Origin of the sequence: Amycolatopsis sp. NPDC021455, from assembly GCF_040640995.1 — a bacterium.
In the GTDB taxonomy this organism is placed as follows: domain Bacteria; phylum Actinomycetota; class Actinomycetes; order Mycobacteriales; family Pseudonocardiaceae; genus Amycolatopsis.
On record NZ_JBFACT010000007.1, the window covers coordinates 172,454 to 230,124 of the forward strand.

Annotated in this window: 48 protein-coding genes (2 of these 48 running past the window's edge); 21 read left to right on the plus strand and 27 right to left on the minus strand. The window is 69.9% G+C overall.

Features of this window, described 5'->3' with window-relative positions; all coding sequences use genetic code 11:
* The 4 genes from AB0G28_RS13010 to AB0G28_RS13025 form a co-directional block, all read left to right on the plus strand.
* Window positions 1-65: the end of an SGNH/GDSL hydrolase family protein gene (locus tag AB0G28_RS13010; RefSeq protein WP_361087300.1), read on the plus strand. 1,054 nt of this gene lie to the left of the window's left edge; only the last 65 of its 1,119 coding nucleotides appear in the window; its start codon lies beyond the left edge, outside the window; it ends in the stop codon at window positions 63-65.
* 87 nt (window positions 66-152) lie between these two features.
* Window positions 153-1,082, plus strand: coding sequence for a family 43 glycosylhydrolase (locus AB0G28_RS13015; RefSeq protein WP_361087303.1), 930 nt, complete (start codon window positions 153-155; stop codon window positions 1,080-1,082).
* A 48-nt stretch (window positions 1,083-1,130) separates the two neighbouring features.
* The gene (locus tag AB0G28_RS13020) at window positions 1,131-2,762 is read left to right on the plus strand and encodes a DUF4978 domain-containing protein (protein ID WP_361087306.1); all 1,632 of its coding nucleotides are present in this window, start codon (window positions 1,131-1,133) and stop codon (window positions 2,760-2,762) included.
* A gap of 147 nt (window positions 2,763-2,909) precedes the next feature.
* The gene (locus AB0G28_RS13025) at window positions 2,910-3,053 is read left to right on the plus strand and encodes a hypothetical protein (protein ID WP_361087309.1); all 144 of its coding nucleotides are present in this window, start codon (window positions 2,910-2,912) and stop codon (window positions 3,051-3,053) included.
* A gap of 4 nt (window positions 3,054-3,057) precedes the next feature.
* On the opposite strand, the gene AB0G28_RS13030 is transcribed toward AB0G28_RS13025, so the two are convergent.
* A complete protein-coding gene (locus AB0G28_RS13030) occupies window positions 3,058-4,617 on the minus strand; it encodes an NAD(P)/FAD-dependent oxidoreductase (protein ID WP_361087312.1) in 1,560 nt (519 codons plus the stop codon).
* Window positions 4,618-4,740: 123 nt separating this feature from the next.
* On the opposite strand from AB0G28_RS13030, the gene AB0G28_RS13035 reads away from it, so the two are divergent.
* Complete coding sequence (locus AB0G28_RS13035) at window positions 4,741-5,232, plus strand: helix-turn-helix domain-containing protein (RefSeq protein ID WP_361087315.1); 492 nt, start codon at window positions 4,741-4,743, stop codon at window positions 5,230-5,232.
* Window positions 5,233-5,236: 4 nt separating this feature from the next.
* On the opposite strand, the gene AB0G28_RS13040 is transcribed toward AB0G28_RS13035, so the two are convergent.
* Complete coding sequence (locus AB0G28_RS13040) at window positions 5,237-5,623, minus strand: hypothetical protein (RefSeq protein WP_361087318.1); 387 nt, start codon at window positions 5,621-5,623, stop codon at window positions 5,237-5,239.
* Window positions 5,624-6,249: 626 nt separating this feature from the next.
* Here AB0G28_RS13040 and AB0G28_RS13045 point away from each other — a divergent pair.
* From AB0G28_RS13045 to AB0G28_RS13055, 3 genes are all read left to right on the plus strand, one after another.
* Window positions 6,250-7,251 (plus strand): family 43 glycosylhydrolase, encoded by a 1,002-nt coding sequence (locus tag AB0G28_RS13045; RefSeq protein WP_361087321.1) that lies wholly within the window; start codon window positions 6,250-6,252, stop codon window positions 7,249-7,251.
* 28 nt (window positions 7,252-7,279) lie between these two features.
* Complete coding sequence (locus AB0G28_RS13050) at window positions 7,280-8,344, plus strand: cellulase family glycosylhydrolase (protein ID WP_361087324.1); 1,065 nt, start codon at window positions 7,280-7,282, stop codon at window positions 8,342-8,344.
* Window positions 8,345-8,601: 257 nt separating this feature from the next.
* Window positions 8,602-9,306 (plus strand): hypothetical protein, encoded by a 705-nt coding sequence (locus AB0G28_RS13055; RefSeq protein ID WP_361087326.1) that lies wholly within the window; start codon window positions 8,602-8,604, stop codon window positions 9,304-9,306.
* A gap of 216 nt (window positions 9,307-9,522) precedes the next feature.
* Here the strand turns inward: AB0G28_RS13055 and AB0G28_RS13060 are convergent, their stop codons facing one another.
* Window positions 9,523-10,425 (minus strand): helix-turn-helix transcriptional regulator, encoded by a 903-nt coding sequence (locus AB0G28_RS13060; protein ID WP_361087329.1) that lies wholly within the window; start codon window positions 10,423-10,425, stop codon window positions 9,523-9,525.
* A 147-nt stretch (window positions 10,426-10,572) separates the two neighbouring features.
* Here AB0G28_RS13060 and AB0G28_RS13065 point away from each other — a divergent pair, with 147 nt between their 5' ends.
* From AB0G28_RS13065 to AB0G28_RS13085, 5 genes are all read left to right on the plus strand, one after another.
* Window positions 10,573-11,403 carry an SDR family oxidoreductase gene (locus tag AB0G28_RS13065; protein WP_361087332.1) on the plus strand — a complete coding sequence of 277 codons (831 nt, stop codon included), beginning with the start codon at window positions 10,573-10,575 and terminating at the stop codon, window positions 11,401-11,403.
* 69 nt (window positions 11,404-11,472) lie between these two features.
* Window positions 11,473-12,018, plus strand: coding sequence for a (2Fe-2S)-binding protein (locus AB0G28_RS13070; RefSeq protein ID WP_361087468.1), 546 nt, complete (start codon window positions 11,473-11,475; stop codon window positions 12,016-12,018).
* A 6-nt stretch (window positions 12,019-12,024) separates the two neighbouring features.
* The gene (locus AB0G28_RS13075) at window positions 12,025-13,005 is read left to right on the plus strand and encodes a xanthine dehydrogenase family protein subunit M (RefSeq protein ID WP_361087335.1); all 981 of its coding nucleotides are present in this window, start codon (window positions 12,025-12,027) and stop codon (window positions 13,003-13,005) included.
* Window positions 13,002-15,206, plus strand: a complete 2,205-nt coding sequence (locus AB0G28_RS13080) for a xanthine dehydrogenase family protein molybdopterin-binding subunit (RefSeq protein WP_361087338.1) — start codon at window positions 13,002-13,004, stop codon at window positions 15,204-15,206. The genes AB0G28_RS13075 and AB0G28_RS13080 overlap by 4 nt, the downstream gene beginning before the upstream one ends.
* A 32-nt stretch (window positions 15,207-15,238) precedes the next feature.
* Window positions 15,239-16,168, plus strand: a complete 930-nt coding sequence (locus tag AB0G28_RS13085) for an alpha/beta hydrolase (protein WP_361087341.1) — start codon at window positions 15,239-15,241, stop codon at window positions 16,166-16,168.
* A 54-nt stretch (window positions 16,169-16,222) separates the two neighbouring features.
* Here AB0G28_RS13085 and AB0G28_RS13090 read toward each other — a convergent pair whose 3' ends face one another.
* The 4 genes from AB0G28_RS13090 to AB0G28_RS13105 form a co-directional block, all read right to left on the minus strand.
* A complete protein-coding gene (locus AB0G28_RS13090; protein ID WP_361087344.1) occupies window positions 16,223-17,692 on the minus strand; it encodes an MDR family MFS transporter in 1,470 nt (489 codons plus the stop codon).
* Window positions 17,689-19,215 carry a hypothetical protein gene (locus tag AB0G28_RS13095; protein ID WP_361087347.1) on the minus strand — a complete coding sequence of 509 codons (1,527 nt, stop codon included), beginning with the start codon at window positions 19,213-19,215 and terminating at the stop codon, window positions 17,689-17,691. The genes AB0G28_RS13090 and AB0G28_RS13095 overlap by 4 nt, the downstream gene beginning before the upstream one ends.
* Complete coding sequence (locus AB0G28_RS13100; protein ID WP_361087350.1) at window positions 19,212-21,035, minus strand: NAD(P)/FAD-dependent oxidoreductase; 1,824 nt, start codon at window positions 21,033-21,035, stop codon at window positions 19,212-19,214. Before AB0G28_RS13100 ends, AB0G28_RS13095 begins: the two co-directional genes overlap by 4 nt.
* Before the next feature lie 378 nt (window positions 21,036-21,413).
* On the minus strand, window positions 21,414-22,928 hold the full coding sequence (locus AB0G28_RS13105; protein WP_361087353.1) for a CocE/NonD family hydrolase: 1,515 nt from the start codon (window positions 22,926-22,928) through the stop codon (window positions 21,414-21,416).
* A 173-nt stretch (window positions 22,929-23,101) separates the two neighbouring features.
* Here AB0G28_RS13105 and AB0G28_RS13110 point away from each other — a divergent pair, with 173 nt between their 5' ends.
* Window positions 23,102-23,638, plus strand: a complete 537-nt coding sequence (locus tag AB0G28_RS13110; RefSeq protein ID WP_361087356.1) for a TetR/AcrR family transcriptional regulator — start codon at window positions 23,102-23,104, stop codon at window positions 23,636-23,638.
* 30 nt (window positions 23,639-23,668) lie between these two features.
* On the opposite strand, the gene AB0G28_RS13115 is transcribed toward AB0G28_RS13110, so the two are convergent.
* The gene (locus tag AB0G28_RS13115) at window positions 23,669-24,991 is read right to left on the minus strand and encodes an MFS transporter (protein WP_361087359.1); all 1,323 of its coding nucleotides are present in this window, start codon (window positions 24,989-24,991) and stop codon (window positions 23,669-23,671) included.
* Between the two features lie 207 nt (window positions 24,992-25,198).
* Between AB0G28_RS13115 and AB0G28_RS13120 the strand changes: the two genes are divergently transcribed.
* Entirely contained in the window at window positions 25,199-27,784 is a 2,586-nt protein-coding gene (locus tag AB0G28_RS13120) for a hypothetical protein (protein WP_361087362.1), read from the plus strand.
* A gap of 8 nt (window positions 27,785-27,792) precedes the next feature.
* On the opposite strand, the gene AB0G28_RS13125 is transcribed toward AB0G28_RS13120, so the two are convergent.
* Window positions 27,793-28,791 (minus strand): LacI family DNA-binding transcriptional regulator, encoded by a 999-nt coding sequence (locus AB0G28_RS13125; protein ID WP_361087365.1) that lies wholly within the window; start codon window positions 28,789-28,791, stop codon window positions 27,793-27,795.
* Window positions 28,792-28,924: 133 nt separating this feature from the next.
* On the opposite strand from AB0G28_RS13125, the gene AB0G28_RS13130 reads away from it, so the two are divergent.
* From AB0G28_RS13130 to AB0G28_RS13150, 5 genes are all read left to right on the plus strand, one after another.
* Window positions 28,925-29,509 carry a helix-turn-helix domain-containing protein gene (locus AB0G28_RS13130; protein WP_361087368.1) on the plus strand — a complete coding sequence of 195 codons (585 nt, stop codon included), beginning with the start codon at window positions 28,925-28,927 and terminating at the stop codon, window positions 29,507-29,509.
* Between the two features lie 89 nt (window positions 29,510-29,598).
* A complete protein-coding gene (locus AB0G28_RS13135; RefSeq protein ID WP_361087371.1) occupies window positions 29,599-30,810 on the plus strand; it encodes a family 1 glycosylhydrolase in 1,212 nt (403 codons plus the stop codon).
* A 41-nt stretch (window positions 30,811-30,851) separates the two neighbouring features.
* On the plus strand, window positions 30,852-33,830 hold the full coding sequence (locus AB0G28_RS13140) for a glycoside hydrolase family 2 TIM barrel-domain containing protein (RefSeq protein ID WP_361087374.1): 2,979 nt from the start codon (window positions 30,852-30,854) through the stop codon (window positions 33,828-33,830).
* On the plus strand, window positions 33,827-35,056 hold the full coding sequence (locus AB0G28_RS13145; protein ID WP_361087377.1) for a cytochrome P450: 1,230 nt from the start codon (window positions 33,827-33,829) through the stop codon (window positions 35,054-35,056). The genes AB0G28_RS13140 and AB0G28_RS13145 overlap by 4 nt, the downstream gene beginning before the upstream one ends.
* A gap of 23 nt (window positions 35,057-35,079) precedes the next feature.
* Window positions 35,080-35,274, plus strand: a complete 195-nt coding sequence (locus AB0G28_RS13150) for a ferredoxin (RefSeq protein WP_361087380.1) — start codon at window positions 35,080-35,082, stop codon at window positions 35,272-35,274.
* Window positions 35,275-35,320: 46 nt separating this feature from the next.
* Here AB0G28_RS13150 and AB0G28_RS13155 read toward each other — a convergent pair whose 3' ends face one another.
* Genes AB0G28_RS13155 through AB0G28_RS13215 form a run of 13 tightly spaced genes read right to left on the minus strand, consistent with a single transcriptional unit; the run spans window position 35,321 to window position 51,034 of the window.
* Complete coding sequence (locus tag AB0G28_RS13155; protein ID WP_361087383.1) at window positions 35,321-36,085, minus strand: SDR family NAD(P)-dependent oxidoreductase; 765 nt, start codon at window positions 36,083-36,085, stop codon at window positions 35,321-35,323.
* On the minus strand, window positions 36,085-37,440 hold the full coding sequence (locus AB0G28_RS13160; protein ID WP_361087386.1) for an enolase C-terminal domain-like protein: 1,356 nt from the start codon (window positions 37,438-37,440) through the stop codon (window positions 36,085-36,087). The genes AB0G28_RS13155 and AB0G28_RS13160 overlap by 1 nt, the downstream gene beginning before the upstream one ends.
* Window positions 37,437-38,360, minus strand: coding sequence for a 5-dehydro-4-deoxyglucarate dehydratase (gene kdgD, locus AB0G28_RS13165; RefSeq protein WP_361087389.1), 924 nt, complete (start codon window positions 38,358-38,360; stop codon window positions 37,437-37,439). Before kdgD ends, AB0G28_RS13160 begins: the two co-directional genes overlap by 4 nt.
* Window positions 38,360-40,372 (minus strand): alpha-amylase family protein, encoded by a 2,013-nt coding sequence (locus tag AB0G28_RS13170; protein WP_361087392.1) that lies wholly within the window; start codon window positions 40,370-40,372, stop codon window positions 38,360-38,362. The genes kdgD and AB0G28_RS13170 overlap by 1 nt, the downstream gene beginning before the upstream one ends.
* Window positions 40,373-40,387: 15 nt before the next feature.
* A complete protein-coding gene (locus AB0G28_RS13175) occupies window positions 40,388-41,236 on the minus strand; it encodes an ATP-binding cassette domain-containing protein (RefSeq protein WP_361087395.1) in 849 nt (282 codons plus the stop codon).
* A complete protein-coding gene (locus AB0G28_RS13180) occupies window positions 41,236-42,942 on the minus strand; it encodes a dipeptide/oligopeptide/nickel ABC transporter permease/ATP-binding protein (protein ID WP_361087398.1) in 1,707 nt (568 codons plus the stop codon). The genes AB0G28_RS13175 and AB0G28_RS13180 overlap by 1 nt, the downstream gene beginning before the upstream one ends.
* Window positions 42,939-43,880, minus strand: a complete 942-nt coding sequence (locus tag AB0G28_RS13185; RefSeq protein ID WP_361087401.1) for an ABC transporter permease — start codon at window positions 43,878-43,880, stop codon at window positions 42,939-42,941. Before AB0G28_RS13185 ends, AB0G28_RS13180 begins: the two co-directional genes overlap by 4 nt.
* A gap of 4 nt (window positions 43,881-43,884) precedes the next feature.
* Window positions 43,885-44,859, minus strand: a complete 975-nt coding sequence (locus AB0G28_RS13190) for an NAD(P)-dependent oxidoreductase (RefSeq protein WP_361087404.1) — start codon at window positions 44,857-44,859, stop codon at window positions 43,885-43,887.
* On the minus strand, window positions 44,744-45,484 hold the full coding sequence (locus AB0G28_RS13195; protein WP_361087407.1) for an alpha/beta fold hydrolase: 741 nt from the start codon (window positions 45,482-45,484) through the stop codon (window positions 44,744-44,746). Before AB0G28_RS13195 ends, AB0G28_RS13190 begins: the two co-directional genes overlap by 116 nt.
* Window positions 45,471-46,988 carry an ABC transporter substrate-binding protein gene (locus tag AB0G28_RS13200; RefSeq protein ID WP_361087410.1) on the minus strand — a complete coding sequence of 506 codons (1,518 nt, stop codon included), beginning with the start codon at window positions 46,986-46,988 and terminating at the stop codon, window positions 45,471-45,473. Before AB0G28_RS13200 ends, AB0G28_RS13195 begins: the two co-directional genes overlap by 14 nt.
* 19 nt (window positions 46,989-47,007) lie before the next feature.
* Entirely contained in the window at window positions 47,008-48,018 is a 1,011-nt protein-coding gene (locus AB0G28_RS13205) for a D-2-hydroxyacid dehydrogenase (protein WP_361087413.1), read from the minus strand.
* Window positions 48,015-49,805, minus strand: a complete 1,791-nt coding sequence (uidA, locus tag AB0G28_RS13210; RefSeq protein ID WP_361087415.1) for a beta-glucuronidase — start codon at window positions 49,803-49,805, stop codon at window positions 48,015-48,017. The genes AB0G28_RS13205 and uidA overlap by 4 nt, the downstream gene beginning before the upstream one ends.
* Window positions 49,806-49,816: 11 nt before the next feature.
* Complete coding sequence (locus AB0G28_RS13215; protein ID WP_361087418.1) at window positions 49,817-51,034, minus strand: family 1 glycosylhydrolase; 1,218 nt, start codon at window positions 51,032-51,034, stop codon at window positions 49,817-49,819.
* 187 nt (window positions 51,035-51,221) lie between these two features.
* Here AB0G28_RS13215 and AB0G28_RS13220 point away from each other — a divergent pair, with 187 nt between their 5' ends.
* Window positions 51,222-52,208, plus strand: a complete 987-nt coding sequence (locus AB0G28_RS13220; protein ID WP_361087421.1) for a LacI family DNA-binding transcriptional regulator — start codon at window positions 51,222-51,224, stop codon at window positions 52,206-52,208.
* 357 nt (window positions 52,209-52,565) lie between these two features.
* On the opposite strand, the gene AB0G28_RS13225 is transcribed toward AB0G28_RS13220, so the two are convergent.
* The 5 genes from AB0G28_RS13225 to AB0G28_RS13245 form a co-directional block, all read right to left on the minus strand.
* Complete coding sequence (locus AB0G28_RS13225; protein WP_361087424.1) at window positions 52,566-53,558, minus strand: arabinan endo-1,5-alpha-L-arabinosidase; 993 nt, start codon at window positions 53,556-53,558, stop codon at window positions 52,566-52,568.
* A gap of 639 nt (window positions 53,559-54,197) precedes the next feature.
* Window positions 54,198-54,386, minus strand: coding sequence for a ferredoxin (locus AB0G28_RS13230; RefSeq protein WP_361087427.1), 189 nt, complete (start codon window positions 54,384-54,386; stop codon window positions 54,198-54,200).
* On the minus strand, window positions 54,383-55,675 hold the full coding sequence (locus AB0G28_RS13235; protein WP_361087430.1) for a cytochrome P450: 1,293 nt from the start codon (window positions 55,673-55,675) through the stop codon (window positions 54,383-54,385). The genes AB0G28_RS13230 and AB0G28_RS13235 overlap by 4 nt, the downstream gene beginning before the upstream one ends.
* Before the next feature lie 19 nt (window positions 55,676-55,694).
* The gene (locus AB0G28_RS13240; RefSeq protein WP_361087433.1) at window positions 55,695-57,461 is read right to left on the minus strand and encodes an ABC transporter ATP-binding protein; all 1,767 of its coding nucleotides are present in this window, start codon (window positions 57,459-57,461) and stop codon (window positions 55,695-55,697) included.
* Window positions 57,458-57,671 carry the 3' end of an ABC transporter ATP-binding protein gene (locus AB0G28_RS13245; protein ID WP_361087436.1) on the minus strand. Its footprint extends 1,520 nt past the window's final position, so only the last 214 of its 1,734 coding nucleotides appear in the window; its start codon lies off the right edge, out of view; its stop codon occupies window positions 57,458-57,460. Before AB0G28_RS13245 ends, AB0G28_RS13240 begins: the two co-directional genes overlap by 4 nt.

A 57,671-nucleotide genomic window follows, 5' to 3' on the forward strand; every position in this document is an offset into this window, starting at 1 on the left:
ACGACCACCGGATCATTTCCGGGCTGCTCACCGACTACATCGCCACCCTCCCGCTCACCTGGTGAGGCGCAGCTCGCCGGTCAGCTGCGCAACAACGCCACCCTTGCCAGGACAGATTCCCCAGGAGGTCTGCCATGACAACCCTGCGGCGCATGACCGTATACCTGGCCGCCGTGCTGGTCGCGGTGACCTCGGTGCTGCTCATGCCGGGCACACCGGCCTTCGCGGTCAACCCGATCGTGAAACGGTTCGCCGCCGACCCGTCGATCCTCGTGTCCGGCAACCGCATGTACATCTACGCCACCGACGACGCGAGCAACAGCGGCAGCTACTGGGACTCCAAGGCGTGGCGTGTGTACTCGTCGACCGACCTGGTCACCTGGACCGACCACGGCGCGCCGTTCTCCATCGGCGGATTCCGCTGGGCCCGGCAGTACGCGTGGGCTCCCGCCGCGGTGGCACGCAACGGGTACTACTACTTCTACGCCCCGGTCGACCGGACGAAGATCGGTGTGGCTCGCAGCACCTCGCCGGTCACCGGCTTCGCCGACGCCCGCGGCACCGCCCTGATCGAGAAGGGGCGAGACGCCAACACCGGTGAGGAGCCCATCGACCCGGCGGTCTTCGTGGACGACGACGGGCAGGCCTACCTGTACTTCGGCACGCGGACACCGAAGGCGGTCCGGCTGAACCGGGACATGATCTCCACGTCCGGAGCCATCCAGAACGTGACGATCACCGGCGCCACCACCTACGGCGAAGCCCCCCACATGCACAAACGAAACGGCATCTACTACTTCTCTTACTCCACCGGCTGGCCCGGGCAGATCCACTACGCCACGGCCACCAGCCCACTGGGCCCGTTCACCTACCGCGGCGTCATCCTCGACTACACCAACGTCAGCACCAACCACCAGTCGATCGCCGCCTACAACGGCCGGTGGTACATCGCCTACCACCGCAACGGCCTTCCCCACGGCGGCGACTTCCGCCGCTCCCTGGCCATCGAGTACCTCGACCACAACGCCGACGGCACCATCCCGAGGGTGCCCCAGACCAGCACCGGCGTCGGCGCCTCGTAGCACCTTTCCGCTTCCGTCGTGCAGGTCCCATGATTCGGAGGAACACCGATGTCATCCAACGCCAGTGCATGGTCGCGCCGGAAGTTCCTGGCGAGTGCCGGCGCGGCCGCGGCGGGAAGCGCCCTCATGGGCCTCACCGCCGCTCCCGGGGCGGCCGCAAGCCCACGCGCGTCCACCGCCGCGGTCGAGTCCCCGATCTCCTACGTCGATACGTCCAAGTCCGTGTATGACCGGCTCACGCTCATGTCAGGCGGCCGGCCGTTCTTCCACAACGGCATCCAGTTCCGCTACGACAAGCTGAAGTACAACCACGGGTGGACCAGCGCCCAGCTGGAACCCGTCATGGCGATGATCGCGCAGGACGGCTTCAACGTCGTGAACATCCCCATCTGGTGGTCGATGGTCGAGTCCGCGATGAACGTCTTCACCTGGACCGACATCGACCTCTGCATCGACTGGTGTGCCAAGTACGGGCTGCGGCTGGAGGTGCTCTGGTTCGGCTCGGACTCCGACGGTACGTCAGTCGGGCAGGGCCCGCGGCTTCCCTCGTACGTCGCCAACGGAAGCTACCAGTGGGTCGTGTACCAGAACGGCACCAAGCCCATGAGCGGCAGCCTGGCTCTGCTCGACAAGACCGATCCGCGCCTGCTCGCTCGCGAGAAGTACGTGCTGGGCCGGCTGATGAGTCACCTCGCCGCGTACGACACCACGAACCGCCTGGTCGGCGTCCAGGTGCTCAACGAGCCGAACACCTCGCACGTGTCCAACTACCTGGGGCCCGACCGCAGCTACAGCAGCTACAGCACCGCGCGGTGGACCAGCGGGCACTACACCGACGCCGGCAAGTTCCGCCGCGACGTGCTGCTCGACTACCAGACCCAGCTCGGGGCCGTGGTCAAGCAGTCCGTGCACTCGGTCTACACCCGTTCGAACCTGGTCGGTGACGCCTGGCCGATCGCCGAGAACGAGGCGCTCCGGGCCAAGGGAACCAACTTCATCGACTTCTACGGAAACGACCCGTACACCACGGACAACGACCGGCTCTTCAAGTACGGCACCGACTCGTTCTGGGCCCAGGGCAAGAACTTCCCCATGATCATGGAGAACTACGTGGGCAACCAGTCCTCCGTCGCCCAGAAGGTCAGCGCCCTCGCCGGCGGCGCGGTCCTGAACTTCTACGCCGCGGTCCACCCCGACGTCGGCAGTTCCGACAACGAAGCCCTGTACAACTACGACACGCGCACCCACGTCGTGACCCGCAAGCCCGCCGGCTACGTCATCGCGGACCTGAACACCGCGCTGAACAAGATCTCCACGGATCTCGCATCGCGGAACCCGATCGATGTCGGAGGCAAGTCACTCCAGGTCTACAACCGCACGGCCGCCGCCACCGTCACCAGCACCAAGCCGGTGGGCAGCCACAGCTTCACCTACGCCACGACGGCCGCCGGCCAGGCCTTCGCCGTCCAGCGCAGCGCGACCGAGTTCGCGCTCGTCAGCACGCAGACCGGCACCTTCACCCTCCCCACCGCCATCGGGTCGGTGACATCGGCGCAGACCGGCTCCTACAACGCCGACAACGCGTGGGTGCAGCAGGGGACCAAGAGCTACACCGTTTCCGGTGGCACCATCGTCATCAAGCTCGCGAAGAACGAATGTGTCCGGGTCGTCGTCTCCTGAGGACCTGTTCAGCGGTGGGCGATGGCCTCGATTTCGATCGGGCCTGCTGGGGCAGGTCCGGGACTTCCACGACCGTGCGGGACGGCAAGGGAGCGGTGGAGGCCGCGAGGTAGACGCGGTTGACGTCGTTGCGCCGGCCGTCCCGCCGTGCTCGACCGGCTCGTCGGAGCGGTGCGCAAGGCCGGCGACCACATCACCACGGGCTCGGCCACCGCGACCGTGGGTCTTCCCGGCAGCCCGGCCGGGAAGACGGTCGGCTCCGGCACGCATACGTTCGCGTCATCGATCTGACCGGTTACTGCACGGTGGGCAGGTCGTCCAGCACGTTGCGGCCGAGCACGGCGGACGCCGCGGTGACGCCGCCGACCATGGCTCCGCTGATTCCCGCGGCGACGACGTCCTGGCCGGCGAAATACAGGCCGGGCACCGGCGAGTGGGCGCTGATCCAGCCTTGCCGGAACCGCTCGGGCGTGTGGGCGAAGGACATGAAGTCGCCGGTGGTGCGGCCGAGGAAGTGGTTGAAGCTCAGCGGCGTGGCCAGTTCCGTGTGGTCGATCTTGCCCTCGAGCTGGGGACAGAAGCGCAGAACCTGGCCGAGCAGCTCCTCGGTGAGCCGCTCCTTGAGCCGGTCGTACTCCGCGCCGCGGCGCATCCAGCGGCTGCCGTCGAACGGCTCGAACAGCGACCACGTGGTCAGCCCGCAGATGTCGATCGTGGCCCGGCCGGGGTAACGCTCGTCCCAGGACGGGTCCTTGGCCGAGGGGAAGGAGAGGAAGTACGCGGGCATCGGCTGGTTGTGTGGGTCAGCTTGGTGAGCGGACATTCGTTCCTGCATGTCCGCGCCGCCGTGGGCCCAGATATTGCGCGGGTCCAGGCCGAGCGCGGCGGCGGATTCCTTGATGCCGATGTTGAGCACGACCCAGGGCAGTGATCGCTCCATCGCGGCACACTCGTCGGCGAGATCGGTCGCGACTCCGGCGGGCAACAGCCGGTTCGCCGTGGCGGTGATCCCCGCGTCGCTGATGACGACCGGTGCGTGGAACACGCGGCCGTCGGCCATCGTGACGCCGCGCGCGGCGCCGTCTTCGCCGATCCGGATCGAGGCGACCTCGGCTCCGATCAGGACCGCGCCGCCGGCCGCGCGGATGGTGTCCGCGACCGTCTCGGCGATCCGCCCGGAGCCGCCGACCGGGAAGTTGGAGCCGTCGATGTAGTGCCGGATGAGCATGGCGTGCATGGCGAACGACGCTCGCCACGGCTCGAGGGAGTAGTCGCCGAAGTGCCCGCACAGCACGGCGATCAGATCCTGGTCGTCGGTCAGTTCGGACAGCACTTCGGTGACCGTGCGGTCGGCGTGGTCGAGGAACGGCTCGCACATCTGCTCGTAGAGGTCCTCGGCGAGCGGCCGGGGGAGCGCGCGGTGCGCGAAGAAGGTCTTGGCCGAACGGCTCGCCTCGAACACCAGGTCCACGTACCGGTCGATGGCGCGCGCCTCGTCCGGGAAGTACCCCTTCATGCGCTCCTTGAACTTCGCCGCCCCGGAGGGGTATTCGTACTCGCGGTCGCCGATGAAGATCCGGTTGTAGACATCGGGCATCGGTGCCCATTCGAGGGCGCCGCCGGTGATGTGGTCGAAGATCCGCCGCAGGGCGCTCGTCGGCCGGTGCACTTCGCCCATGTAGTGCAGGCCCGCGTCCCATTCGTACCCGTTGCGGCGAAACGCCTGCGTGCAGCCGCCCGCCGTCGTGTGCCGTTCCAGCACCAGGACGCGCTTGCCGTCGCGGGCCAGCAGGCCGGCCGAGGTGAGGCCGCCGATGCCGGACCCGATGACGATCGCGTCCCAGGTGTCGTCCACCCGGCTCCGCACATAACTCTCGCCGCCGCCTGTCATTTCCGACCTCCATCTGACTTCGGTTGACCGAAGTCAGGTTAGGATGCTGGCTACGGTCAGGGCAAGTCAGGTTGCAGGAGGAGTGAGATGACGCACGAAGGGGGCGAGCCGTGGGATCGCGACGCCTGGGACATCGATCCGGACTCGGTGGTCCTGACTTTGCAGGCGCTGGCTCCGCACTCGACGGGCCTGATCATGCGCGAGGCCTTCTACGGCACCCGCCGGTTCGACGACTTCCTCCGCCGCACCGGGATGAGCCCGGGAGTGCTGTCGGCCCGGCTGCGCGACCTCGTCGCCCAGGAGCTCCTCGTCAAGGTGCCCTACAAGGAGCCCGGGACTCGGGAGCGCGCTGAGTACCGGCTCACCGAGAAGGGCCGGGATCTCGTGCCGACCATGGTCGCCATGATCGGCTGGGCCGATCGCTGGCTGACCGGTGAGCGGAAGCCGACGATGTCCCTGCGGCACAGCGGCTGCGGTGCCCCGGTCGAGGCTGTCCTCAAGTGCGGCCACGGGCACGAGATCCACGCGGCCCGCGAGATCGTCGCATCGCCTGGCCCCGGCGCGACGCGGCTGTCGTGACGCGTCAACCCGGTGACCGAGCGGTCGGGCCGGCTGGGGTGGTCAGTGTGGCGTGGGATGCGGTGCCGCTTCCTCGCGTCGGGCCGGCAGTGCCTCCGCGTCCTCTGCGGATTGCGTGATCAGCTGGATCATCGCCCGTTCCGCTGCGTCCGGGTCGCGTCGGCACGCAGCCTGGCGGCCGGGCGCAGCGACCTCGTCCTGCTGTCCTTTCCTGACACCCGTCTCGGGCCTGCCCGGCGAAGATCACGGCCATCACGCAGGCACCGGCGATCGCGAGCCCGATCGAGCCGGTGGCGATCAGCGCGTAGCACGGGATGCCGGCCACGGCCATCGCGGCCGCGGCGCCGATCAGGACCTTCTTGCGCCCGATCCGGTCGGAAAGCTTGTCCATGAACCGAAACGATGCTGAACTTGAGGTTCTTGCCCATGAAGGTGAACAGGACGTAGTAGCCGGAGCTGATCGGGTTGGCCGACAGGCCGCTTTGTTCCTTGAGCCGGGTGAAGCGCGGGGATGTCGCTGATCCGCCGCCGGATGCAGATCCCAGTCAACCCGGTGACACGGCCAGCAGGAACGGGATCCGCCAGCACTCGCCTGCTGCGGCGGGTGGCCTCCGGGAGCACTGCGGTCGCTGATCGATTGACCGAGTTGCCCACGACTATTGACCGGAATTCGTTCAGGCGCCCAAAATGCGGGGAGTTCGCGAACCCAGGAGGCATCGATGCCTGTCCGACCCGTCGACCGTCGGTGGGCGTTGCCATCCGGAGCGCGGATTCCGGGCGGGGCCGGAGAAAGCGCTTACTTCAGGCGTCTCGTTGGTTGTGCCGGGAAAAATACCCCGAGGATTCCGTCCGTGTTACGCTGGGAGCGCTCCCAAGCTCGCGGCGGTCCAGAACTCGGCGCACTTCTCCGAATACGGAGGAACAAGATCAAAGGGGAAGTCCGGCTGGTGTGATCGCTTGCCGCGTAGAGAAAGCGCCTCCGATTTGTCGTCCACTTCTCTCCCCTCAGGAGGTCCTGTGGCTCTCAGATCTTCCCTCACGACTTTGCTGACCGTCCTGGGTTTGCTGACCGCCGCCCCGGCCGATGCGGCCCCCGTGACGGTGACCAACGGTACGCAGTTCACCGACACGTCCGGCGCTGTCGTGCACGCCCACGGCGGTGGCATGCTCAAGGTCGGTGACTACTACTACTGGTTCGGCGAGAACCGCAACCCGGACGACACCTTCCGCGCGGTGTCGGTCTACCGCTCCACGGACCTGAAGACCTGGGAGTTCCGGAACAACGTTCTCACCCAGTCGTCGAGCTCGGAGCTCAAGGTCGCCGGCATCGAACGTCCCAAGGTGATCTACAACGGTGCCACCCGGCAGTTCGTGATGTGGATGCACAAGGAGAACGGCAAAGACTACAGCCAGGCCCGGGCGGCCGTGGCGACCTCGGCGACGGTCGACGGGAACTACACCTGGCGGGGTAGTTTCCAGCCGCTGGGGAACATGTCCCGGGACATCACGCTGTTCCGTGACGACGACGGCACCGGCTACATGGTCTCCGCCGCGCGCAACAACGCCGACCTGAACCTGTACCGGCTCACCGGGGATTACCTCGGGGTGGCGAGCCGGGTGCGCACGCTGTGGCCGGGATCGTCCCGGGAGGCGCCCGCCCTGTTCAAACGCGGCGGGAAGTACTTCATGCTGACCTCTGGAGCCACGTACTGGCAGCCGAACCAGCAGAAGTACGCGACGGCGAGCAGTATCACGGGCACCTGGACCTCACTGTCCAACGTGGGCAACAGCACCGCGTACGGCTCCCAGACCGCGTACGTGGTGGCGGTCCAGGGAACGCAGGCCACGTCGTACGTCTACCTCGGCGACCGCTGGGCAGGCGCGAAGAACCGCCCGGTGAACGAGTCGCAGTACGTGTGGCTGCCGCTGACGTTCCCGACGGCGACCACGATGACGATGAGCTGGTACCCGCGAGTGAGCGTGGACACGGCAACCGGTGTCGTGACCGGCGTGCAGTAACCAATCGGACCTTGGAAAGGGGCCCTTCATGCTTTCTCGTCCCCGACGCAATCGCAATCGCAATCGCAACCCGATCCCGCGACGGCGCACGCTGCTCCCGGTCCTGGCCACCGCGGCGCTCGCCGCGGCGCTGGCCGGCGGACCGGCCCACGCTGCCGGCAACACCAGCCAGTTCAAGGGCGTGAACTGGGCTGATCAGCGAGACAACTTCGTCAACGGCCCGGTCGTGCCGTCGGGCCTTTCCACGTCGGACAGCTACGCCACGACCTACGCCAAGGCCTCGGCGATCGTCAGCGGGTTCAAGGCGAACCTCGGCGCCACCATGGTCCGTTTCGGCATGAACGACAAAACCACCTCGTCGGCCTGGTGGAACAGCTACATCGGCGCCCTCGACGCGACCCTCGACAAGGGCCTGAGCGTCATGATCGCGCCCTGGGCCTATCCCGGCTCCTGCAGCTGTGTCAAGGACACCACGGCGTTCTACAAGATGTGGGACACCGTGATCAACCGATACCTCGGCAGGTCCGGCGTGTACTTCGAGATCTACAACGAGCCGGGCGGATACAGCGACAAGGCTTGGGACAACTTCGCGGCGAGCTTCGTCGCCCACTACCCCAACGTGCCCCGCGGACGGATCGTGGTGGCCGGCAGCGGGACCGACACCAACCTCGCGACCGTCGGGGCCGACTCACGCCTGAGCGGCACCCTGTTGTCCCTGCACCTCTACAGCGTCTTCGGGATCTCCCACAAGACCGAAGCCGCCTGGATCACCGAATTCAAAAGCCACCTGAAGGGTTACGGCTCCCGCACGATCGTCACGGAGTTCGGCGTCCCGATGAGCACGGGCGTGAACTACAACGGCGCACGCGACGGCGACAACAACAGGTCCTACTACTACGGCATGACCGACACCATGCGCAGCGAAGGCATCGGCTCCATCTACTGGCCCGGTCTGCGGACCGGCGATTCCTGGTCCATGGAACAGCTCCACGGCACCGGCGTCAACCTGTCCTTGACCACAGTTAACGCCTCGGGTCGCGACCGGCTCCAGTACGCCTGGGGCAACAGCTCCAACCCCGGCAGCACGCGGTAGCGGTCGTACGTCGGGTGAGGTGCACGCGGTCATCGCGTGGCCGGATCCGTCGGCTACGCGATGACCGCCTGCACATGGCCGACACCAAGCCTGCCGAGGTCACATGTCCGCCTGAAGCATCTGGTCGGAGCCGTGGTCGCCGGGGCTGCTGGTCGGCACCCTCGTGACGGCGCCGGCGAACGCCTCGCAGCCGTCCACGGTGGATGCGAGCCTGCCGAAGATTTCCGAATGAATTCGTCGTGCTGAGAGGACAAGTGATGATGCATACACTCCGGCGATCCGCCCGGGGAATCCGGCTGCTCCTGCTGGCTGCGGCAAGCCTGCTCGCTTCCGTCGCCATGCCCGCGGGGACGGCGACCGCTACAACCGCCGTCCCGCCGTCGAAGACGGTGCGGGTCTACTGGCTCCGGCCGTCCGACGTGCCGTTCGACCAGCGCTACCCGGACGGGATCGCCCGGGTGATGCGGGAGGTGCAGCGGTACTACAAGCAGGAACTGGGCAGGACTTTCACGCTCAACGCAACCGTCGTCGAGGTGGTGACCGGCGACCACCCCCGGCGGTGGTACGAGACCACGCCGAACGGGCCGGAGCGGTACTGGTGGGAAGTCTTCAACATGCAGCAGGAGCTGCGCCGCAAGCTGGGGCTCGGTGCCCCGGACAGCCGGTGGCTCAACGTCGGCGAGATCAGCGCGGAGGGCCCCGGTGCCGGTGGGGGTGGTGGCAACGGCTGGGTGATCCTGTCCGGGCACGACGCCGACGGCGCGGCGGGCAGCAACGGCGCGATGAACCGGTGGTACGGCGGGATGGTGCACGAACTCGGCCACGCCTTCGGCCTCCCGGATTCGTCCCGCACGGACGGCACGCCGATGTCGGCTTCGTTCTACGACTACCCGAACACGCATTTCTCCGCGCAGCAGAAGACGGCGATCCGCAACGGCCCGTACGGGAGCTTCCTGTCGTGAAGACTTCGCTGACGACGTGACCGCCCAGTCAGCGAGGTCGCCGAGACGACGCAGTAGGCGAACGGCGCGGGCTCCGACGGCATCGACGCCCTCGTGCTGCGCCAAACGCGCTCCCCGGCACCGGGTAACCCGCTCCACCTGTACTCCGGCAAGGCCGCGGCGTACGGTGGCTCTACACCGGCAAACCGGACATCGGCGCGTTCGAAGTGGGGTAGGTCAGTATCCGCCGGTCTCGCTGGGGTCCGGGCTGAGCGGCGTCGTCGCGTCCGTTCCCCAGCTGGTGAGCAGCCGTAACGCCGCGGCGGAGTCGGTGCCGGGTTCGGCGTGGTAGGTGACCAGCATCTGGTCCGGGTCGTCGGGCAGCGGGAACGTCTCGTACTCGACTTGCAGCTCACCCACGAGGGGGTGCCGCAGCGGCATCGGGCCGTGGCTCTTGCGCCGCACCTCGTGGGCCGCCCAGAACCGGCGGAACTCTTCGCTGCGCACCGACAGCTCGCCGATCAGCGCGGTGAGCCCCGGATCGCCGGGGTGGCTGCCGGCGTGCATGCGCAGGATGCCGGTGACCGCGCGGGCCTTGCGGTCCCAGTCGAGGAACAGGTCGCGGGTGGCGGGGGAGAGGAAGATCAGCCGTCCCCAGTTGCGCTGCTCGGGTGGTAGATCCGCCCAGTTGCCGAAGAGCGCCGCAGCGGGTTTGTTCCAGCCGAGGATGTCCATGCGGAGGCCGTTGACGTAGGCGGGCACGTCGGTCATCGCGTCGAGCAGCTGCTGCACGGCGGGGCGCAGCTGCTGCGTGCGGGCGGCCGGCTTGGCCGCCACCCGCCGGGTCGGCCTGACCAGCTGCGTGAGATAGGTGCGTTCGGTGTCGGTCAGCTTGAGGGCGGTGGCGATGGCCTCCAGGACCTCCACCGACACGTTCGCGGAGTTGCCCTGTTCGAGGTGTGTGTAGTACGAGACTGACACGCCCGCCGCCTGGGCCAGCTCCTCCCGGCGCAGCCCCGGGACGCGCCGGCGCGTGCCGTAGTCGGGCAGGCCGACGTCGGCGGGCTTGAGCCGGGCGCGGCGGGTGCGCAGGAACTCGCTGAGCTCGGCTCGCCGGTCGGGGCCGGGGGTGCTGGACATGCCGCTCATTGTCGCCCGGCGGACGCGATCGAGCCTGCCTCTGCCAGTGGTAGGCACCCGAAAGGTACGTCGCGCAGGGCATCGCTGCCCCCGGAAACGGGCGGCAGGGTGGAGCTCGTCCCCTCCACAGTCCCTTGAGGAGTTTCGATGTCTCGTGTTTGGCTCATCACCGGAACGTCGCGCGGTTTCGGCCGCATCTGGGCCGAAGCCGCGCTCGACCGCGGTGACAAGGTGGCGGCGACGGCCCGGGACGTCGCCGCGCTCGACGGCCTGGTCGAGCGCTTCGGCGACGCTGTCCTGCCGCTTTCGCTCGATGTGACCGAAAAGTCCGCTGTGGAGCAGGCGGTCAAAACGGCGCACGCCCATTTCGGGCGGATCGATGTCGTGGTCAACAACGCCGGTCACGGGCTGTTCGGGATGACCGAAGAGGTGACCGAGGAGCAGGTCCACGCCCAGTTCGAGACGAATGTCTTCGGTGCTTTGTGGGTGACGCAGGCGGTCCTGCCGTACCTGCGGGAGCAGGGTTCGGGCCACATCGTCCAGGTTTCTTCGATCGGCGGGCTGCGGGCCTTTCCGCTGCTGGGTGTCTACAACGCGTCGAAGTGGGCGCTGGAAGGGCTCAGCGAGGCCCTCGCGGCCGAGGTCGCCGGGTTCGGGATCAAGGTGACGCTGGTCGAGCCGGCGGGCTACGCCACGGACTGGGGCGGCAGTTCGGCGGTGCGCTCGGATGCCCTCCCGGCCTACGACGGCGTGCGCGAGCAGATGGCCGCGTACTGGAGCAGGATGACGCACGGTGATCCGCAGGCGACCGCGGAGGCTGTCCTGAACGTGGTCGACGCCGATGAGCCGCCGCTGCGGATCTTCCTCGGTACCGGCCTGCTCGAGCAGATGCGAGAGGAATACGTCCGCCGGATCGCGCTCTGGGAAGAGTGGAACGACGTGTCGGAAGCCGCCATGGGCCACGGCCCGGTCGCCTGATTGCCGGAGGGCACCGTGGACGAATCTCTGCCCGACGGCCTGCCGCGCGGGCCGAACCGGCGCACGGTCATGGCCGCCGCGGCCCTGGCCGGCGGCGCCTTGGCCGTGGACGGCGCGGGACTGTTCGCTCCGGCGGCGGACGCCGGGACAGCGCCCGGCAATGCCGTCACGGTCACGGTCAACGGCAGGCGGACCACCGTCACCGTCGACAACCGCACGTCCCTGCTGGATCTGCTGCGTGAGCATCTGGGCTTGACCGGCACCAAGAAGGGGTGCAACGCCGGGGCCTGCGGGGCGTGCACGGTCCTGGTCGATGGCCGCCGGGTCAACTCCTGCCTCACGTTGGCGGTCCGGCTGGACGGGGCCGAGGTCACCACGATCGAGGGACTCGGGGGCGATGCGCTGCATCCGCTGCAGCAGGCGTTCATCGACCACGACGCGTTCCAGTGCGGCTTCTGCACGTCCGGCCAGATCATGTCCGGCGTGGGCTGCATCCGGGAGGGCCACACCGGTTCGGCGGCCGAGATCCGGGAGTGGATGAGCGGGAACATCTGCCGCTGCGGGTGCTACGTGAACATTGTCAGCGCCGTCGAGCAAGCCGCGCACGGGACGTGATGGCCCATGTATCCCTTCTCTTTCACCAAGGCCGCCGACACCGGCGCCGCGCTCGCCGCGGGCCGGCGCGGTGGCCGGTACATCGCCGGCGGCACCACCCTGGTCGACCTCATGCGGGAGACCGTCGAACGCCCTGGCGCGCTGGTCGACATCGGCGCGTTGCCGCTGCGCGGGATCACCGTGACCCCGCGCGGCGGGCTGCGGATCGGCGCATTGGTGCGGATGGCCGAGGCGGCCGCGGATCCGAAGGTCCGCGGTCTGTTCCCGGTGATCTCGCAAGCCTTGGAGCTGAGCGCGTCCGCGCAGCTGCGGAACATGGCCACGATCGGTGGCAACATCATGCAGCGCACCCGGTGCTCGTACTTCCGGGACGTGACGGCCGGCTGTAACAAGCGCGTCCCGGGCTCGGGGTGCGCGGCCCTGGCCGGATACAACCGGACGCACGCGATCCTCGGCACGTCCGACCAGTGCGTGGCCACGCATCCTTCCGACGTCGCGGTGGCCTTCGCGGCGCTGGAGGCGACGGTGCACCTGCTGGGCCCGGACGGGCCGCGCGAGGTCGTCTTCGCCGATTTCCTGCTCCAACCGGGCCGGACCCCGGACCGGGAGCAGGCGCTGCGGCCGGGAGAGCTGATCACAGCCGTGCAGATCCCGGCGCACCCCCAGCCGCTGAAGTCGGGGTACCTGAAGGTCCGCGACCGGCAGTCCTACGAGTTCGCGCTCACCTCGGCTGCCGTCGCGCTGCACGTCCGCGGCGGCGTGATCGGGCTGGCGAGGGTCGCGGCCGGTGGGGTGGGCACCGTGCCGTGGCGGCTGCCGGCCGTCGAGCAGGTCCTGCTCGGGCAACGGCCGTCGCCGGAGCTGTGGACGCGGGCCGCCGCGCGGGCGGCGGACGAGGCACGGCCGTTGACGCACAACGGGTTCAAGGTCGACCTGCTCACCAGGACGGTCGAACGTCAGCTGCGCATCGTGGGAGGAACGCCGTGAGTAGCCAACCGCAGGCCGCCGTCGGCGCCCCGTTGTCCCGAGTGGACGGACGGCTCAAGGTGACTGGACGGGCCGGCTACGCCGCCGACCACGACATCCCCGGTGTCGTCCACGCCGTTGTCGTGGACAGCAGTATCGGGCGTGGCCGCATCACTGCGATCGACACGCGGAAGGCCCGCGCGGAGGCCGGTGTCCTGCGGGTGCTCAGCCACCTCGACAAACCGGCGCTGGCCTACGGTCCGAACCGGGTCAGCACCCCCTTCCCCGGCGAGCGGCTGCACGTCTTCCAGGACGACGTCGTGCGGTTCTTCGGCCAGCCCGTCGCCGTCGTGGTGGCGACGACGCTGGAGGCCGCGCAGTACGCGGCGAGCCTGGTCGAGGTCACCTACGCCGCGGAACCGCCGTCGACCGACCCGGCTCAGGCCCCGGCGCAGCCCGGCCCCGCGCCCTTCGCCCTGCCCTATGCGCGAGGGGATGCCGAGGCCGCGCTGGCGTCGGCGGCCGTCCGGCTGGACCTGACCTACTCCTACGCCCGCAACCAGCACAACCCGATGGAACCGCACGCCACCATCGCCCGCTGGGACGGCGGCAAGCTGACGCTGTGGGACAAGACCCAGTGGGTGATGGGCACACAGAACGAGCTCGCCGCGGTGTTCGGCGTCCCGCTCGAGAACGTCCGCGTTCTCTCCCCGTTCGTCGGGGGCGCGTTCGGCGGCGCGCTGCTTGCCTGGCCGCACGTCACCATCGCGGCGCTGGCCGCCCGGGAGGTCGGCCGTCCGGTGAAGCTCGTGCTGACCCGGCGGCAGATGTTCTTCACGGTGGGGTACCGGCCCACCTACGAGTACCGGCTGCGGCTCGGCAGCGACCCGAGCGGCAGGCTCGGTGCGACGATCCACGAGGTGAAGTACGAGACCTCCCGGTACCAGCAGTTCTGGGAAGGCAGCCTGATGCTCGGGCGGATGCTCTACGCCGTGCCGAACGTCAGCCAGACGGCGCAGATCGTGCCGCTCGACGTCAGCACTCCATTGTGGATGCGCGGCCCCGGCTACAGCACGGCCGCGTTCGCCATCGAGTCCGCGATGGACGAGCTCGCTCACGAGCTGGGCGTCGACCCGATCGAACTGCGGTTGCGCAACGAGCCCGCCACGGATCCGTCGACCGGGCAGGCCTTCTCCAGCCGGCGGCTGCGCGAGTGCTTCCAGGTCGGCGCCCGCGAGTTCGGCTGGTCCCGGCGCGACCCGAAGCCACGCGCCACCCGTGACGGTGACTGGCTCGTCGGCACCGGGGTGGCCACCGGGTGCTACGACGTCTTCCTCAGCGCGGCCCAGGCCCACGTCCGGCTGGACGCGAACGGCACCGCGGTGGTGCAGTCCGCGACCAGTGACTCCGGCCCGGGCACCTACACCTCGATGACCCAGGTCGCGGCGGACGCACTCGGCTTGGCGGTCCGCGACGTCGAGTTCCGGCTGGGCGACTCCGCCATGCCGCTCGCCCCGTTCCAGGGTTCGTCGACGACCATGGCGAGCGTCGGCTCGGCAGTCCAGGACGCCGGCGACAAGCTGCGGGACCAGGCCATCCGGCTCGCCGTCGCCGATGAGCGCTCGCCGCTGTACGGGGTCGACGCCGGGAACATCGTCGTCAGCCGCGGTCGGCTGCACCTGAAAGGAGACAATCTGCGCGGGGAGACCTATCGGGATCTCCTCGCCCGCAATGGCCGAGGCTTCCTGGAGGCACTCGGGTCCTACGCGCCGAGCCGGTCCGGCTATTCGATGTACGGCTACGCAGCGATGTTCGCCGAGGTCGGCGTCGATGCCCGGCTGGGCGTGGTGCGGGTGCGGCGGATGCTCGGCGTCTACGACGCGGGCCGGATCATCAGTCCGAAGCTCGCCGACAGCCAGGCGATCGGGGGGATGGTCGGCGGTATCGGGACGGCCCTGCTGGAGCACGTGGTCACCGACCACCGCGACGGCCGGATCGTCAACGCGAACATGGCCGACTACCTCGTCCCCGTCAACGCCGACATTCCCGCTCTGAAGGCGATCTACCTGGACGGCCGGGACGACCAGGCCGACCCGATCGGGGTCAAGAGCCTGGGGGAGCTCGTCCAGATCGGCGTGGCGCCCGCGATCGCCAACGCGGTCTTCCACGCCACCGGACGCCGTGTCCGGGAACTGCCCATCACCGCCGAGGCGCTGCTGTGAGCGGCCGTCGGCGACAAGACAGGAGAAAAGCGATGACAGCAACGCATTCGCCCGGCAGGCGCGCGGTGCTCCGCGGCGCAGCGCTGGCCGCGGTGGCCGCACCGGCTGCACTCACCGCGCTGGCGAGTGCCGCGGAGGCGACCGGTCCGCTTCCGGAGCAGTACCCGGTGACCGGAGACGTCGTCGACGTGCCCGGCGGGTCGCTGTTCTACTGGGACACCGGCGGCACGGGAAGCCCGGTCGTCCTGGATCACACCGCGACCGGCAGCGCGCTCGCGTGGCCGTTCCAGCAGCCCGCGCTGGTGGGGGCGGGCCACCGGGTCATCGCCTACTCGCGGCGTGGGTACTACCGTTCGTCGGCACCGACCCCCGACGACCCGCCCGCCGCCGATGATCTGCTGGCGCTGGTCGACCACCTCGGCCTGCGCAAGTTCGACCTCATCGGCGCCGCGCTGGGCGGGTTCGTGGCCATGGACTTCGCGCTGTCCCATCCGGAACGGCTGCGCAGCCTGGTGATCGCGAACAGCCAGATGGGCATCCAGGAACCCGAGTTCCGGGCGACCCTGGCTCGGCTCCAGCCAACCGGGTTCAACGCCATGCCTCATTCGTTCCTCGAACTCGGCGGCCCCTACCGCGCGGCCGACCCCGACGGCGTGGCCCGGTGGGAGCAGCTCGCCGCGTTGTCCCGACCCGAAGGGCTCCCGCTGCCGAAGCTGGCGAACAACATCACGTGGGCCCTGTTGGAGAAAATGACGGTGCGGACCCTGCTCACCGCGGGCGAAGGCGATCTCTACCTGCCGATACCGCTGACCCGGACCGTGCTCGGTCACCTGCCCGACGCGCGCCTGGTGATCTTCTCCGAAGCGGGCCACACACCCCACTGGGAACGACCCGACGCCTTCAACCGCTGGATCCTGCAGTTCCTGGCCGGCGCCCGGTTCCCCCGGGAGTCCCGCGGCTGACCGTCACAACACCTAGCGCTCGACCGAGTTCCTGGGGTCGAGGCTGAACACACTTCACGCTGAACGGGTGGATTGCCGCTCGGCGTTGTCTGCCTTGTCGAGGGTGGTGCGCAGGGATACCGGCTTGAGCAGGATCGCGGCGAGCACGCCGAGCAGGGCGACGCCGGCGGAGATGGCGAAGATGTGCCCGGTTGCGGCGCCGTAGGCGACCGGTGGCGGGTCGCCGGCGAGCTGGCGTTCGGCGACCTGGCGGGCCAGGATCGCGCCGAGGACGGCGACGCCGATGGTGCCGCCGAGGGAACGGAAGAACGAGACGGTGGCGCTGGCCGCGCCGATGTCCCGCAGGGGTACGGCGTTCTGCACCACGAGGACGAAGTTCTGCAGGGTCATGCCGACTCCGGTGCCGATCAGCAGCATCGCGACGCCGACGAAGACCAGGGGCGTGCGCTCGTCGATGAGGCCGAGACCGGCGAACCCGGCCGTGAGGCTGATGGCGCCGGTGACGAGGTAGGGCTTGAGGCGGCCGCTGCGGCTGATCCGGCGGCCGGCGACGATGGAGGAAACCAGGATGCCGGTCATCATCGGGATGGTCAGCAGTCCGGCTTCGGTCGGGCTGTGGCCCCGGCTGACCTGGAAGTACTGGCTGAGGAAGACCGCGGCGCCGTACATGGCGGTTCCGGCGGCGAGGCTGCCGAGGATGGCCAGCGCCGTCGTGCGCTGCCGGATGATGCGTGGGGGGACGACGGGTTCGGCGGCGCGGGTTTCAACGATGGTGGCCAGTCCGAGGAGGGCGAGCGTGCCGCCGACCATCACAGCCGTCTGCCACGACGCCCACGCGAACGCGTCTCCGGCGAAGGAGACCCAGATCAGCAGCAGGCTGACCCCGCCGGTGATCAGGGTTGCGCCCCAGTAGTCGATCCGCACGTTTTCCCGCCGTACCACCGGGAGCCGCAGCGTGAGCTGGAGCAAGACCAATGCGACCAGGGCCACGGGTACGCCGATGAAGAAGCACCACCGCCAGCCGAGCCAGGAGGTGTCGACGATGAAGCCGCCCAGCAGCGGCCCTCCGATGGTGGACAGCGCCGTGACGCTGCTCTGGTAACCGGCGTAGCGGCCGCGTTCGCGCGGCGGGATCATCGCGGCGATGGCGATCTGCACCAGCGACTGCAGGCCGCCGACGCCGGCGCCCTGCAGTGCCCGCGCCCCGATGAGCTGGCCGGTGTTCTGGGCCAGGCCCGCGGCGACCGAGCCGGCGATGAACACGACGGCGGCGGTCTGGATGAGCGTCTTCTTGCTTAAGAGATCGGCCAGCTTGCCCCAGATCGGCGTGGCGGCGGTAGCCGAGAGCAGGGTGGCGGTCACGACCCAGGCGTACTGGACGGGAGTGCCGTGGAGGTCGTGCAGCATGCGCGGCAGGGCCGTGGCCACCACGGTGCTGCTGAGGGTGGAGACGAACAAGGCGAGCAGCAGGCCGCTCAGTGCCTGAAGAACCTGACGGCGTGGCGGTGCGGCGATGGTGGTCACGGGTGCTCCGCGGGAGTCAGGTGCAGGATGGTGCCCTCGGCGGTGAGGTAGAGGGACTGGCCGGGCGCCGCGGCGAGACCGGCGAACGGCCGGGGGACGCCCGGAATGCCGTGGGCCTTCAACGCCGGGAGGTCCCTGAACGAGGGTGGGCCGGCCGGGAGGTCCGTCGCAGTCGTCTCCCCGGTGGCCAGGTCCAGGGTTATCAGCCGACCTGTCCCGGTTTCGGCGACGTACAACCGGCCGTCGCTCACGGCGATCCCCTGAGGGGCATCGAGGTCCACAGCCACGGGGATCGGCGTGCCGTCGTCGAGGCGGTACACCGTGCCGTGGGCTTCGTCGCTGACATACCAATGGCCTTCGTCGTCCGCGGCCACGTCGACCGGGCGACCGAGGCCGGAGGTGAGCACGCTGATCTCGTCGTCGGCGTCGATGGCGAGGACCCGGCCCGCGCCCGCCTCGGCGACCACCAGCGCGTCGTCGGCGTCCACGGCGATGCCGAGGGGCTGGTCCAGGCCGTCGGCCCGGGTGCGGACCGCCCGGGTGGCCCGGTCGTAGGTCCGGACCTGGCCGTACTGCGAGGTCAGGTGGAGCAGGTCGCCGTCCGCGGCGATGCCGTGGGTGAACGTGAGCAGCTCGGTCGTGGCGACGTCGCCGTCGCGTGGCTCGGCGACGCGGTAGTGGTCGGCGACGTGCACCGTGCCGCCGAAGTCCACGGTGACGCCGTAGGGCCCGGCGAAGCCGCGCGGGGTGATCTCGCGGGTGCGGCCGTCGGGGTGCAGTTCGGTGATGCCGCCGGCGGCGAAGCTGGAGACGAACATGCGGTTCTCGGGGTCGAAGGCGGCGTTGTCCAGTCCGGACAGCCCGCTGGTGACCAGTTCCCGGTCGCCGGTGCTGAAGAGGTCGATGCGGGTGACGATGCCGGCCGCGCCGCGGGAGAGCACGTGCAGCACGCCGCCGAGGTCGAACCGGACGGCGACCGGCTCGTGGACGTCGGCGGCGACGAGTTCCGGCGTGCCGCCGTCGGGCGGGATCCGGAAGACCTCGCCGGTGAGCATGTGCGGGTAGTAGAGGGCGCCGTCCGGGCCGAGCTGCATGGCGTTGCCCATGGCCAGTCCGCCGGTGAGGACCTTCGGTTCCGCCTCGCCCAGTTCGAGGAGCCGGCCGCCAGGGACCATCTCGTTGACGAACAGGCGGTCGCCGACGCAGGCGATCCCGTTGGGCAGCCGCACCTGGTCGGTGACCAGGGTGAAGGTGGTGTCGGGCTGCCGTCGCCAGACGCGGCCGGGTACGAGGTCGGTGAGGTACATCGACCCGTCGGCGCCGAAGGCGAGGTCGTCCGGCGCCTGCACCGGCCCGCCGGCCGGGACGACCACTTCGACGTCGCCGGTGGCCAGGTCGACGGCGCTGATCTCGCCGGCCAGGAACTGCGCCACGTAGAGCCGGCCGTCCGGGCCGAAGGCGACGCCGTTCGAACCGCGCAGGGGCGTCGGCCGGGTCAGCGAGCGCGCGTGGAAGCCGTTCACGCTCGGGCCAGGACGTCGTCGAGGCCGCCTTCTTCGCGCCAGCGGCGCAGCAGGTCGTGGAAGACGACTGGACCGGGGCTGAAGGAGTTGGTGTGCGGGCGGGGCTTGCCTTCGTTGTTGTAGTACCCCGGCGTGCATTCGGCCAGGAACCGGTAAGTGTCCCGGGAATGGGCGCGGATGGTGGCGATCCACGACTCTTCGGCGGCGGTGGTCGGCTCGACGCGGTGGGCGTCGCGCTTGCGGGCTTCGGCGACGACCGCGCCGATGTGCGTGGCCTGTTCCTGGAGGATGTGGACGAAGTTGACGGCGGTGGCGTTCTGCAGCGACCCGAGGTGGAAGAGGTTGGGGAAGCCGTTGCTGTAGAAGCCGTGCAGTGTCTTCGGTCCCTGGCTCCAGGACTGCAGCAGGGGGATGCCGTCGCGGCCGTACACCGGCAGCGTGCCGGAGAGGACGCCGGAGATGCCGACTTCGAAACCGGTGGCGAAGATGACACAGTCCACTTCGTACTCTTCGTCGCCGACGACGACGGCGTTCTCGGTCATGCGGGTGATTCCGCCGTGGTCGGCGGTGTCGACCAGGGTGACGTTGGGCCGGTTGAACGTCTGGAGGTAGAAGTCGCTGAACGTGGGCCGCTTGCACATGTAGCGGTACCAGGGTTTGAGCAGCTCCGCCGTGGCCGGGTCGGTGACCACCTCGTCGACGCGGGCGCGGATTTCGTTCATCTTCCGGAAGTCGGCGATTTCGTCGAGGTATTCGCGGTCTTCGTCGGAGAGCGAGGTGTCGACGGTGCCGCTGAGCATCTGCCGTTGCAGCCGGGCGCTGCTGGTCCAGCCGTCGCCGACGAGGTCGGTTTCGGCGTGCCCGCCGGTGACGATCGTGAGGAAGTTGTCCATCCGCTCGCGCTGCCAGCCGGGCTTCAGCGACGCGGCCCACTCCGGGTCGGTGGGCCGGTTGCCGCGGACGTCCACCGACGACGGGGTGCGCTGGAAGACGTAAAGGTGCTGCGCGTCCCGGCCGAGGTGGGGAATGACCTGGATGCCGGTCGCGCCGGTGCCGACGACGCCGACCTTCTTGTCGGCCAGGCGATCCAGGCCGCCGTCGGGGCTGCCGCCGGTGTAGCCGTAGTCCCAGCGGCTGGTGTGGAAGGTGTGCCCGCGGAACGTCTCGATGCCGGGGATGCCCGGCAGCTTCGGCTGGGTGAGCGTGCCGGAGGACACGATGACGTACCGGGCGCGGAAGGCGTCGCCGCGATCGGTGCGCACCTGCCACTCGGCGGCTTCTTCGTCCCAGCGCAGTTCGGTGACGCGGGTGTGGAAGAGGGTGTCGCGGTAGAGGTCGAAGTGCTTGGCGATGGCGATGGCGTGCTGCCGGATCTCTTCGCCCGGCGAGTAGCGCCACTGTGGGACGTAGCCGACTTCCTCCAGTAATGGCAGGTAGGAGTAGGACTCGATGTCGCAGTGGATGCCGGGGTAGCGGTTCCAGTACCAGGTGCCGCCGAAGTCGCCGGCCTCGTCGAGCATCCGGATGTCCGTCAGCCCGGCCTGGCGCAGGCGGGCCCCGGTGAGCAGCCCGCCGAAGCCGCCGCCGATCACGAGGGCTTCGACGCGGTCGTGCACGGTCTCCCGGTCGACGCGTTCGGTGTAGGGATCGGCGGCGTAGTACCCGAATTCGCCGGCGGCCCGCCGGTACTGGGCCGCACCGTCCGGCCGGAGGCGGCGCTCCCGCTCCGCCCGGTACTTCGCCCGCAGGACCTCGGGATCGAAGCCGAGCTCCTCGGGGGCAAAGCGCGAACGGTCCGGGTCATCGGGCTGGGGCGACATGGAATCCCTTCCGCCTGCCAGGGCAGGCAGGACGTGAGTTCGGAGCAGGACGAGACCGACCACGCATCTAAATCAACTGCTTGATTTAGGTTACCGCGAAGATCGGTTCGAAGGCCACCCCCGGTGACTCATGGGTTTTTCGCTGAAATCCGGAAAGCTTCATGACGGTTCCGGGAGTCCGGCCAGGAGCCGGCGGTTGACCTCCACGGGGCTTCTTCCTGAAGCCAGTGCCCCACACCGGGCAGGACGTCGGCGCCGCGGAGGTCCGTGACGTGGCCGTCCATCAGAGAAGGGGGCATGAACCTCGGCACCGCGTCGTTCTCGGCGCCGATGTAGAGCGCCGGATGGTCGATCGTGCGGTTGTCGTGGTGGTGCCGGTCAGGACGGGATGACCGGCACGAGCAGGTGGGACGGGTGCTCGCCGCCGAAGTGAACGGTCGCCCCGTCGCCGATCTTGCGGTCGCCAGGGTGGTTGTGGGCCAGGCGGGGGCTCAGATCGTCGTCACCGGTCAGCAGCTGCAGCCGGAGCCGCTGGCCGGGTTCGAGGGTCAGTGAGGTGGGCCAGAATTCGATCTCCAGCAGAGTGGGTGTGCCGGGCTGCAGCGGCTGGATCTCGTCGTGGGTGTGCCACGGGCGGTACGGCGTGCTCCGCTCCGGGTCGAGCTTGCGGTGGGAGGCGCGCAGCCAGCCGATGGCCATGGGCACGGGAGTGAGTGCTCCGTGCGGCCCGAGTGCGGGGATTCGCTCGCCGTTCGCGTCGTACTGGTCGAGGCGGGCGAACACGTCGAGGTCGTCGGCTTCGTGGGACATCCACAGCCGCAGGGCCACCGGTCCGGTCAGTTCGAGGCGTTCGGTCGCCTCGAACTCGAACGTGGCCGGATACGACGTGGTGCCCGGTTCCGGCTTTTCCCATGTGAGTGCCTCGCCGGCGAGGTGGAGTTCCCGCCACCGGGTGCGGGCCGGGGGCCATTCCTGCTCGTCGCGCCACTCGACGTCGTGTCCGCGGCGGATGGCCAGCCGCACCGGCGGGACGCCGTCCATGGCCGTCTCGTCGCCTTTGAGGAATCGGTCGAGGAAGCGCAGTTGCAGCTGCTTGCCCCACTCGGTGTAGTAGGGGCCGATGTGCGATCCGGTGTGGACGACCAGCCACTTGTGCTCCGACGCCGCACCCAGCCAGCCCTCGATGTTGCCACGCAGGTGCAGGTGGACCGAACCCCAGTTGCCTGCCGACAACAGCGGCACGGTCACCCGGCTGAGGTCGACTGTCCGTTCGCGGTACCAGTCGTCGAGCAGTTCCCGGTCGCCGAGTTCGGCGGTGAGGTCGGCGAAGTCCTCGGTGTTGCGCTGCGGTTCGATCTGGCTCTGCCACCAGCCTTCGGAGCCGCCGTTGGCGTAGATGCCGCCCTGCCTGCCGAACTCGCGGTACCAGTCGGTGAGTCCTTCCCAGGCGACGACCGCGGCCAGGTGCGGTGGCTGCAACGCGGCGGCGCGCCACCCCATCACCGCGTACCACGAGATCCCGCTGGTGGCGACCTTCCCGGTGGACCACCGCCGGGTGCCGCACCATTCGATCACGTCGTGGAAGTCCTCGGCGTCCTCGGGGCTGTTGACGTCGAGCCGTCCGGCCGACTTCCCCGTGCCGCGGGCGTCGGCCCGCACCACGGCGTACCCGCGATCGGTCCACCACTGCGGGTCGGGCGTCTCCCATACGGCGTGCTCGCTCTGGTCGGCCTCCTCGTAGAGCGGGAACCGGTCCGGCCAGTGCACGCCCTTCCCGTACGGGCTCATCGACACGATCACCGGCACGGGCGCGGCACCGTCCGGCCGGAAGACGTCGACCGAAATGGACACCCCGTCACGGACCTTCACCACTACGTCCCGGTTTATCTGCACGCGCTTCTCCCTTCGGCAAGGCCAACGTAGCGCGACAGGAATCCTTAACGCAAGCGTCCCTGCGTTAAGGTCGGGTGCCGGACCGCGCGGCGACCGGCTAACGTGAGCGCATGGCGATGGATGGCGAGCAGGAAGGCGCACCGCGGCGGCGTCGGGGCGGGAGAAGTGCGCGCGTGCGCGATGCGGTGATCGCCGCCACCGTCGCGGAGCTGGAGGAGTCCGGTTACGACAAGCTGGGCATCGCCGCGGTCGCGGCCCGCGCGGGCGTGCACGAGACGTCGATCTACCGGCGCTGGAAGACCCGGGACGGCCTGGTGGCCGAAGCGAGCTTCGCCCTGTTCGAGCGCAACATCCCGGTGGCCGACCGCGGCACCCTCGTCGAGGACCTGACGGCGACGATGTCTGCCGCCGGGCGCTATCTGGACAGCCCGCTCGCGCGGGCGGCCTTCCAGTTCGCGCTGGGCCTGCCGGGTGACGCGGACACGACGCGCGAGCTGCGCGAGCACTGGGCGACACGCTTCCACGCGTTCGAGAAGATCTTCGAACGCGCCGCCGAACGCGGCGAGTGGCCTGCGACAGCGGACTCGCGCCCGCTGCTGCAGGCCCTGATCGGCGCGGTCTACCTGAGGGTCCACGTGCTGCGCGAGCCCGTCACCCCGAAGCACCTGCGGCCGCTGGTCGAGGCCGTCCTGGCGGGCCGTCCGCTTTGAAGCCGAGGCCGGGGTGACGACGATCGCGGGTCAGCGGCTCTTCCTGACCTTGGCCATGACGATCGCGCCACCGACGAGGGTGAGCGCGCCGCCCACGAGGTAGACCAGGTCGTAGTTCTTCGTGCCGTCGGCGGCCCCGATCGCCAGCAGGCCGCCGGCCGCGAGCGGCGCGAGTGCGTGCGGGAGCTGCTGTGTGTAGTTGATGATCCCGAGGTAGCGGCCGGCCTCCTCGCGGCTGGGCAGCACGTCCAGCACGATCGCCTGGTCGACGGCGGCGAACACGCCCATCCCGAGGTTGGTGAAGGCCGAGCCCACGATCAGCGGTACCAGGCCGCTCGAGCTCACCATCAGTACCGCCCCGAACGCGAACAACGCTCCACTGAGCAAGACGAACAGCCGGCGCCGGCGCAGCCGGTCCGACAGCATGCCGCCGCCGAGCGCGCCCAGCGCGGTGGCGATGACGCCGGCGCCGCCCAGGGCCACCACGACACCGCCGACGGCGGTGACGTCGGCGTTCTGGTGCTGGGCGATGAAGAAGGTCATGTAGGTCGTGTTGAAGTACAACCCGCAGTAGAAGGCGAACCGGCCCAGCCCGTTCCACGCGAAGTCGGGGTACCGGCGCGGGTCGAACAGGTACTTCCCGAACAGCCGGGCCACGGTCAGGTGTTCCGAAGGCAGCTCGGACTTGCGAGTGTCGGCGTCGGCGGCCCAGATCCACAGTGGAATGATGAGGACCAGCCCGGCGAGTCCGGGAACCAGGAACAACAGCACCGAGCTGCCGACCAGGGTGGTGGCCAGCGCGACGCCCAGCACCGGCGCGAGCAGCTGTGCCGTCCCGGTCAGCCCGGAAACCTTGCCGCGCTGGTGCTCGGGCAGCTTGTCGGCTTGGAGGCTGCCGATCGTGCCGAGGACCTGGCCGTAGCCCAGGGCCGCGAGCAGCCACCCCGCGCCGAGCACCACGATGTTGGGTGCGAGCCCCAGGACGACCTGGGCCAGCAGCCCCAGCAGCGTGCCCGCGACGAGAAACGGACGACGGCGGCCCCAGCGCGACCGCGTGCGGTCGCTCAGCACGCCGACGAGCGGGGTGGCGATCAGGGAAACGACACCGCCGAGCCCGGTGATGTAGCCGAGCACCTCGGCCTGGCCCGGGGCGAGCTGCTGGATCCGGATCGCGAGCGAGTACGCCGAGCCGGCGACGAAGGCCATCGACGTACCCAGCCCGGCCAGCATGAGGAGGAGCACGTATCGCCGGCTCACGGCCGGGAGTGAATCCTGACGCGGAACCTCGGCAACCACGAGCGGCGCGGCCACCGGCGCGTCCGGCGCGGTGCCGGGAAGTTCGGGAAGCGGCACGTGATCCTCCTTGATCGGCCGAGCACTGCGTCGGATCCGCGTTCCGCATGCCGCGTGGCGGCTACGTGCCGAATCGACCCTGCCGCCATGGTCCGAGGGAGAACCCGCCCGGCACAACGGGTTGCCACGAGTTGCCGCTGGACACGTCGTGGCAATTCGTGGCAACCCGTTGTCCTGCCCCGAACCGGACACGAACATGGGGGAGTGGTGAACAGGATCGACGACACCGGGGTGACCTTCGACGGTCCGGACGCGCTGCTGGGGCACGAGACGATCGCCTGGGCGATCGGCCGGGTCCGGGCGGCGGGACGGATGGACCGGCCCCTGTCGGTGGGATTGTCCGCGGTGGGGTGGAATTCCCGGCGTGACGGCTTTCCCGAGCCGCCGCACTCTGCGGAGTCCTACCGGATGCGGACCGGGGAGGAGGGGCAAGCACTCCGGGTCGTGGTGAGTGCGTCCGACGTCCGGGGCTTGGCCTACGCGTTGACGGAACTGGCCGGGCGGATCACCGCCGGCGAGGCGATCGGTGCCGGGGAGGAGGAGCACCGGCCGGTGGTCCCGGTGCGCAGCGTCCAACGGGCGTTTTCCAGCGAGCACGAGGACCTCCCGTGGTTCCACGACCGCGCCTTTTGGACCGAGTACCTGGATTTCCAGGCCGAGCAGAGGTTCAACCGGTTCCACTTGGCGCTGGGGATGCAGTACAACTACGGTTCCCGGCTCACCAACGCCGGCGCCACGGACAACTACCTGTGCTTCCCGTACCCCTTCTTGCTGGACGTCGCCGGTTTCGGTGTGCGGGCTCAGGGCGTGGGCGAGGCGGAACGGGCACGGAATCTCGCGTCGCTGGCTTTCGTCGTCCGGGAAACGCGGCGCCGGGGCATGGAGTTCCAGCTGGGACTGTGGAACCACGCTGCGGACTACCGGCTGGGTGCGCGGCACAGCCATCCCATCCTCGGGGTAGGGGCGGAGTCGCATGCCGACTACTGCGCGGCGGCGTTGCGCGACCTGCTCAGGGCGATCCCGGAGATCGACGGGGTCACGTTCCGGGTGCACTACGAGGGTGGCATCCCGGAGCGGGGCCGGGTGGCGTTCTGGGACGGGATGTTCCGGGTGCTGTCGGAGGCGGGGCGCCCGATGCGGGTCGATCTGCACGCGAAGGGGCTGGACGCCGATCTGCTGGCCGCGTGGCGGAAGCCGAACATCCGGCCGGCGACGTCGGTGAAGTACTGGGCGGAGCACCTGGGCCTGCCCTACCACCAGGCATCGATCCGGCCGTTCGAGCGGACTCCGATACCGCGCAGCCGGCTGGGCGAGGAACGAGCCGAGCTGATGGGAGTCACCGAGATCGCCCGGCGGTTCACCCGTTACGGCTACGCGGACTTCCTGGACGAGGACCGGGACATGGACGTGCTCTTCCGGATGTGGCCGGGCACGCAGCGGCTGTTGCTGTGGGGTGATCCGGCGTTCGCGGCGGGCTACGGACGGCACGCCACCCTCGGCGGGGCACTCGGCGTGGAGTTCTGCGAGCCGCTGTTCTTCAAGGGAAGAAAGGGTTCCGGCCGGCCGGGCGGACGTGACCCGTACGTGCGGGACGACCTCCGGCTCGGGGTCGCCGACTGGCGGAAGTACCGGTACACCTACCTGCTGTGGGGCCGCCTGCTGTATGACCCGGAGAGCAGGCCGGAGACGTGGCAACGGTTCCTGCGCGTCGAGCACGGTGAACTCGCGGCCGACGTCGAAGCGCTGCTCGCGCCGTTGAGCCGGATCCTGCCGCTGGTGACGGTGACCCACGCGCCGAGCGCGGCGAACAACGCGTACTGGCCGGAGGTGTACGCCGACCTGCCGATCACGCCGTGGGTGCGGTCGCGGCACTACGCCTTCGACACGGCCTCGAACGACTGGGACGGTGTGTCGTCGTTCGACCCGGCGCTGTTCTACGGGATCGGGGAGTACGCCGAGGCCGCCGTGGCCGGTCGCCTGTGCGGGAAGTACACGCCGCTGGAGGTTGCGACCTGGCTCGAACGGCTCGCCGGCGAAGGGGAAACCGTGCTCGACCGTGCTCGCGAGCGGTTCGCCTCCGGGGGGCCGCAAACGCGGCGGGTCCTGATCGATGCGGAGATCCTCGTCCGCCTCGGCCGGTTCTTCGCCGGCAAGTTCCGGGCTGCGGTGGCGTACGCGTTGTGGTCCCGTACACAGGTCCGTGACTACGTCGTGGAGGCGGCCGACCTGCTCGAGCGTGCTCACGACGCGTACTCCGGCATCGCGGCGGTCACCGCGGGGGTGTACGCGGACGAGCTCACGTTCGGCCACGCTTTGTCCGAACGCGGGCACTGGGCCGAGAACCGGGACGCCATGGCCGACGACCTGCACGCCCTGCGCGTCGAGCGAGACCGCGCCACGTCCGGCGCAGGGCCGGTGCCGATCGCTCACCGCGACCGGCGGCCCGAGCTCGACGGCCTGCACGTCGTCGTGCCGGAACGGTTCGAACGTGCTGCTTCGCTGCAGGTCGGTCTCGCCGGCCCGCCGGCGGTGATCGGACGGATCGCCGCGGCGACGTTGCACTATCGCCACCTCGATCACTCGGAGGACTGGAACCGGCTCCCGATGCGCCGCGACGGGGAACGGTTCGCCGCGTCCGTCCCGGCCGCCTTCACCGCCGGTTCGTACCCGATCATGTGTTTCGCGGAAGTCGACCTTCTCGACGACGCTCCCATCCTGGTTCCCGGGTTCCAGCCTGACCTGGCGAACCAGCCGTACGTGGTCGTGCACAGCACCGCTTGGAAAGCCGGGTGAGCGCCGGGTCAAGCGGGAACGCCCAGCGTGGACCCACGGAGGACGAGCCGGGTCGGCAGCGGGGCCATCGGACGCCGCCGCGACAGCGAGCCGCCGAGTTGCTGGTGCAGTTCCTCGAAAGCCCTCGCTCCCATGGCCTGCAGGGGAGCCGCCACGGTGGTCAGCGGCGGGGTGCAGAGGTCCGCGCCGAAGATGTCGTCGAACCCGACCACACTGACCTGGTCCGGCACCCGCACGCCGGTTTCGGCGAGGCCGGTGATCAGGCCGATGGCGAGCAGGTCGTTGTAGGCGAGCACGGCCGTCGACGCCTGGCGGAGTACCTCGGGTGTGGCCCGCGAACCGCCCTCGGTGGTCGGCGCGCACGGCCCGATCCGGCTGACCTTGAGGCCCAGTTCCGGGGCGAGGTCGAGGATCGACCGCCAGCGGTGGCCGTCCGCCCACGACCCGGCCGGTCCGGCCAGGTACGTCACCGCGCGGTGGCCGAGGCCGCGCAGGTGGTGCAGCGCACCGCCGATGCCGGGCCGGGTGTCCGGGACGATGCTGCGCACGCCGGGAACCACGCGGTTGAGCACGACGAACGCGCGGTGCTCGGCCATGGTCCGGATCGTGCGGTCGGGCAACCGGGAGCCGGCGAGCACCACGCCGTCGACGGTGGGCAGGGTCCGTTCCAGGATGGCCCGTTCCACCTCGTCCGACTCGCGCGCGCTGCCCAGGAGCACGGTGTATCCGGCGGCCGCGGCCGCGGTTTCCACGGCGCGGACGATGCCGAAGTAGACGGGGTTGGTCACGTCGGAGACCACGAGCGCCACGGTTGCGGTCCGGCCGGCCGGTGGCCGGCCCGCGAGCGGCGCGACGCGGTAGCCCAGTTCCGCCGCGACGGCGCGCACCCGGGCCGCGGTCTTCGCGCTCACTCGGCCCGGCCGCGAGAAGGCACGCGACACCGTCGACGTCGCGACTCCGGCCGACCTGGCGACGTCGTAGATGGTGGGCTGTCCCGCTTCGCTCATCCCGTCTCCGAACGCGCCGATGGACCCGAAGTGAAAATTTGCCATGTGGCTAAATTTCATCTGATCCGAGTGTATGATCGATTCAACTTTCCGGCACCAACCGTGATCGGAACGTGATGAACGGGGTGATGGAGTGGGACGCGGGCCCTACGCGAAGTCGGCGGCTCGACGAGCGGAAATCCTCTGCGCCGCACGGGACAGCTTCGCCGAGCGCGGCTATGCTGCGTCCTCCCTGCGTGACATCGCCGAGCGCGCCGGTACCACGCACGCGGTGCTCCAGCACCACTTCGCCGGCAAGGACGAACTCCTCATGGCCGTGCTGGCCCAACGCGACGCGGACGAACGCGCGGCGGGAGAGCGGGAGGCCGAGCAGACGTTCGGGGGGTTGGCGGCCTACCTGGCCCGTCTGCTGCGGTCTCACCAGGAGGCGCCCGAGCTGATGCGGCTGTGGGCCGAGCTGGCTGTGGCGGCCTCCCGGCCGGACCACCCCGCCCACGAGTACGTCGTCCGGCGCTACGAACTCGTGCGCACCCGCATCGCCGCCGCCGTGACCGACGCCGGCGAACTCGACTCGGACAGCGCGACGACGCTCGTGCACGCGTTGCTCAACGGCCTGCAGATCGTCTGGCTGCTCGACCCGCGCCTGGACATCGTCACGCCGCTCGAGCGGTTCATGGCCCTGATCGGCGCGGACGGTTCGGAGCCGGTCACGTCGTGACAACTCACGGCAACCGGTTGTCGATCTCGCGGCGGGCACTCGAACATGGCTGAGTGGCAACGCGAGTATCAGAAACTTCCGCCGGGACGGTGCGTTTTCCTGAAGGCTTCCTCTGGGGAGCGGCCACCTCGCCGCACCAGGTCGAGGGCAACAACGTCAACAGTGACTTCTGGGCGCGGGAGCGGACGAGCCAGGGCATGGAACGCAGCGGCGACGCGTGCGACAGCTACCACCGCTTCGGCGAGGACATGCGGCTGCTGGCCGAAGCGGGGCTGAACGCCTACCGGTTCGGTGTGGAGTGGGCCCGGGTGGAGCCGGAACCCGGAGAGGTCTCCCGGGCCGAACTGGCCCACTACCGCCGGATGATCGACACGGCTCTGGGCCACGGTCTGGCGCCCGTCGTGACGCTGCACCACTTCACCAGCCCGCGCTGGTTCGTCGAAGAGGGCGGCTGGCTGGGTGAACGCGCAGTCGACCGGTTCCGCGCCTACGTCGAGGCGGTCAGCGGCATCCTCGACGGCGTCGAGTGGGTCTGCACCATGAACGAGCCCAACATGCTCGCCCTCATGACCTCGATGGCGCGGCTGGCGCAGGATCCCGAAGCGCGGAAGAAGTGGCAGAGCCCGACTGTCGACGGCGGCGCTCGTCCGGCGCTTCCGGATCCCGACCCCGAACTGGGGAAGCTGCTGATCGAAGCCCACCACGCCGCGCGGGACGTCGTGCGCCGGCGGACCGGTGCCCGCGTCGGGTGGACCATCGCGAACCAGGCGCTGGTGGCCCGCCCCGGCGCCGAGGAGAGGCTCCGCGAACTCAGCCACGTCCGGGAAGACCTCTATCTGGAAGGCGCCCGCGACGACGACTTCGTCGGGGTGCAGTCGTATTCGAGCCAATGGGTGAACGCCGACGGGATCGAACCGCACCCGCCGCACCCCGGCAACACGTTGGTCGGCACGGCCTACCGGCCCGACTCGCTGGGCATCGCGGTGCGCCACACCCATGAGGTCACCGGCGGCGTTCCCATCCTGGTCACCGAAAACGGGATTGCGACGGCCGACGACAGCCGTCGTGTCGCGTACACCGCCGAGGCGCTCGGGCATCTCGCCGACGCGATCAGCGACGGCGTCGACGTGCGCGGTTATGTGCATTGGAGCGCGCTCGACAACTACGAATGGGGTCACTGGGCGCCGACCTTCGGTCTCATCGCGGTCGACCGGGAGACGTTCGAGCGTACCCCCAAACCCAGTCTCGGCTGGCTCGGCGAGGTCGCCAAGAGCAACGCGCTGCCCCGGGAAGGCCGGTGACGGCGCCGTTCGACCGGTCCGGATTGCATGCGGTCAACCGCATGCCGATGCACGCGCTGCGCCGGAAACCGGAGATCAGCCTGGACGGCACCTGGCAGTTCCAGCTGCGGGCGACGGATACGACGCCGGAAGCGCCGGACTGGGAGACCGCCGAGGTGCCGGGCCTGTGGACCATGACGTCCATTGAGGACCGTCCGCACTACACGAACGTGCCGATGCCGTTCGACGAGGTGTATCCGGCGGTCCCCGACGCGAACCCGCTCGGCGTATACCGCCGCACGGTCGACCTGCAACCGGCGCCGGGCCACCGGGTCGTCCTGCACGTGGGCGCCGCGGAAGGTCAGCTGCGCGTGGCGGTGAACGGCGAGGCCGTGGGCACGAGCGCCGACTCCCACCTCGCCGCCGAGTTCGACATCACCGACGTTGTCACCGCGGGGGCCAACACGATCGAGCTGGCGGTCGCGAAGTGGTCGGCGGGCAGCTACCTGGAAGACCAGGACCACTGGTGGCAGTCCGGGCTCAGCCGCTCGGTGTTCCTCTACACCGTCCCGGAAATCCGGCTGGCCGATCTCTCGGTGCGGGCGGACTTCGATCCGGCGACGGAACGCGGCTCGCTCCGGGTGGTCGTCTCGACCGAGGGCTTGCGCGGACACGCCGAGGTACGCCACACCGTCCGCGTGCAGGTGCTGGGGGAGACCCATGAACTCCCAGTCGCTCCCCGGCTGCCTGCGCCCACGCTGCCGACCCCGCTGAAGCCGCCGCACGATCGCGCTGTCCGGCCGGCCCGGCGGCTGCCGGACGACTTCATGGACATCCTCAGCATCAAGGCCGCCGCCGCTCCCGTTCCGCCGGAGTACCGGGCGATCCCGGACATCGGCGCCTCGTTCCGGAATCCGCCCGTGCCGGCGGGGACCGCGCGGCTCGACCTCGCCGACCTCGCCGTCCCGCCGTGGTCGGCTGAACGGCCCGAGCTGCACGACGTGCTGGTCGAGCTGGTCGATCCGGAAGGGGCCGTCGTCGACTCGACGTCGGTGCGCGTCGGTTTCCGCCGGGTCACCATCGACGGTCGCGACCTGCTCGTCAACGGCCGCCGGATCCTGGTGCAAGGCGTGAACCGGCACGACATCGACCCGCGCACCGGCCGGGTACTCAGCCGGGAACGGATGCTGGCCGAGCTGTCCCTGCTCAAGCGCTGCAACGTGAACGCGATCCGCACCTCGCACTACCCGAACGATCCGGTGCTGCTCGACCTGTGCGACGAGCTCGGGTTCTACGTGGTCGCGGAGGCGGACATCGAAAGTCACGCGTTCGCCTCCACGCTCGCGGACGATCCGCGGTACCTCACCGAGATCGTAGAGCGGGTGGCGCGCATGGTGCTGCGCGACCGGAACCACCCGTCGGTGCTGATCTGGTCGCTGGGCAACGAGAGCGGGTACGGCGCGGCGCACGACGCGGCGGCGGCGTGGGTCCGGCGGTTCGACCCGACCCGGCCGGTGCAGTACGAAGGGGCCATCGCGACGGACTGGCACGGCGGCCACGCGGCCAGCGACCTCGTCGTCCCGATGTACCCCTCGTTCGCCGCCCTGCGGGCGTATTCGGCCGACCACCGCGCCGACCGCCCGTTGATCACCTGCGAGTACGCCTATTCGCAGGGCAATTCCACCGGCGGGTTCGCCGACTACTGGGACCTCTTCGAGACCCTGCCGGGGTTGCAGGGTGGCTTCCTCTGGGAGTTCACGGACCAGGCCCTCGATCCCGACGGCGACGGCCGGTACCGGTACGGCGGGGACTTCGGCGATGAGCCCCACAACGGCCCGACCCTGCTCAACGGGGTCGTGTTCGCCGACCTGACCCCGAAACCGGCCCTGTACGAGGTCCGTGGCGTCTTCAGTCCTCTTCGGGTCGTTTCCGACGCGGAAACCCTGCGCTGGGGCCAGGTGCGCGTGCGCAACCGGCAGTCGTTCGCCGATCTTTCCGGCTATGTGCTCGAGGTGCGGGTCGACACCCGCCATGGTCCGTCCGCCGTCCTGGCTGTGGCGACGCCCGACCTCGTGGCCGGGCAGGAGGGCACGCTCCTCCTGCCCGGCGAGATCGTCCAGGCGGCCGCCGATCCGGACGCCCTCGGCGTCTCGCTGGTCGTGCGCACCCGAAGCGACGCCCAGTGGGCGCCCGCGGGAACCGAGGTGGCGGTGGAGCAGATCGCCCTGCCCCGGCCGCTGCCGGCACTTCCGACGGCCGGCCGGCCGGTCGCGGTCGACGCCGAAGGCGACGTCAGCCATCCCCTGCTGGCCCGCGCGCCGCGGTTGTCGCTGTGGCGCGCGCTCACCGACAACGACCGTGCGTTCTCCCTCGACCAGCGGTTCGTCCGGTCCGGCTTCTTCGCCCTCGAACCGGTCAAGACGTCGGTGACGGCGCACGACGATCGCACGGCCACCACTACCCATTACCGCACGGCGTTCGGCGACGAAATCGTCCACTACCGGGAACTGATCGAGGCCGGCTCGGATGATTTCGTGTTCCGCGAAGACGTGATCCTCCCCGAAGACACCCGTGACGGGCTCCGGGTCGGTATGGTCTTCGAGCTTGCCGGCGGGTTCCGAGATGCGACATGGGTCGGGCTCGGGCCGTGGGAGAACTACCCCGATCGCCGCCGCCACGCCCTGCTCGGCCGGTGGACCTCGACGATCGACGACCTGGCGGTGCCCTACGTGCGCCCCCAGGAACACGGCACCCGCGGCGGCGTCACCGAGCTGGCCGTGACCGGACCCGCCGGGCGCGTCGCGATCAGCACTCCGGTCCCCGTCCACGTGAACGTCGGCCGGCACACGGCGGAGCAGCTGGAGTCGGCCGACCACTGGTGGGAGCTGCCGGAGAGCGAGGCCACCGTCATCCACGTCGACGTCGCCCACCGGGGCATCGGGACGGCTCTGCTCGGCCCGGACACCCGGCCCGTCCACCGGCTCGCCGGGACCCGGTACTCCTGGGCGTGGCGGCTCCACCTGCAAAGGAGCGAACAATGACCAGCACGATCGACAACGCCCGGCAAGAGACTCCGGGGTACCCGGCGGCGCGGGCCGAGGGCTGCCCGTTCGACCCGCCGCCGACGCTGTACGCCCTGCAGAAGGAAGGCCCGCTCGCGCGGGTGCAGCTCTCCGACGGCACCACGCACTGGCTGGTGACCCGGTACGGAGAGCAACGCGCGTTGCTCGCCGACCCGAGGATCAGCTCCGACGTCACCCGGCCCGGGTTCCCGTTCCCCGCGCAGCCTGGTGATCCCGGCCAGTCCGGGCTCAGTTTCATCACCATGGACGGCCCGGAACACGCCCGGATGCGGCGCATGGTCACCGCGGGATTCGCCGTCAAACGCGTCGAGTCCCTGCGTTCCACGGTGCAGGAGATCGTGGACGACCTGATCGGCACCATGCTGGCCGGGCCGAAACCGGCTGACCTGGTCGAGGCGTTCGCGCTGCCGGTGCCGTCCCTGGTGATCTGCGCTCTGCTCGGCGTCCCGTACACGGATCACGAGTTCTTCCAGGAGAACAGCAAGATCATCGTCCGGCGCACCGCGACGACTGCGGAACGGAGGGCCGCCACCGGGCGGCTGATGTCCTACTTGGACGGGCTGGTCGGGGCCAAACTGGCCGAACCGGCCGACGACCTGCTCTCGCAACTGGCGGTCGAACGCGTGCGCACCGGTGAACTGACCCGCGAACAGGCGGCCCAGATCGGTGTTCTGCTGTTGCTCGCCGGTCACGAGACCACCGCGAACATGATCGCGCTGGGTACTCTGGCGCTGCTCGAACACCCCGAGCAGCTCGCGCTCCTGCGCGAGACCGATGATCCGGAACTCGTCGCTTCGGCGGTCGAGGAACTGTTGCGGTACCTGCACATCACGCACAACGGCCGTCGCCGGATCGCGCTGGCCGACATCGACATCGCGGGGGAGACCATCCGGGCCGGCGAAGGTGTCATCTTTCCCAACGACATCGCCAACCGCGACCCGGAAGCTTTTCCCGATCGGCCGGACGAGCTGGACGTGCACCGCAACGCCCGGCACCACGTGGCGTTCGGCTTCGGGGTGCACCAGTGCCTCGGACAGTCCCTGGCCCGCATGGAACTCCAGGTCGCCTACGGCACTCTTTACCGTCGCATTCCCACGCTGCGATTGGCGGCCGATGTCGCGACGATCCCGTTCAAGCACGACGGCTCGGTCTACGGCGTCTACGAGCTGCCCGTCACCTGGTGACGGCGATTCCGGGAGGAAACACCGTGAAGATCACCATCGACCAGGCCAAGTGCGTCGGATCCGGTCAGTGCGTGCTGACCGCCGGCGAAGTGTTCGACCAGCGGGACGAGGACGGCATCGCGGTGTTGCTCACCGGCGAGCCCGCCGCCGAGCAGGCCGACGACGTCAGGCAGGCGGCGTCGATCTGCCCTGCAGTGGCCATCACCGTCGTGGAGTGATCCTCGGGGCCCCGAATCAGGTTTCGGGGCCCCGGGCACTCGAAGTTCAGACCGCCGCCCAGCCACCGTCGACGGGGAGCACGGCACCGTTGATGTTGGCGGCGGCGTCCGAGGCGAGGAACACGATGGCGGCGGCCTGGTCGTCGGCGGCGGCGAGCCGGCCGACGTTCTGCCGGTACCTCCCGAGCACTTGAGGGCCGAGTGCGGCGGGGTCGGCGTCGATGGTGATGCCCGTCATGGTCGCGCCGGGCGCGATGGCGTTGGCGCGGATGCCGGAGTCCCGGTACATGACCGCCACGGACCGGGTGAGCCCGACGACGCCGTGCTTGGACGCGGTGTAGGCGGCGCCGGCCGCGCTGCCGCGCAGGGCCGCCTCCGAGGCGGTGTAAACGATCGCGCCCTTCCGCTTGGCGAGCATGTGCGGCAGCGCGGCGCGGGTGAGCAGGAACGGGGCGGTGAGGTTGACCCGGATCAGCCGGTCCCACTCAGCGTCGGAGACGTCGCCGGCGGCGGACATGGTGTCCATGATCCCGGCGTTGTTCACCAGGACGTCCAAGCCGCCGAACACGGTGACCGCGGTGGTGACGACTTCGTCGACCACCGCCTGATCACTGAGATCGCCGACCGTTATCGCGGCGCGTCCTTCGGACGCCTCGATCTCCGCGGCAACGGTTTTGGCGGCGTCGGCGTTGATGTCGGCCACGACGACGTTCGCGCCGGCGGCGGCGAACCGCAGGGCGGCCGCCCGTCCGATGCCCGAGCCGCCTCCGGTCACGATGACGCTGCTGCCGTCGAGTCCGGTGTTGTCCATCAATGCCTCCAGCTGCTTGCTTCGGTTGCGGGGTGGTCCAGGCAGGGGCGCTTCGGGTCGAATTCCCAGCCGGGGATCAGGGTGCGCATCGCGGTGGCGTCGTCCCGGGCGCCGAGGCCGTGCTCGCGGTGGAGCTCGTGGGCGGCTGCGACAGCGTCCTCGTCGAGTTCGACGCCGAGCCCGGGACGGCGCGGCACTTCGATGCGGCCGCCGGTGATCCGCAGCGGCGCGGTGGTGAGGGCCTGGCCGTCCTGCCAGATCCAGTGGGTGTCGATCGCCGTGATCTCGCCGGGTGCGGCCGCGGCGACGTGGGTGAACATCGCCAGGGACACGTCGAAGTGGTTGTTGGAGTGCGAGCCCCAGGTCAGGCCCCACTCCGTGCACAGCTGGGCGACGCGCACCGAGCCGGACATCGTCCAGAAGTGCGGGTCGGCCAGGGGGATGTCCACCGCGCCCGCCTGGATCGCGTGTCCGAGCTGGCGCCAGTCGGTCGCGATCATGTTGGTGGCGGTGGGCAGCCCGGTGGCGCGGCGGAACTCGGCCATGATTTCACGGCCGGAGTAGCCGTTCTCGGCACCGCACGGGTCTTCGGCGTAAGCGAGGACGTCGTGCAGGGACCGACCGACGCGGACCGCTTTGGCCAGTGACCAGGCGCCGTTGGGGTCGAGGGTGACCCGGGCGTCCGGGAACCGCTCCTTGACGGCCCGGACCGCGGCGGCCTCCTGGTCCGCGGGCAGTACGCCGCCCTTGAGCTTGAAGTCGGCGAACCCGTACCGCTCGTGGGCGGCCTCGGCGAGCCGGGTGATGGCCTCGGGGGTCAGCGCGGGCTCGTCGCGCAGGCGGGTCCAAGCGTCGGGCGCGCCTTCACCCGCCCGGTAGCCGAGCCCGGACCGCTCCCGATCGCCGACGTAGAACAGGTAGCCGAGCACCGGCACCTCGGACCGGACCGGGCCGTCGCCGAGCAGCTCGGCGACGGGCACCTCGAGATACTGCCCGAGCAGGTCCAGCAGCGCGGACTCCAGCGCGGCCAGCACGTGCACCGTGGTGCGCAGGTCGAAGGTCTGGACTCCGCGTCCGGCGGCGTCGCGGTCGGCGAAGCGGTGCCGCACGGCGCGAAGGGCAGATCGGTAGGCGCCGACCGGCGTGCCGACGACCAGGTCGCGCGACTCCTCCAGAGTCGCCCGGATGGCCTCGCCGCCGGGTACCTCACCCACGCCGGTGCGGCCCTCGGAATCGGTCAGCACCAGCAGGTTCCGGGTGAAGAAGGGCGCGTGGGCGCCCGAGAGGTTGAGCAGCATGCTGTCCCGCCCGGCGACGGGCACCACCCGCAGCGCGGCGACGACCGGCGGGCTCACGGCTGGTCTCCGGCAGCCTTGACGATCTCGGCGAGCAGCTCGAGTTCGGCGTCGTCGAGATCGGTCAGCGGCGGCCGGACTGGCCCGGCCGGATGCCCGGTGACCCGCAGGCCCGCCTTGACGATGCTCACCGCATATCCGCGCTTGCGGTCCCGGATCTCGGTGTACGGCAGCACGACGTCCGCGACCAGACGGCGCACGGTCGTCCGGTCGCCCGCCCGGACCGCCGCGTAGAACGCCAGCGCGAACCCGGGCAGGAAGTTGAACATCGCCGAGCTGTAGGTGGTGACTCCGAGCTCCAGGTAGGGCAGGGCGAACGTCTCCGCGGTCGGCAGGCCGCCGATGTACACCAGCCGGTCGCCCAGCCGTGCATGCAGCCGGGTGATGGCCTCCAGGTCGCCGACACCGTCTTTGAACCCGATCAGGTTCGGGCAGGTGTCCGCGAGCGCGGCGACGGTCTCGGGGGAGTACACCGCGTTGGCGCGGCTGTAGAGCACAACGCCGAGCGAGGTCGCGGCGCACACCGCGCGGACGTGGGCGGCCAGCCCGTCCTGGGACGCCTCGGTGAGGTAGGGCGGGAACAGCAGCAGTCCGTCGGCGCCCGCCGCTTCGGCGTCATGGGCCAGCTCCACCGCCTGGGCGGTGCCGTACCCGGCCGGGGCGAGGATCGGCGTGCCCATCGGCGTGCTCTGCACGGCCGCGCGGACGACCCGGCCCACCTCGGGCGCGGTGAGCGAGAAGAACTCGCCGGTCCCGCCTGCGGCGAAGAGGCCGGCCACGTCGTACTCGCTCAGGCGGGCGACGTGTGCGCGGTAGGCGGGTTCGTCGACGGCCAGGTCCGGCGTGAAGTGCGTGACGGGGAAGGACAGGAGGCCGGTGCCGAGCTGTTCGGCCAGTTCGGTGGGGGTGAACGCGGGCATCAGGGGGTTTCCTCCTGGTGGATGCGGACCACTTCGAAGAGGTCGACGACCGGGAGGTCGATGACCAGCCGGTCGCCGTCGCGCCGGGTCGGCAGCTCGTGCCCGGCCACCAGCGCCGTGGCGCGTCCGGTTGCGCCGTGGACCACGAGGCGGCCTCCGCTCACGGGCACGTGCGGACCGAACGACCGGCGGCGGGCTCCCGTTTGGTTGAGCAGGTGGACGACGTATCCGTCGTCGTCGCGGCCGAGGATCAGCTCGACCTGCTCGGGCAGCTCCGCGCGCACGCGAGCTCCCGCGAGCGGTTCGAGGACGCGCAGGAGGTGGTCCCGCACCTCGGTCTTCGCGAATTCGCGGTAGGTGCGGCCGATCGTCCACGTGAGCATCGACGACGTGCCGGAGCCGTGGTCGATGGAGGCCACCGCCGGGTCGCCGGTGGCGGTGTGGCCGTAGGCCAGCTCGGGTGGCCCCCACGGCGCCTGGGCGAGAACCATGCCTGCCTTCGCGGTGCCGGGTTTCCAGACACAGCGGGCGTTGGTGCCGTGAACGGGGACGACCGAGCCGTCGAAGGCGTTGTGGTCCATGCGGGACTGCTCGTCGAGCGTGGCATAGGTCGACCAGACCGCCTTGCCGGACAGCTCGGGGCCGATCCGGCGCAGTGCCGGGGACGCGGTCAGTTCGGCGCCGCCGTCCGCTGTGAAGCCGCTGTTGCCCGTGCTCAGCAGATTGCCGCCACCGTCCACGAATTCGTCGAGCACCACCGCCGCGGCCGGGCCGACCGGCCCGACATCCGGCAGCACGACGAGCCGGTAGCGATCCAGCGACATCGACGTCAGGTCGCCCAGTGGCAGCACGTCGAACGGCAGGTGCTTCTGCTGTAGTGCCTGGTAGATGCCGCGGAACTCCTCGAGAGTGTCCATTCGGCCCCAGCCGCCTGCGGGGCGCACCAGGCCGATGGTCGCCGCGGGCCGCAGGGCCGCGTAGAGCGGGTGGTGGTCGCGGTGGAATCGCGTCACGTCCCTGGCCAGCGAGACGCTTGTCATCGGGAGCCGGCCCGGCGCGCCGAGGATGTAGGTGGAGGGGTTGCCGCCGCGTGCGATCACCTGGAGCAGGTGCTGCGCCACGTGCTCCGGCTGCTCTGCGGCCATCCGGTAGGTCGAGTCGACGTGCGCCGGGACATTCACGAGCAGCGGGATTGCGGGCCGCGCGGAGACGTGGGCGCTGACGGCCTCGGCCGTCGCGTGCGGCCACAGCTCCTTGCCCGCCATGTGCCGGAAGGCGTTGTTGCCTTCCTGGTAGACGATCGAGCCGCCCTTGTTGAGCACCAGTGCGAGGTCGCGGTTGCGAGCCGCGAGGTGGTCGGTGTACCGGCGCCCGAGTTCTGCTTTCGTGGTCTCCGTGTAGCGCCGCCACAGCCCGAACGTCGGCGAGTCGAGGCCGTCGGGCAGGTCCTGGCCGCCGCTGAACTCGGCGAAGCGCTTGACGCAGGACGCGCAGTGGCAGACGCCGTGGACGACCTCGCTATAGTCGCGCTCGTTGAAGTTGAACCAGTTGAAGAAGAACCCGTCGACGGGGTAACGGTCGAGGATCTCGTCGAGGATGTCGAAGGCGCGCTGCTGGTAGTACTCACCGGACGGGCAGGTGCTGTACAGCGCGTGGTAGATCTGCGGTTTGCCGACGGCCGAGGCGAAGAGCCAGTCCGGGTGCGCGGCGGCGATCCCGGCGGTGACCTTGGACAGGTCGAGGCGCGCGAGCACCCGGATGCCGCGCCGGCCGGCTGCGGCGACCGCGTCGCCCAGCAGGTCGCCGGACGGCCGGTCGGCGAGGAAGGGATTGCGCGCCTGGTAGGGGAGATCCGTCGGGTAGAACGCGGAGATGCCGCCTGCGTTGAGCAGCCACGTGTCGGCGCCGTGGCTCTCGACGACGTCGAGCGCGGCTTCGACGTCCATGGTGGCGTCGATTTCCTGGAGGTTGGTCTGGAAGACGGTGAACGGCTGCTGCCACCGGCTGGGCATGGACTGGGTTCTCCTTCAGACGTTGGCGTGCACCGGCTGTGCCTCCCGCAGCCGACGCCGTTCGGCCCGGCGTTTCGCCTGTTCGACCGGGTCGGGGACGGGAGCGGCGAGCAGCAGCTGACGGGTGTAGGGATGTTCGGGCTCGGATGTGACCATGGCCGCCGGGCCGGTTTCGACGATGTCGCCGCGGTAGACGACGGCGACGCGGTGGCTCACGTGGCGCACGACTGCGAGGTCGTGGGACACGAACAGGTAGGCCACCCCGGTCCGGCGCTGGATGTCGATGAGCAGGTCGAGGACGCGGGCCTGGGTCGTCAGGTCCAGTGCGGAGACCGGCTCGTCGCAGACGATCAGTTTCGGCCGCGGGGCCAAGGCGCGTGCGATGGCGACGCGCTGCCGCTGACCGCCGCTGAACTCGCGGGGGAGCCGTTCTGCGGCGTCAGCCGGGAGCCCGACCTGGTCGAGCAGCGTCCGGACGCGGATCCGTGCGTCCTTGGCGGGTATCCCGTGCACCACGAGTGGTTCGCTCAGGATCTCGCCGATGGTCAGCGACGGGTTGAGCGAGGTGTACGGGTCCTGGAAAACCACCTGGAGGTCACGGGCCAGTGCGCGACGCTGCTTGGCCGCGGCGTGGGTGATGTTCGTGCCGGCGAATCGGATCGCGCCGCCGGTGGGGGCGGTGAGCCCGAGCACGGCCCGGCCGATCGTGGTCTTGCCGGAGCCGGACTCGCCCACCACGCCGAGGGTTTCGCCTTCGGCAATGGTCAGGCTGACGCCGTGCAGCACTTCGACCGGCCGCGCGCGGAACCCCCTGAGGGGGTAGCTGACGCGAAGTTCTTCGACGTCGAGGAGAGGCGCCGTCATCACGGTTCCCTTCGCGTGGTGGCCGCGATCGGAGGATCGGTGCGTAGTGCGCTGCCATCCAAAATGGACTCCAGCAGGGTGCGGGTGTACGGGTGCGCCGGCTCGTGGAGGACGGTCGGCGTCGTGTCGGTCTCGACGACCTCGCCCCGGCGCATGACCACGACGCGGTCGCAGATGTCGGCGACGACGCCGAAGTTGTGCGTCACGAGCAGCACGGCCATCCCGGACTCGCGCTGCAGGTCGCGCAGCAGGTCGAGGATCTCGGCCTGGACGGTCACGTCGAGCGCCGTCGTGGGCTCGTCCGCGATGAGCAGCTCGGGCTCGCTGGCGACCGCTCCGGCGATCAGCACGCGCTGCGCCATGCCGCCGGAGATCTGGTGCGGATAGCTGCGGAAGGTGCGTTCCGGGTCCTGGATGCCGACCCTGGCCAGCAACGCGAGGACGCGTTCCTTCGCCTCGCGGCGCGCCACACCGCACGACGCCCGGACCCCTTCGACGAGCTGGGCGCCCACGGTGAACGACGGATCGAGGTTGGCCATCGGCTCCTGCGGGACGTAGGCGATCGACCGCCCGCGCACGCTGCACAGCTCGCGTTCGCCCAGCTCCAGCAGCTCGCGTCCGTTCAGCCGCACCGACCCCCGGGTGACGACGGCCTCGGCGGGCAGCAGGCCGAGCACCGCGAAGGCGGTCTGGGTCTTGCCGGAACCCGACTCTCCCGCCACCCCGACGGTTTCGCCCGCGGCGACGGTGAGAGAGACCCCGTTCACCACTTCGCGGAGCTCTCCGGACGGCGTCGGGTAGGCGATGGCGAGGTCGTGGACGGCCAGCAGGTCGCCGGTCGGCTCGCCGGCCTCGGGTACCCGGCGGGCCGGAGCCGCCACCTTCACCGGCTTGGGACGGGCACCTTCGAGCGCGTCGCGCAGCGCGTTGCCCAGCAGCACCAGCGAAGCGGTGATGATGCCGAGCAGGAAGGCGGGCCAGGCGAACTGCCAGGGATCGACGTAGAGGTTGCGGAACCCTTCCGAGATCATGGCGCCGAAGCTCGGCACAGTGTTCGAGCCGACGCCAAGGAACGCCAGCCCCGACTGCACGCCGATGGCCGAGCCCATGAGGAACGCGGTGGCGATGACGATCGGGCCGCGCACGACGACCAGCACGTGGCGGAGGAGGATGCGCCGCACCGGCAGCCCCGACACCCTGGCGGCGTCGACGTAGAGCTCGTTGCGCACGCCGAGGACCAGGTTGCGCACCAGCCGGTAGATGGCGGGGGAGAGCAGGACGCCGAAGATCGCCATCGTGACGCGGTAGTCGCCGCCCGTCACCGGCATCAGCACGACCAGCAACAGGATGCCCGGGAAGGTCATGATCAGGCTGAACACCCACTCGGTGAGTCCGCGGATCCGGCGGCCGAAGTACCCGCCGACCAGCCCGAAGGTCACGCCGACCACGAGCGCCACAGTCGTCGCCACGATCGCCGACACCGCGCTGGTGCGGATCGAGAACAGCAGCCGCGCCGCGATGTCCCGCCCGCTGCCGTCCGCGCCCAGCGGGTAGCCCGGCGTGCCGCCGGCGGCGTTGACCGCGTCGAGGGAAGAGTCGTTGGGTCCGTGTCCGGCCAGCAGGGGAGCCAGTGCACCGAGGACCACGATCACGAGCAGCAGCGCCCCGGTGATCAGGGCCTGCGGGTCCTTCCGGAGTCGTCTCAATGGAGCCTCGCTTTGGGGTTGAGCCAGCCGTTCACAAGGTCGGCCACGAGGTTGAGGCTGACGACCATGAGGACGCCGAACACGGTGACGCCCATGATGATCGGGACGTCGCCCTGCAGGGACGCGTTGAACGCGTACGAGCCGAAGCCGGGTAGCGCGAAGACGTTCTCGATGATGAGTGCGGCCCCGAACATCTGCAGGAACTCCAGGGACAGCACGGTCAGGGCCGGCCCGGCGGCGTTGCGCAGCGCGTGGCGGTAGACGACCGAGCGGGTGGGGATGCCCCGTGACCGCAGCGTGCGCACGTAGTCTTTGCGGAGCTCGTCGATCATGCTGCCGCGGATCTGCGCCGTCATGTTCGCGATACCGTTGACGACCAGCACGATCACCGGGATGGTGATCGTCGCCGCCCACCGGCCGGGGTCCTCCGCGAAGGGGGTGTACCCGGTGGCGGGCAGCAGCTTCAGGTTGATCGCCAGCAGGAACACCAGCCCGATGGCGATCAGCAGCCCGGGCACCAGGTGACCGATCAGCGACAGGCCCTGCGCGAGCCGGTCGGCGATGCCGCCTCGGGTGGCGGACAGCACCCCGAGCGTCACGCTGACCACGACGCTGATCAGCAGGGCGACGAGGATGATCGACAGCGTGACGCCGAGCCGCCCGGTCACCGCGTGCACGACGTCCTCGCTGGTGAAGTAGGACGTGCCGAAGTCGCCGCGCACCGTGTGGGCGAGCCACTCGAAGTACTGGACCAGCACCGGGCGGTCGAGGCCCAGCCGCTCCTTCATCGGCCCGATGGCCTCCGGGGTGGCGGCCGGGCCGAGAACGGCTGCGGCGACCCGGTCGAACGAGGTGCTCAGCAGCAGGAAGGTGATGAGGGTGACCAGGACGGCGAGCACCAGGCCCGTCGCGAGGCGCCGCGCGATGTAGGCGAGCACGGCATCAGCCCGCTCGTTCGTCGCGCAGGAGCCGGAGGGCGGAGTGGTCGTGGTCGCCGAGGCCGGTCTCGACGGCGGTGCCCAGGAGGCCGTGCACCAGGCTCGCTCCCGGCAACGCCGTGCCGAGATCTTCGGCGGCTTCCGCGGCGAGCCGCAGGTCCTTGCGGTGCAGCCGGATGCGGAACCCCGGCTCGTACTCGCCCTTGATCATCCGCAGCCCGTGCACCTCGAGCACTCGCGAGGCGGCGAACCCGCCCATCAGAGCACTGTGGACCGCCAGGGGGTCCACGTCGGAGGCTTCGGCCAGGTGCAGTGCCTCCGCGACCGCCTCGATGGTCACGCCCACGACGACCTGGTTCGCGATTTTCGCCACCTGCCCGGCGCCGGACGGCCCGATGTGCGAGATGCGTGCGCCGAGCACCTCGAAGATCGGCCGGGCTCGTTCGACCGCTTCCGCCGCGCCGCCGACCATGATCGAGAGGGTGCCGTCCCGGGCGCCGATCTCGCCACCGGAGACCGGCGCGTCGAGGTAGGCGCCGCCCGCGCCGGCCACCTTCTCCGCGAGGCCCCGTTCCGCGGCCGGCGAGATCGAGCTCATGTCGATGACGAGCGTGCCCGGCCGCAGCACGCCGATGACCTCGCCCATGACCTTTTCGACGTCCGGGGTGTCCGGCAGCATCAGGACGACGGCTTCGCTGCCTCGGGTGGCGTCCGCCGCGGATGCCGCGTACCGCACGGTGTCCCCGAGTGCTTCCCGGGCGGCCGGGGTGTCGCGGTGAACGGTCAGCCGATGTCCCGCCGCGGCGAGGTTGGCCGCCATCGGGCGGCCCATCACCCCCGTGCCGATGAAACCGATGTCCACGTCAGGCACTCCTCTTCGCGTTGTCGAGTACGAGTTTCGCCACCGTCTCCGGTGCGGCCACCGGCGCGAGGTGACCCACGTCCGGCAGGATCTCCAGCCGGGCGTGGGCGATGGCACCGGCGATGGCGCGTTGTTCCGGCGGCGGGGTGGCCGGATCCGCGGCCCCGCCGATCACCAGGGTGGGCGCCTTGATCGCGGCCAGGTCGCCGCGGACGTCGGCGTCGGCGAGCACGTCGCATCCCATCGCGTAGCCTTCGGGCGGCGTGGACCGCAGCATGTCTTCGTACGTTCGCACGACGTCGGGCCGGCGGCCCCGGAACTCCGGTGTGAACCACCGCGCCATGACAGCGGGCACGATCGGCTCCAGGCCACGCTCTCGAACGGTCGCCGCGCGCTCGAGCCAGCTCTGCCGGTCCAGGACGGCGGCACAGCACATCGCCGTCAGGGAAAGAACCCGGTCCGGCTCGCGGCTCGCGGCCCGGAGCGCGATCATGCCGCCGATCGAGATCCCAGCCAGGTGGGCGAACTCCACGTCGAGCCGGTCCAGGACATCGAACAGGTCGTCGACGAGGTCGTCGAGCCGCGTGGCCGGCGGGGCCGCCGCGGCGGTTCCGTGGCCGCGCTGGTCGAACCGCACCACGTCGAAAGACTTCGCCAGTAGTGGAGCGACGTCGTCCCAGAGCGCGTTCGTGGTGCCCAGTGAGTTCAGCAGAACGAGCGGCCTCGCATCACTTTCCGACATCGAAGGTCCTCAGAGTCGAGAGCGGGTTGGCGCCGGTGCCCAGGTAAGTGATCTTCGAGCGGGTCACCCAGTTGGTGCTGGTGGTGAACAGCGGGGCGAACCAGGCGTTGTCGACCACGTAGGTGTTGATCTGCCGGTAGACGTCGGCTGCCTGGTTCTGGTCCGTCGTGGCCGCTGCCCTGTCGATCAGCGCGGTCAGGTCGGGAGCCTGGCTCTTGAAGGGGTTCGTCGACCCCGTCGGGGCCAGCTTCGAGTTGACGGTCCGCGGTGCCGCGACGCTGCCGGCGATGTTGAAGTACACCGGGTATTCGCCGGTCTGGGTGCTGTCCTGCGGCGGGACCGGCTTCCAGCTTGCCGTGATGCCGATGTCGGCCAGCGCCTGCGTGATCGTCGGCTGGACCAGCTGGGAAACCACATTCGCCGGGATCGTAAGGCTGAAGCCGCCGCCGTAGCCGGCCTCGGCGATGAGCTTGCGGGCGCCGGCCGGGTCGTAGGGATATCGGTCGTTGAGGGCCGGGACGTACGCGGGCGACTTGGGGTTGAAGACCTGGGTGGTGGGCTGACCGAGACCACCGAGAATCTTGCCGACGATCTTCCCACGGTCGAACGCCATGTTGATCGCGCGGCGCACTCGGACGTCGGCCAGCGCCGGAACCAGCTTGCCGGCCCGGTCGGCCAGGACGAATTCCCCGACCGCGACGCCGTCGACGCGCTTGAGGGCCAGCCCGGCCTTCTGCGCGGCCGGTGCCTGGCTCGCGTCGACCGAGCCGGCGTCCACCTCGCCGGCCAGCAGGGCGTTGAACAGGGCCGTGCGGTCGGGAATCACCCGGATCGTGACCGTCTTGGCTGGGTACGCGGCGGCGTTCCAGTAGTCGTCGCGGCGGTGCAGCACGTACTTCGAGCCGTTGACCGTGGCCTGGTGATCCAGCGTGTACGGCCCGGAACCCACCGGGTCGAGCGCGGTGCGCGGGGTGGTGAGCGTCGCCGGGTCGCCGATGACGCCGTTGCCCTGCGCCAGCGAGCCGAGCAGGTTCGGGTCGGGGTGGGTGAGCTGCAGGACCACCGTGCGGTCGTCCGGGGCTTCGACCGACCCCACGGCGTCGAGGTTGCTCTGCAGCGGGCCCGGCGTCGTCTTCGTGCGGTCGAGGGTCGTCTTCACCGCCGCCGCGGTCACCGGGGTGCCCGAGCTGAACTTCATCCCGGCCCGCAGCTTCAGCGTGAGCGTCCGGGCGTCGCCGGAGTACTGCCAGCTCTCGGCGGCGTTGGGCTGGAGGACCGCGTTGTTGTCGCTGTAGAGCAGCGTGTCGTAGATCGACGACCAGAGGTACATCTGCTGACCTTCGAGCAGCTGAACCGGGTCCAGGGAATTGGGCGGGGCCTGCACGCCGAGCGTGAGCGTGGCACCGCCGGACGAGGACTCGGAGGTGCCGCACGAGGAGACCGGCACCAGAGCGGCAACGGCCACCGCGGCGGCCCACCGCGCCTTGCGCGAAAGAACATGCATGGGAATCACACCTTTGTGATCAGGGACGCCGGTGGTGCGTGTAGAGGTCGCGCTCGGTCAGCGCGTTCAGCAGTGGTTCTCCGGCGCGGTAACGCCGGGCGTTTTCGGCGATGATGTCAATCGAGCGTTGAGTGCGGTCCGGCAGCGCCGGGGTCATGTGGGGCGTGAGCAGGACGTTGGGTGCGTCCCAGAGTGCCGAGTCCGGTGGCAGCGGCTCGGGGTCGGTGACGTCGAGGCCCGCGCCGGCGATCTCACCGGAGTGCAGGGCTTTCACCAGGGCGTCCTGATCGATGACCGGGCCACGTGCCATGTTGACGATGAAGGCGGTGCTCTTCATCCTGGCGAACTCGGCGGTCGAGAACAGGTGGTGCGTGGCGTCGGTCAGCTGGGTCGCGAGCATGATCACGTCCGACTCGGCCACGAGCCGGTCCATGCTGTCGCCGCGGTCGGCCGACAGCAGGAGGTCCACGTCCGCCGTCGCTTCACCCGCGCTGCGGCGGTAGGCGATGACTCGCATCCCGAACGCCTTGCCCAGCCGTGCCATCTCCCGTCCCGTGTGGCCGAACCCGATGATGCCGAGCGTCTTGCCCCACAACGAAAGCCGCTTCTCGTAGCCGGGTGGCGGACGCCACTGGTGCGCGTCTTGGACGTCCAACAGCCCGCGTGTGTCGAAGGTGAGCGCGAGTGCGAAGTAGAACGCGTGCTGAGCCAGCGCGGGTGCGGATCGGCCCGCGGACCCGGTGACGAGCAGGCCGCGTTCGAACACCTCGGGCCGCGCGGACCGGGTGAGTCCCGAGTGGTCGCAGTGGATCCAGCGCAGCCGGGGTGCGGCGAGGTGCCGGTCGTCGAGATCACCCACGATCACGGCCACGTCCGCATGCTCGAGCGCGGCCGCGATCCCGTCGGCGTCCCAGGGCTGGACGTGGACGAAGTCCGCCGGTGCGAAGGCTTGCCGCAGCCGGCCGATCTCTTCGTCGCCGAACATGACCGTCGCCAGGACACTGCGGATCTCGCGAACCGGGTGGCTCATTGCGGCCGCCGCCTTGTGCCGGCGGGCCCGCACCAGCGCGCGCGCAGCTCGTGAGCTGCCGATTTCGGTTTGCGGTCGCGGGTGAAGATGCCCTTCTTGTTGCCGTCGACCCGATGGATGCCGGGACCGGTGGCGAAGTCGGCGAAGTTCCAGACGTGTTCGCCGGTGACCGCTTCGATCCGGTCGAACACGCGGTGGCACATCGCGAGGAAGGCTTGCTGGTAGTCCTCGGTCCACGGGACGTCCCACACCGACCTCACCCCGGGCATGGCGTCGGCGCCGTACTCGGACATGATGATCGGTTTGCCGTATTGCTCGGCCCAGCCGCGCAGCTCGGCCTCCAGCTTCTGCTCCGCGCTCGCGAGGTCGCCGTTGTCCAGGTACCACCCGTAGTAGCGGTTGAGGCTCAGCACGTCGAACAGGTCGGCGATCTTGTCGTTCCGGTAGGTGGCGAACATGACGACGCTGTAGGTGATCGGCCGGGTCGGGTCGAGGGACCGGAGGAGCGAGACGAGCGGTTCGAAGTACTTCCGGGCGCCGTCCTCGTGGGAGGCGGGTTCGTTGGCCAGGCACCACATGACCACGCTGGGGTGGTTCTTGTCGCGCGCCACGAGTTCCCGGATGTGCTGGGCATGCGCGGCTCGCGTGTCGTCGCCGAAGGTTTCGGGGGAGAATGTCGGTTTCGTTCCCACGCCGGTCAGCCCGCCGGTTACGGCCAGGTTGAGGCCCACTGCCGCGGTTTCGTCGACCACGACGATGCCGTGCCGGTCGGCAAACTCGATGACCTCCTCGGCATAGGGGTAGTGCGAGGTCCGGAACGAGTTGGCACCGATCCAGTCCAGGAGCTGGAAGTCGTGCACGAGGTAGGCGTCATCGTGTCCCTTGCCCCGGATCGGGGAGTCCTCGTGCTTGCCGAAACCGGTGAAGTAGAACGGCTCGCCGTTGATCAGGAACTGCGTCCCGCGTACCTCGACCGTCCGGATGCCGACATCGAGCGGGTAGCTGTCGAGCAGGGTGTCGCCGTCGGCCAGCTCCGCCTCGAGCCGGTAGAGGTAGGCCGCACCCGGCCGCCAGAGCATGGCGTCTTCGACCCGGAGCCGTCCGTTCGCACCTTCGCCGGTGGCAACCACAGCGCCGGTCTCGTCGCGAAGGCGGACCCGGACCTCGGCGGCCGCCGACGTCTCGACGCTGTAGTCCACCGTGCCCGCCGCACCGTCCACATCGGTCACGACGGTGAGGTCGGTGATCCGGGTCCGCGGCACGCTGTAGAGCCACACCGACCGGGCCAGGCCCGCGTAGTTGTAGAAGTCGTGCAGGTACTTCTGACGGCGGCGGCCGTCCTGGCCGACCGTGATGCTGCCCGGTGGGATGGTGACGTTCGTGAGCTCGTTGCTCACCCCGATCGTCAGCCGGAACTCCTCGCCTGGCACGACCAAATCCGTGACGTCGGCGTCGAACGGGGTGTAGCCGCCTTGGTGTTCGGCCACCAGTGTGTCACCGGTGTAGACCCGTCCGGCGTGCGTGGCCGCGTCCACGCGCACCAGGACACGCTCACCGGCCCAGCCTCGCGGCACGCGAACGGTGCGCTGGTACCACACCCAGCCGACGTGGTCCCGAATCCCGGGATCGACGAACAGGTCGTTGTAGCTCGACGGCACCGCTACCTCGAGACCCATGCCCAGCGGGGAAGACCAGGGCTGCGGACCGGCCTGCGCGTCGGTGGCGAAGTCCCAGAGCCCGTCGAGGTTGACGAGCTCGCGGGTGGCGGTGGTGCGGGGTTTCAGCATGGATACCCTTCTCAGGTGAGTGAGTTGCGCTTGGCGATGGCGCCCAGGAAGTGCGCGCTGTCCTTGATCGTCCGCCGCTGGGTCGCCCGGTCGACCGCGATGAGGCCGAACTTCGGCCGGTAGCCGAACATCCACTCGTAGTTGTCCAAAGCGGACCAGTAGAAGTAGCCGCGCACGTCGACACCGTCCGCCAGGCAGCGATGCACCCCTTCGGTGGCCTGGCGGATGAACTCCACCCGCCGGGTGTCGTCGGCGCTGGCGACGCCGTTCTCGGTGACGATCAACGGCAACCTCGCGGCAGCGGCTTTCCGGAGCACGTTCTCCAGTGCCTGGGGGTAGAACTCGTACCCCATCTGGGTCCGCTCGACCTCCGCTTCCGCGGTCCCCCCGAGCCGCACCCGGGTGTAGTTCTGCACGCCGAGGAAGTCGTCGCCGTCGATCGAGGGCAGGAAGTCGTCGAACGTCTCCGCCCACCGCAGGCGAGCGGTCTCCTCTTCACCGGGCTCAGGTTGGTAGTCCTGCAGGGCGAGGGTGACGCCGACCTTGGTCGCCGGGCTGGCCTCCCGGATCGCCTGCCGGGCCAGCACGTGTGCCCGCCGGGCAATCGCGGGACCGGCGTCGCCGAAGGCGAACAGGAACACGTTCGGCAGGTCGGCGCCGAGCAGCGAGTCCGCGATGTCCGCGCCGACCGGCGCCTGCTCGGTCGCTTCCGGCGCCGGCCGGTCGGCGAGCATCCGGCGGGTCAGGACCGCGATGTTGGCCTCGTTGATCGTCACCGCGTAGGGGATGAGCGAACCCAGTTCGGCCATCACCACGCGGCAGTGGGCCGCAAACCGCTCCGGGGTCTCGTCGCTCTCCCAGCCGCCGAGGTCCGGCAGCCACTTCGGGCTGGTGAAGTGGTGCAGCGTCACCATCGGGGTCAGGCCGGACTCGTGGCAGGCGGTCAGGACGTCGCGGTAGTGCTCGATCGCCGCCCGGGACACGAAGCCAGGTTCCGGCTCGACCCGCGACCACTCGATGGAGAAGCGGTAGCTGGTGAAGCCGAGCTCCTTGAGCAGCGCGATGTCCTGGCGGTAGAGCCGGTAGTGGTCGCAGGCGTCCCCGCTCGGCTCGGCGAACCGGGAGCCGGGCGCGTGCTCCAGGGGCCAGAAGTCGCTGGCGGTGTTGTTGCCCTCGACCTGGTGACCGGCCGTAGCCGTGCCCCAGAGGAACCCGTCGGGAAACACCATCGGCGAGCTCCTTTGCAAACGCGCGTTACCAACGCGCGTTAGTACACGCTGCCAGCACGTTGTGAGGCAAGACGTGTGCGCATCACGAATAGGTAACGGCGTGGTGGGTGAGTGCCGATGAGTAACTAACGCGCGCTATATCTGCATGTCGTGCCGTCCGGCACACCCAGTGATCGGTGAGAGGCCCATGACGCGATCGAGCAGACGCAGCACCAGCGAGGACGTCGCTCGCGCGGCCGGGGTCTCGCGCACGACTGTGAGCTTCGTGCTCAACAACCGGCCGGGTCAGTCCATCCCGGAGGAGACCCGGCAGCGCGTGCTGGAGGCGGCCCGGCGCCTGGACTACCGCCCGCACGCGTCGGCCCGCACCCTCGCCGCCGGGCGCAGCGAGCTCGTCCTGCTGTCCATTCCGGACGCCCGGCTCGGCCCGGGCACCAGCCGCTTCGTCGAGGAACTCGCCGGGGCGCTGGCCGAGCACGGGCTCACCCTGATCACCCACCTCGCGGGCGCGCGCGGCCGGCCGCTGCCGGACGTGTGCGCGACCGTGAACGCTTCCGCGGTCGTCGGGTTGAGTCCCTTCGACACCGAGACGGCGGACGCCCTGCACCGTGCGGGCGCCGAGGTCGTGCTGCCCCTGCCGGATCCGCGGGTCGGTGTCGACGAGGCGATGGAACTGGCCGGAGCTCTGCAGGCGGAGCACCTCATCGGCCTCGGGCACCGCAGGCTGGGGTACGCCATGCCGGCCCATCCCGGGCTGCGCGCGATGGCCGATGCCCGTCTCGCCGGGGTCACCGGCGCGTGCGCCGCCGCCGGCATCGACCCGTCGGTGGTCGAGGAGATCGGCCTGGAAATTGCCGACGCGAGCCGGGCGGTGGCACGGTGGCGCGCGAGCGGTGTCACGGGCGTGTGCGCCTACAACGACGAAACCGCGATCGCGGTCCTGGCCGGTGTGCGCGAGCAGGGCATTGCCGTGCCTACGGAGCTGGCCGTGATCGGGGTCGACGACATCCCCACGGCGAAGCTGGCCGCCCCGCCGCTCAGCACGATCCGCTTCGACGTCCACGAGGCGGGCCGCCGACGGGCCGAAGCGATCGTGGCCGCACTGTCGGGACAGGAGATCGAACCTCCGATCGACGCCGGTGGACCGCTGCTCGTGCGGCGCAGCTCGACCTGACGCCGATGGGAGGGCTCGCGATCGCGCGCCGCAGTTCCGTATGGGGCCGCGCGAAGAGTGAGTCAGTTCTCGCGGGATCAGCCGTTCGATCGGCGGTGACCCACCGGTTTCCGTTCGCTGAGGCAGTCGCGGCCCTCGAAGCCGCCGGGAGCCGTGCGCCAGGACGTCAAGGAGCCGGCCAGGGCGCACAACCGCGGATGTGGCCGTGCAACGGGTGGCTCGCGTGGCTCATGTCCGCAGCAGCTCCAGCAGCGCTTCGAGGCCGTGCTCGGCGAGCGCATCGGCACAACCACCGTCAGCGCGCTTCGAGCCGCCCTCGAAGCACCGTGGGAGCCTCCAGCCGGTATCTGACTGTCCTCAGAGGACAGCCGGCCAGCCGGAGGCGTCGTAGGCGAGACGGTTGGTGCCCAGCAGCGAAGCGCCGCTGTCGGTGTAGTAGTGGTAGAAGAGCACATCGCCGTCGGTGTCGGCGAGCACGGCCTCGTGGCCGGGCCCGTGGATGCTGCCGTGTCCGGCGAGCACCTCGGTGCCGCCGCCGGAATTCATCGGCACGCCACTGCGGTCGGCGTAGGGGCCGGTGATGGTCGTCGAGCGGCCGACCATGATGCGATAGGTGCTCCGCGCGCCACGGCAGCAGTAGTCGAACGAGACGTACTGGTAGTAGTACTGACCCCGCTTGACGATGAACGGCGCCTCGATCGCGCCGCCGTTGCGTCCTGCGACGGCCGTGACGCCGCTTCCGCTTTGCCGGAGACCGGTGGCCGGATCGAGGGGGATCATCTTGATGCCCGACCAGAACGAGCCGAAGGCCAGCCACCAGCGGCCCTGGCCGTCCACGACCAGGTTCGGGTCGATGGCGTTGAAGTTGTCGGATGCCCGCGACTCGATCACCAGGCCGCGGTGCGTCCAGGTGCCGGAGTTTCCGCTCGCGCTCGTGGCCAGGAAGATCGCCGACCGGTTCGAGTCGAACGTCGAGGCCGCGTAGTACAGGTAGTACTGGCCATTGTGGAAGGAGACGTCCGGGGCCCACAGAGTACGGCTGTTGCCAGTGTAGGTGTTCGCCCACGGCGTGCCGCCGGGGAACGCGACGCCGGCGTTGCGGAAGGCGATCCGGTCGGGGGAGGTCTTCAGCGCGATGCCGTCGCCGGTGTGGGCCACCAGGTAGCTGCCGTCCGATCGCTTGACGACCGAGGGGTCGTGCACGCCCACGTCGCCGGTGACCCGGCCCGGGTTCGGATAGCTCGCCGTGGCGGTCCACGAAGCTTCCGCGCCCGCGAAGGCATTCGGGGCGGTCAGCAGCACGCCTCCGAGGAGAGAGGCCAGGGCGAGGGAGATTCTGACGTGGGACATAGGTGCCTCCGTTGGCTACCTGAAGTGTTCACGCTGACAAAATCATCGAGAATGTGCCGCTCTCCGCAGAGGCGACTTGAGAAGGGGGCTCACCGTCGACCTGGGAGCGCTCCCGCAGTGCAAGGTAGCGCAGAGTTTTCCGTTCTGACAAGGCCGCTGCTCCGAGCGGTCCTCGTCGGGCACGCATCCACTCGAGCCGGTTCCGAATGCCGGACGTTGATCTCGTGCGGCCATCGGGCGTAGCTTCCCGACCTGCCGGCTCGGCCACGCGGCGGCGGAGCTTCTGCTCGGCAAGGCGGCTCCGGATCACCGCCACCGGGAGGTTCTGTTCCGGTCCGCACCGGTGGTCCGCGCGTCGACTGCGGCGCGTGGCGGCCCGTGACCGTCGTCGGCCGCTCCGCGTGACAAGCTGAGTAGGTTCGCCGCTGATTGCACCTTGACATCCACCACGGCAGTGGGTTTCCTAATCACTGGAAGCGCTTTCAGAAGGCGTTGTCTCCGCGCTTGTGTGCTCCTCCACTCGACGGACGGGCTCGTTTCCGCGTCAGCTCGCCGAAGACTGCTGACCCGGAATGGCCCGGACGGCAGGGAAGAGGAACCGAACACGTGCCGGCCGGGCCCGGGCCCGGCCGGCAACGGTCAGTCGACCTCGATGGCGCGTTCGGGACAGCTGTTCGCGGCCGAGCGGACCGCGTCGGCGAATTCGGCGGGCACGTCCTCGGTGCGCACCTCGGCGTAGCCGTCGTCGTTGAGGTCGAACACCTCGGGGCAGATCGTCCAGCAGAACCCGTGTCCCCGGCAGCGATCCTGGTCGATGGCGATCTTCATCGGGTCTCCTTCTCTGCGGGCGTGAATTCGAGGTGCAGCTCGGTCAGGCCGCGCAGCACGAACGTGGGCAGGTACCGGTAGCGGCGGGCGCCGGCCGGGCCGTGCACGCGCTCGCTGACCCGGATGTCGGTGGTGCGGTCGAGCAGCCGCTCGAGGCTGATCCGGGTCTCGGCGCGGGCCAGCGGCGCGCCGGGACAGCTGTGGATCCCGCGACCGAACGCGATGTGCTGGCGGGCGTTGCGGCGCCGCGGGTCGAACGTCCCCGGCTCCTCGAACCGGCGCGGGTCGCGGTTGGCGGCGCCGTTGAGCACCATGACCGTGGCACCGGCCGGGATGTCCACCCCGCCGATCGTCGTCGGGACCTTCGCGAGCCGGAAGTCCCCCTTGATCGGGCTCTCCGTGCGCAGCGCCTCTTCGATGAAGTTGGCGAGGAGGCTGCGGTCCTCGCGCACCTGCCGCTGGAGGTCGGGCCGCTCGGCCAGCACCTTGAGCGAGGTGCTCAGCAACCGGACGGTGGTCTCCTGTCCGGCGGAGAACAGGTTGGCCGCGACGCGCACCACGTCGGTCACCGCGGGAGTCGAGCCGTCGGGGAAGGTCGCGGTCGTCAGGCCGGTCAGGACGTCCTCCCGCGGCTCGCGGCGCCGGTCTTCGACGTAAGCCGTGAACCGCTCGTACAGGAATTCCAGCGGGTTGTGACGCAGACTCTCCGAGCTGGTGCTGCCGATGCCGCCGTCGCCGGACGGCCGGTGCCGCAGCGCCTCGGCGAACTCCTGCTGGTCCTCCGGCGGCACGCCCAGCAGGTCCGCGATCACGAACAGGGTGAACGGGCCGGCGTACTCGGCGATGAAGTCGCCCTCCCCGCGCGCGAGCAGCGGATCCAGCACGCTGTCGGCGAAGGACCACATGAACTCCTCGTTCTCCTTCAGCCGCTTCGGCGTGATCAGCCGCATCAGCAGCGCCCGGTGGTCGGTGTGCACCGGGGGATCGAGGGTCGGCAGCTGGTCGCTCATCGGGAGCCGGTGGCGGTGCTGTTCGATCAGCTCGGTCACGTCGTCGCCTTCGAGGGGCACCGGGAAGCCGGGGAAGGGGCCGGTCACCGAGTTGCACGATGAAAACGTCGTGGCGTCGTGCAGGACCTCGACCGCCTCGTCGTAGCCGGTCACCATCGTCACGCCGTGATGGGGTTCGCGCCGCACCGGGCACTGTTCGCGCAGCGCGTCGAAGTACGGGTACGGGTCCGCCGCCAGCGCCGGGTCCCGGAAGAAGTTCCTCGCCGTCGAATCTGTCATCGTCTCCATCGTTTCGTTGTCACCGTGCGATTCCTTCGTGGTCGGCGGCGAACTGCGCCTGGTACAGCTGGGCGTAGAGGCCGCCGTCGGCCAGCAGGCTGTCGTGGGTGCCCTGCTCGGCGATGGCGCCGTGCGCCATGACGACGATGGTGTCGGCGTCCCGGATCGTGGACAGCCGGTGCGCGATGACGAAGGCCGTGCGGCCCTCGCGCAGACGGGACATCGCCTGCTGGACCAGCGCTTCGGTCCGGGTGTCGACGGAGCTGGTCGCTTCGTCGAGGACCAGGATCGGGGGATCGGCGAGGAACGCGCGTGCGATGGTGAGCAGCTGCTTCTCCCCGGCGCTGAGCGCGGCGCCCCCTTCGTCGTCGACGACGGTGTCGTAGCCGTTCGGGAGCGTGCGGATGAACCAGTCGGCGTGCGCGGCCTTCGCGGCCGCGACGACCTGGTCCTCGGTCGCGGTCTCGGCGCCGTAGGCGATGTTCTCCGCGACCGTGCCCTGGAACAGCCAAGTGTCCTGCAGCACCATGCCGATGCCGGCGCGCAGGCTGGCTCGGGACATCCCCGTGATGTCGGTGCCGTCGAGGAGGATGCGTCCCGCGTCGAGTTCGTAGAAGCGCATGAGCAGGTTGACCAGCGTGGTCTTGCCCGCGCCGGTGGGACCGACGATCGCGACCGTGTGACCGGGCTCGGCCAGCAGGGACAGGTCCTCGATGAGCGGCTCGTCCGCCCGGTAGCGGAACCGCACGTGCCGGAACTCGACGCGGCCGGAGGTCGGTTCCGCCGGCGCCGGAGCCGGCCGGTCCGGCGGCTCTTCGGCGGCGTCGAGGAGTTCGAACACGCGGTCGCCGGAAGCGATGCCCGACTGGACCGTGCCGACCATGCTGGCGAGGTAGGAGAAGGGCTGGCTGTACTGGCGGGAGTACTGGATGAACGCCTGGATGTCCCCGACGGTCAGCGCGCCGGTGGCCACGCGGAAGCCGCCGGCCACCGCGATGAGGACGTAGTGCAGGTTGGCCAGGAACGTCATCGCCGGCTGGAGCGTGTTCGCCCGGGACTGCGCGGCGAAGGTGGCCTCGGCGACCCGGGTGTTGTGCCCGGCGAACTCGGCCTTGGCCTGCTCCTCGCGGCCGAACGCCTTGAGCAGCGCGTGGCCGGTGATCATCTCCTCGACCTGGGCGTTGAGCCAGCCGGTCTCCCGCCACTGCGCGCGGAACCCCGGCCGGGCCCGCCGGCCGAGCCACCCGGCCACCGCGACCGACACCGGCGCGGTCACGAGCGCGATGAGCGCGAGCGGCCAGGAGATCGCGAACATCACCGCGAGCATGCCGATGATCGACAGCAGCGGGATGACGAACTGGCCGAAGACCTGTTGCAGCGCAACGCCGACATTGTCGATGTCGTTGGTGACGCGGCTGAGGATCTCACCCCGCGGCCGGCTGTCGAAATAGCCGAGCGGCAGCCGGGCGATCTTGGTTTCGACCTGGTTGCGCAACGTCATCAGGACGCGCTGCGCTGCGGTGTTGGCGAGGCGGCCCTGGAGCACGGCGCACAGCCCGGCGCCCGCGTAGGCGCCGGTGGCGGCGAGGAGCACCCGCCCGATCGCCGGGAAGTCCAGCCGGTGGCCAGCGGCCCCGGCGATGACGAGGTTCGTGGCCTGCCCGAGCAGCCACGGCCCGGCGGCGGTCAACAGGACGCCGACCAGCCCGGTGACCGCCATGCCGGTCGGCAGCCGCGGATCGCGGATCAGCAGCCGCCCGAGGCGCCGGGCCGTACCGTTCTTCACGCCGCCTCCGCTTCGCCGGGCTGGGACAGCACGATCTCCCGGTACACCGGGCACTCCGCCATCAGGTGCCGGTGCGTGCCCTGCCCGGCCACCCGGCCCTCGTCGAGGACGACGATCCGGTCGGCGTGGCGGATGGTCGCGACGCGCTGGGCGACGACGACGACCGTCGCGCCGGCGGTCTCGGTGGCCAGCGCGGCGCGCAGCCGCGCG

Bases quoted from the DNA above. Each gene is read 5' to 3' on its own strand.
- AB0G28_RS13015 (WP_361087303.1), top strand. From the start codon at position 153: ATGACCGTATACCTGGCCGCCGTGCTGGTCGCGGTGACCTCGGTGCTG.
- AB0G28_RS13075 (WP_361087335.1), top strand. From the start codon at position 12,025: ATGTATCCCTTCTCTTTCACCAAGGCCGCCGACACCGGCGCCGCGCTC.
- AB0G28_RS13040 (WP_361087318.1), bottom strand. From the start codon at position 5,623: ATGGACAAGCTTTCCGACCGGATCGGGCGCAAGAAGGTCCTGATCGGC.
- AB0G28_RS13220 (WP_361087421.1), top strand. From the start codon at position 51,222: ATGACGCGATCGAGCAGACGCAGCACCAGCGAGGACGTCGCTCGCGCG.
- AB0G28_RS13235 (WP_361087430.1), bottom strand. From the start codon at position 55,675: ATGACAGATTCGACGGCGAGGAACTTCTTCCGGGACCCGGCGCTGGCG.
- AB0G28_RS13215 (WP_361087418.1), bottom strand. From the start codon at position 51,034: ATGGTGTTTCCCGACGGGTTCCTCTGGGGCACGGCTACGGCCGGTCAC.
- AB0G28_RS13020 (WP_361087306.1), top strand. From the start codon at position 1,131: ATGTCATCCAACGCCAGTGCATGGTCGCGCCGGAAGTTCCTGGCGAGT.
- kdgD (WP_361087389.1), bottom strand. From the start codon at position 38,360: ATGCCCGCGTTCACCCCCACCGAACTGGCCGAACAGCTCGGCACCGGC.
- AB0G28_RS13225 (WP_361087424.1), bottom strand. From the start codon at position 53,558: ATGTCCCACGTCAGAATCTCCCTCGCCCTGGCCTCTCTCCTCGGAGGC.
- AB0G28_RS13060 (WP_361087329.1), bottom strand. From the start codon at position 10,425: ATGTCCAGCACCCCCGGCCCCGACCGGCGAGCCGAGCTCAGCGAGTTC.
- AB0G28_RS13155 (WP_361087383.1), bottom strand. From the start codon at position 36,085: ATGGACAACACCGGACTCGACGGCAGCAGCGTCATCGTGACCGGAGGC.
- AB0G28_RS13195 (WP_361087407.1), bottom strand. From the start codon at position 45,484: ATGTCGGAAAGTGATGCGAGGCCGCTCGTTCTGCTGAACTCACTGGGC.
- AB0G28_RS13230 (WP_361087427.1), bottom strand. From the start codon at position 54,386: ATGAAGATCGCCATCGACCAGGATCGCTGCCGGGGACACGGGTTCTGC.
- AB0G28_RS13140 (WP_361087374.1), top strand. From the start codon at position 30,852: ATGCCGATGCACGCGCTGCGCCGGAAACCGGAGATCAGCCTGGACGGC.
- AB0G28_RS13100 (WP_361087350.1), bottom strand. From the start codon at position 21,035: ATGTCGCCCCAGCCCGATGACCCGGACCGTTCGCGCTTTGCCCCCGAG.
- AB0G28_RS13055 (WP_361087326.1), top strand. From the start codon at position 8,602: ATGATGCATACACTCCGGCGATCCGCCCGGGGAATCCGGCTGCTCCTG.
- uidA (WP_361087415.1), bottom strand. From the start codon at position 49,805: ATGCTGAAACCCCGCACCACCGCCACCCGCGAGCTCGTCAACCTCGAC.
- AB0G28_RS13125 (WP_361087365.1), bottom strand. From the start codon at position 28,791: ATGAGCGAAGCGGGACAGCCCACCATCTACGACGTCGCCAGGTCGGCC.
- AB0G28_RS13145 (WP_361087377.1), top strand. From the start codon at position 33,827: ATGACCAGCACGATCGACAACGCCCGGCAAGAGACTCCGGGGTACCCG.
- AB0G28_RS13200 (WP_361087410.1), bottom strand. From the start codon at position 46,988: ATGCATGTTCTTTCGCGCAAGGCGCGGTGGGCCGCCGCGGTGGCCGTT.
- AB0G28_RS13065 (WP_361087332.1), top strand. From the start codon at position 10,573: ATGTCTCGTGTTTGGCTCATCACCGGAACGTCGCGCGGTTTCGGCCGC.
- AB0G28_RS13050 (WP_361087324.1), top strand. From the start codon at position 7,280: ATGCTTTCTCGTCCCCGACGCAATCGCAATCGCAATCGCAACCCGATC.
- AB0G28_RS13070 (WP_361087468.1), top strand. From the start codon at position 11,473: ATGGCCGCCGCGGCCCTGGCCGGCGGCGCCTTGGCCGTGGACGGCGCG.
- AB0G28_RS13175 (WP_361087395.1), bottom strand. From the start codon at position 41,236: ATGACGGCGCCTCTCCTCGACGTCGAAGAACTTCGCGTCAGCTACCCC.
- AB0G28_RS13035 (WP_361087315.1), top strand. From the start codon at position 4,741: ATGACGCACGAAGGGGGCGAGCCGTGGGATCGCGACGCCTGGGACATC.
- AB0G28_RS13170 (WP_361087392.1), bottom strand. From the start codon at position 40,372: ATGCCCAGCCGGTGGCAGCAGCCGTTCACCGTCTTCCAGACCAACCTC.
- AB0G28_RS13085 (WP_361087341.1), top strand. From the start codon at position 15,239: ATGACAGCAACGCATTCGCCCGGCAGGCGCGCGGTGCTCCGCGGCGCA.
- AB0G28_RS13205 (WP_361087413.1), bottom strand. From the start codon at position 48,018: ATGAGCCACCCGGTTCGCGAGATCCGCAGTGTCCTGGCGACGGTCATG.